General features: G+C 68.5%; 46 protein-coding genes and 1 pseudogene (1 of these 47 cut by a window edge). 33 read left to right on the forward strand and 14 right to left on the reverse strand.

What is annotated here, in order from left to right:
- Both ACPRTJ_RS21145 and ACPRTJ_RS21150 read left to right on the forward strand, forming a co-directional pair.
- Positions 1-497, forward strand: partial view of a sigma-70 family RNA polymerase sigma factor gene (locus ACPRTJ_RS21145; RefSeq protein WP_043860351.1) — the 3' portion only. Its footprint begins 34 nt before the window's first position; 497 of the gene's 531 nt are visible here — the last part of the coding sequence; its start codon lies off the left edge, out of view; the stop codon is at positions 495-497.
- Between the two features lie 39 nt (positions 498-536).
- Complete coding sequence (locus tag ACPRTJ_RS21150; RefSeq protein ID WP_196932333.1) at positions 537-1448, forward strand: FecR family protein; 912 nt, start codon at positions 537-539, stop codon at positions 1446-1448.
- On the opposite strand, the gene ACPRTJ_RS21155 is transcribed toward ACPRTJ_RS21150, so the two are convergent.
- Together ACPRTJ_RS21155 and ACPRTJ_RS21160 are read right to left on the reverse strand one after the other, a co-directional pair.
- On the reverse strand, positions 1441-2052 hold the full coding sequence (locus ACPRTJ_RS21155; RefSeq protein ID WP_043860349.1) for a PulJ/GspJ family protein: 612 nt from the start codon (positions 2050-2052) through the stop codon (positions 1441-1443). The two genes, ACPRTJ_RS21150 and ACPRTJ_RS21155, sit on opposite strands and share 8 nt — an antisense overlap.
- On the reverse strand, positions 2049-2492 hold the full coding sequence (locus ACPRTJ_RS21160; protein ID WP_104573029.1) for a GspH/FimT family pseudopilin: 444 nt from the start codon (positions 2490-2492) through the stop codon (positions 2049-2051). Before ACPRTJ_RS21160 ends, ACPRTJ_RS21155 begins: the two co-directional genes overlap by 4 nt.
- Positions 2493-2610: 118 nt before the next feature.
- Here ACPRTJ_RS21160 and ACPRTJ_RS21165 point away from each other — a divergent pair, with 118 nt between their 5' ends.
- Positions 2611-3042: a type II secretion system protein N gene (locus ACPRTJ_RS21165; protein ID WP_426427260.1), complete on the forward strand. Its 432-nt coding sequence runs from the start codon at positions 2611-2613 to the stop codon at positions 3040-3042.
- Here the strand turns inward: ACPRTJ_RS21165 and gspI are convergent.
- Positions 3029-3412, reverse strand: a complete 384-nt coding sequence (gene gspI / locus ACPRTJ_RS21170; RefSeq protein WP_043860346.1) for a type II secretion system minor pseudopilin GspI — start codon at positions 3410-3412, stop codon at positions 3029-3031. The two genes, ACPRTJ_RS21165 and gspI, sit on opposite strands and share 14 nt — an antisense overlap.
- A gap of 139 nt (positions 3413-3551) precedes the next feature.
- Here gspI and gspG point away from each other — a divergent pair, with 139 nt between their 5' ends.
- The 9 genes from gspG (at position 3552) to ACPRTJ_RS21215 (ending at position 25700) form a co-directional block, all read left to right on the forward strand.
- A complete protein-coding gene (gene gspG / locus ACPRTJ_RS21175; RefSeq protein ID WP_054916090.1) occupies positions 3552-3995 on the forward strand; it encodes a type II secretion system major pseudopilin GspG in 444 nt (147 codons plus the stop codon).
- Positions 3996-4030: 35 nt separating this feature from the next.
- Positions 4031-4963, forward strand: a complete 933-nt coding sequence (gene gspK / locus ACPRTJ_RS21180; RefSeq protein ID WP_426427261.1) for a type II secretion system minor pseudopilin GspK — start codon at positions 4031-4033, stop codon at positions 4961-4963.
- Entirely contained in the window at positions 4960-5907 is a 948-nt protein-coding gene (gspL, locus tag ACPRTJ_RS21185) for a type II secretion system protein GspL (protein WP_104573031.1), read from the forward strand. The genes gspK and gspL overlap by 4 nt, the downstream gene beginning before the upstream one ends.
- Positions 5897-6415, forward strand: a complete 519-nt coding sequence (gene gspM / locus ACPRTJ_RS21190) for a type II secretion system protein GspM (RefSeq protein ID WP_104573128.1) — start codon at positions 5897-5899, stop codon at positions 6413-6415. Before gspL ends, gspM begins: the two co-directional genes overlap by 11 nt.
- Positions 6412-8763, forward strand: a complete 2352-nt coding sequence (gene gspD, locus ACPRTJ_RS21195) for a type II secretion system secretin GspD (RefSeq protein WP_058541160.1) — start codon at positions 6412-6414, stop codon at positions 8761-8763. The genes gspM and gspD overlap by 4 nt, the downstream gene beginning before the upstream one ends.
- Complete coding sequence (gspE, locus tag ACPRTJ_RS21200; RefSeq protein ID WP_058541159.1) at positions 8760-10178, forward strand: type II secretion system ATPase GspE; 1419 nt, start codon at positions 8760-8762, stop codon at positions 10176-10178. Before gspD ends, gspE begins: the two co-directional genes overlap by 4 nt.
- Complete coding sequence (gspF, locus tag ACPRTJ_RS21205) at positions 10178-11383, forward strand: type II secretion system inner membrane protein GspF (RefSeq protein WP_054916085.1); 1206 nt, start codon at positions 10178-10180, stop codon at positions 11381-11383. Before gspE ends, gspF begins: the two co-directional genes overlap by 1 nt.
- A 336-nt stretch (positions 11384-11719) precedes the next feature.
- Positions 11720-12862, forward strand: coding sequence for a substrate-binding domain-containing protein (locus tag ACPRTJ_RS21210; RefSeq protein ID WP_043860338.1), 1143 nt, complete (start codon positions 11720-11722; stop codon positions 12860-12862).
- Positions 12863-13067: 205 nt separating this feature from the next.
- On the forward strand, positions 13068-25700 hold the full coding sequence (locus ACPRTJ_RS21215) for a filamentous haemagglutinin family protein (protein ID WP_426427262.1): 12633 nt from the start codon (positions 13068-13070) through the stop codon (positions 25698-25700).
- 48 nt (positions 25701-25748) lie between these two features.
- Here ACPRTJ_RS21215 and ACPRTJ_RS21220 read toward each other — a convergent pair whose 3' ends face one another.
- Positions 25749-26246 (reverse strand): Lrp/AsnC family transcriptional regulator, encoded by a 498-nt coding sequence (locus ACPRTJ_RS21220; RefSeq protein ID WP_426427263.1) that lies wholly within the window; start codon positions 26244-26246, stop codon positions 25749-25751.
- Positions 26247-26381: 135 nt separating this feature from the next.
- Between ACPRTJ_RS21220 and ACPRTJ_RS21225 the strand changes: the two genes are divergently transcribed.
- From ACPRTJ_RS21225 to ACPRTJ_RS21275, 11 genes and pseudogenes are all read left to right on the forward strand, one after another.
- Positions 26382-27008 carry a LysE family translocator gene (locus ACPRTJ_RS21225; protein ID WP_078481895.1) on the forward strand — a complete coding sequence of 209 codons (627 nt, stop codon included), beginning with the start codon at positions 26382-26384 and terminating at the stop codon, positions 27006-27008.
- A 534-nt stretch (positions 27009-27542) separates the two neighbouring features.
- Positions 27543-27857: pseudogene (locus ACPRTJ_RS21230) on the forward strand (transposase); the annotation flags it as partial.
- Between the two features lie 87 nt (positions 27858-27944).
- Complete coding sequence (locus ACPRTJ_RS21235; protein ID WP_088515468.1) at positions 27945-29483, forward strand: ShlB/FhaC/HecB family hemolysin secretion/activation protein; 1539 nt, start codon at positions 27945-27947, stop codon at positions 29481-29483.
- Positions 29484-29513: 30 nt separating this feature from the next.
- Positions 29514-31319, forward strand: a complete 1806-nt coding sequence (locus ACPRTJ_RS21240; protein WP_054916079.1) for a DUF2341 domain-containing protein — start codon at positions 29514-29516, stop codon at positions 31317-31319.
- 10 nt (positions 31320-31329) lie between these two features.
- Complete coding sequence (locus ACPRTJ_RS21245; protein ID WP_043860333.1) at positions 31330-31755, forward strand: ExbD/TolR family protein; 426 nt, start codon at positions 31330-31332, stop codon at positions 31753-31755.
- 8 nt (positions 31756-31763) lie between these two features.
- On the forward strand, positions 31764-32438 hold the full coding sequence (locus ACPRTJ_RS21250) for an energy transducer TonB family protein (protein ID WP_240619904.1): 675 nt from the start codon (positions 31764-31766) through the stop codon (positions 32436-32438).
- A 53-nt stretch (positions 32439-32491) separates the two neighbouring features.
- Positions 32492-34174 carry a putative porin gene (locus tag ACPRTJ_RS21255; protein WP_054916077.1) on the forward strand — a complete coding sequence of 561 codons (1683 nt, stop codon included), beginning with the start codon at positions 32492-32494 and terminating at the stop codon, positions 34172-34174.
- A 24-nt stretch (positions 34175-34198) separates the two neighbouring features.
- Positions 34199-34858: a hypothetical protein gene (locus ACPRTJ_RS21260; protein ID WP_043860179.1), complete on the forward strand. Its 660-nt coding sequence runs from the start codon at positions 34199-34201 to the stop codon at positions 34856-34858.
- 17 nt (positions 34859-34875) lie between these two features.
- Entirely contained in the window at positions 34876-35352 is a 477-nt protein-coding gene (locus ACPRTJ_RS21265) for a YbjN domain-containing protein (protein WP_043860180.1), read from the forward strand.
- Entirely contained in the window at positions 35349-36305 is a 957-nt protein-coding gene (locus ACPRTJ_RS21270; RefSeq protein WP_058541152.1) for a peptidylprolyl isomerase, read from the forward strand. Before ACPRTJ_RS21265 ends, ACPRTJ_RS21270 begins: the two co-directional genes overlap by 4 nt.
- A gap of 54 nt (positions 36306-36359) precedes the next feature.
- A complete protein-coding gene (locus ACPRTJ_RS21275) occupies positions 36360-37328 on the forward strand; it encodes a LysR family transcriptional regulator (RefSeq protein WP_426427264.1) in 969 nt (322 codons plus the stop codon).
- A gap of 53 nt (positions 37329-37381) precedes the next feature.
- On the opposite strand, the gene ACPRTJ_RS21280 is transcribed toward ACPRTJ_RS21275, so the two are convergent.
- Positions 37382-39007 carry a methyl-accepting chemotaxis protein gene (locus ACPRTJ_RS21280; RefSeq protein WP_043860182.1) on the reverse strand — a complete coding sequence of 542 codons (1626 nt, stop codon included), beginning with the start codon at positions 39005-39007 and terminating at the stop codon, positions 37382-37384.
- A gap of 127 nt (positions 39008-39134) precedes the next feature.
- Complete coding sequence (locus ACPRTJ_RS21285; protein ID WP_043860183.1) at positions 39135-40046, reverse strand: AraC family transcriptional regulator; 912 nt, start codon at positions 40044-40046, stop codon at positions 39135-39137.
- Positions 40047-40152: 106 nt separating this feature from the next.
- On the opposite strand from ACPRTJ_RS21285, the gene ACPRTJ_RS21290 reads away from it, so the two are divergent.
- Genes ACPRTJ_RS21290 through ACPRTJ_RS21310 form a run of 5 tightly spaced genes read left to right on the forward strand, consistent with a single transcriptional unit; the run spans position 40153 to position 44594 of the window.
- On the forward strand, positions 40153-40713 hold the full coding sequence (locus tag ACPRTJ_RS21290) for a carboxymuconolactone decarboxylase family protein (RefSeq protein WP_043860184.1): 561 nt from the start codon (positions 40153-40155) through the stop codon (positions 40711-40713).
- A gap of 51 nt (positions 40714-40764) precedes the next feature.
- Positions 40765-41832 (forward strand): acyl-CoA dehydrogenase family protein, encoded by a 1068-nt coding sequence (locus ACPRTJ_RS21295; RefSeq protein WP_078480217.1) that lies wholly within the window; start codon positions 40765-40767, stop codon positions 41830-41832.
- Positions 41829-42677, forward strand: a complete 849-nt coding sequence (locus ACPRTJ_RS21300; RefSeq protein WP_043860186.1) for an ABC transporter ATP-binding protein — start codon at positions 41829-41831, stop codon at positions 42675-42677. Before ACPRTJ_RS21295 ends, ACPRTJ_RS21300 begins: the two co-directional genes overlap by 4 nt.
- Complete coding sequence (locus ACPRTJ_RS21305) at positions 42643-43842, forward strand: ABC transporter substrate-binding protein (RefSeq protein ID WP_286900930.1); 1200 nt, start codon at positions 42643-42645, stop codon at positions 43840-43842. The genes ACPRTJ_RS21300 and ACPRTJ_RS21305 overlap by 35 nt, the downstream gene beginning before the upstream one ends.
- Entirely contained in the window at positions 43842-44594 is a 753-nt protein-coding gene (locus ACPRTJ_RS21310) for an ABC transporter permease (RefSeq protein WP_058541148.1), read from the forward strand. Before ACPRTJ_RS21305 ends, ACPRTJ_RS21310 begins: the two co-directional genes overlap by 1 nt.
- A 69-nt stretch (positions 44595-44663) precedes the next feature.
- Here ACPRTJ_RS21310 and ACPRTJ_RS21315 read toward each other — a convergent pair whose 3' ends face one another.
- The 5 genes from ACPRTJ_RS21315 to ACPRTJ_RS21335 form a co-directional block, all read right to left on the reverse strand.
- The gene (locus ACPRTJ_RS21315; protein WP_054916071.1) at positions 44664-45494 is read right to left on the reverse strand and encodes an AraC family transcriptional regulator; all 831 of its coding nucleotides are present in this window, start codon (positions 45492-45494) and stop codon (positions 44664-44666) included.
- Positions 45491-45814, reverse strand: coding sequence for an AzlD domain-containing protein (locus ACPRTJ_RS21320; RefSeq protein WP_043860190.1), 324 nt, complete (start codon positions 45812-45814; stop codon positions 45491-45493). The genes ACPRTJ_RS21315 and ACPRTJ_RS21320 overlap by 4 nt, the downstream gene beginning before the upstream one ends.
- Positions 45811-46509: an AzlC family ABC transporter permease gene (locus ACPRTJ_RS21325; RefSeq protein WP_043860191.1), complete on the reverse strand. Its 699-nt coding sequence runs from the start codon at positions 46507-46509 to the stop codon at positions 45811-45813. Before ACPRTJ_RS21325 ends, ACPRTJ_RS21320 begins: the two co-directional genes overlap by 4 nt.
- Positions 46510-46592: 83 nt before the next feature.
- Positions 46593-47279, reverse strand: a complete 687-nt coding sequence (locus tag ACPRTJ_RS21330) for a sel1 repeat family protein (protein WP_426427265.1) — start codon at positions 47277-47279, stop codon at positions 46593-46595.
- 36 nt (positions 47280-47315) lie between these two features.
- Positions 47316-48269, reverse strand: a complete 954-nt coding sequence (locus tag ACPRTJ_RS21335) for a LysR family transcriptional regulator (RefSeq protein ID WP_078480214.1) — start codon at positions 48267-48269, stop codon at positions 47316-47318.
- Positions 48270-48386: 117 nt separating this feature from the next.
- Between ACPRTJ_RS21335 and ACPRTJ_RS21340 the strand changes: the two genes are divergently transcribed.
- From ACPRTJ_RS21340 to ACPRTJ_RS21350, 3 genes are all read left to right on the forward strand, one after another.
- A complete protein-coding gene (locus ACPRTJ_RS21340; RefSeq protein ID WP_426427266.1) occupies positions 48387-49601 on the forward strand; it encodes an MFS transporter in 1215 nt (404 codons plus the stop codon).
- A 54-nt stretch (positions 49602-49655) separates the two neighbouring features.
- Complete coding sequence (locus tag ACPRTJ_RS21345; RefSeq protein ID WP_054916068.1) at positions 49656-52016, forward strand: DNA polymerase II; 2361 nt, start codon at positions 49656-49658, stop codon at positions 52014-52016.
- 243 nt (positions 52017-52259) lie between these two features.
- On the forward strand, positions 52260-52811 hold the full coding sequence (locus tag ACPRTJ_RS21350; protein ID WP_327781410.1) for a DUF4174 domain-containing protein: 552 nt from the start codon (positions 52260-52262) through the stop codon (positions 52809-52811).
- A 79-nt stretch (positions 52812-52890) separates the two neighbouring features.
- Here the strand turns inward: ACPRTJ_RS21350 and ACPRTJ_RS21355 are convergent, their stop codons facing one another.
- Positions 52891-53337 carry a GNAT family N-acetyltransferase gene (locus tag ACPRTJ_RS21355; protein WP_043860196.1) on the reverse strand — a complete coding sequence of 149 codons (447 nt, stop codon included), beginning with the start codon at positions 53335-53337 and terminating at the stop codon, positions 52891-52893.
- Positions 53338-53575: 238 nt separating this feature from the next.
- On the opposite strand from ACPRTJ_RS21355, the gene ACPRTJ_RS21360 reads away from it, so the two are divergent.
- Positions 53576-55798: a TonB-dependent receptor gene (locus tag ACPRTJ_RS21360; RefSeq protein WP_258659257.1), complete on the forward strand. Its 2223-nt coding sequence runs from the start codon at positions 53576-53578 to the stop codon at positions 55796-55798.
- 39 nt (positions 55799-55837) lie between these two features.
- Here ACPRTJ_RS21360 and ACPRTJ_RS21365 read toward each other — a convergent pair whose 3' ends face one another.
- On the reverse strand, positions 55838-56749 hold the full coding sequence (locus ACPRTJ_RS21365; RefSeq protein ID WP_426427267.1) for a LysR family transcriptional regulator: 912 nt from the start codon (positions 56747-56749) through the stop codon (positions 55838-55840).
- Between the two features lie 120 nt (positions 56750-56869).
- Between ACPRTJ_RS21365 and ACPRTJ_RS21370 the strand changes: the two genes are divergently transcribed.
- Positions 56870-57478, forward strand: coding sequence for a LysE family translocator (locus ACPRTJ_RS21370; protein WP_043862636.1), 609 nt, complete (start codon positions 56870-56872; stop codon positions 57476-57478).
- On the opposite strand, the gene ACPRTJ_RS21375 is transcribed toward ACPRTJ_RS21370, so the two are convergent.
- A complete protein-coding gene (locus ACPRTJ_RS21375; protein ID WP_221181553.1) occupies positions 57475-57645 on the reverse strand; it encodes a DUF6026 family protein in 171 nt (56 codons plus the stop codon). The genes ACPRTJ_RS21370 and ACPRTJ_RS21375 overlap by 4 nt on opposite strands.
- Positions 57646-57671: the final 26 nt, after the last annotated feature.

Consider the following 57671-nt stretch of genomic DNA (forward strand, 5'->3'; position numbering starts at 1 on the left):
CTTACGACGAGTTCAAGGTGCGCCTCAAACGCCGCCTGGGTTCGGACGACCTGGCCTGCGACGTGCTCCAGGAAACCTACCTGCGGGTCGACCGCATGCAGGCCACCCACGCGCTGCACAAGCCCAACGCCTACCTGTACCGCATGGCCCTGAACATCGCCGCCGACCGGCGCCAGGCCGACGCCCGGCTGCTCACCGGCGCCGAGGTCGAAGACCTGCTGCAGGTGGCCGAAGACCAGGACCCGGCGCGCATCGTCGGCGGCCAGCAGGAAATCCAGTGCCTGCTCGGCGCACTCTACGAACTGCCGGCACGGCGCCGGCGTATCTTCATTGCCGCGCGCCTGGAGGAAGCCTCGCACCTGGAAATCGCCCAGCGCTTCGGCATCTCCACGCGCATGGTCGAGAAGGAGCTCAAGGCCGCACTGGGTTACTGCGCCACGCGGCTGGAAAGAAAAGTGTTCCAGCGGTTCGGTCCCGGTGCGGGAAAACCGTCTTGAACAATACACAGCGCCATTTTGATGCAGGCCCCTCAGACCATGACACCCCAGACTTCGGCTGAACCCAGCCTGCACAGCCAGGCCCAGGACTGGTTGCTGCTGCTTACCTCCGGGCGCGCCACCGTCGCCGACGCACGCGCCCTGCGCCAGTGGTGCGCACAGAGCCCGGCGCACGCCCAGGCCTTCGAGCAGGCCCGCCAGCTGTGGCAGCAGCTGGAGCCGGCGGCGCGCCAGGCCGAGCGCGTGGTGCCCCTGCGTACCCTGGGGCGCCGCGCGTTCCTGGGTGGCGCGCTGGCGGCCTCGGCAGCCTTCGTGCTGCTGCGCAGCAACCTGGTGGACGGGCTCGGCACGCCAGCGGCAGACTTTCACACCGGCGTTGGCGAGCAGCGTCGCATCGACCTGACCCAGGGCATCGCGCTGGAGCTCAACACCCAGACCCGCATCAACCGCAGCGGCGAAGCGATCGCCCTGCTCGAAGGCGAGGTCGAGGTGCTGGCCCAGGCCCCGGTGCAGGTGCAGGCCGGGCAGGCCTGGGTGTCGGCCCAGGCCGGGCGCTTCAATGTGCGCCACACCGATTCGGCCGTGTGCGTCACCTGCCTGCAGGGCCAGGTGCAGATTCTCTGGCAGGGCCGCAGCTTGCCCGTGCCCGCCGGCCAGCAGCTGCGTTACGACGCCCGCAGCGCCGGCAGCGCGCAGCCGTTCGATGCCGAACAGGTAATGGCCTGGCGCGAGCAGCGGCTGGTGTTCCATGACGCGCCGCTGAGCCAGGTGATCGACGAAATCAACCGCTACCGCCCCGGCATGCTGGTGCTGCTCAACCCCAGCCTGGGACGACGCAAGGTGCAGGCGCGCTTCAGCCTGGCGCAACTGCCAGGGGTGGCGCAGCTGATCCGCGACGCCTACGGCGCACGCTGCACCGAACTGCCCGGTGGCGTGGTGCTGCTCAGTTGAGCGGCCCCAGTACCTGGCGGTAACGCTGCGGGCCCTGCGCGCTCTGGCGCAGCAGTTCGATCTCGAGCCCCGGCGGATTGTCCCGGGCCTCGCCGGTCAGGTGCCGCCAGCCCTTGCCCGGCTCCCACACCCGCAGGTTGAATTCAGCCACATCCTCCAGTACCGCCACCCGGCCGGCAGGCGCCGGTAGCGGGAAGCGATCGCGTGCCGGCGCCGCGGCGCGGTACAGCGTGCCACCCTGCAACCACCAGCGCACGCGCATCAGGCCGTCGTCGGCGGCGCTGCTGCGAATCAGCTCCAGGCGCGCCGGGCGCCCGTCGCTGGCCTGCACCCGCACCGCAGGCAGCGGTTTTTCGCTGGGCGGGTCCATGCCCGCCAGCACCGGCTCGACCAGTTCGCTGCTGGCACGCAACGCCAGGTCGCGCTCCAGCTGGTTGAACACCCGCAGCAGGGCGCGGGCCTGTTCGGTGCTGTCCTTGACGTGGCGGTCGGCGCGGCTGACGCTGTCCAGCCCGCGCCAGGCCACCAGGCTGACGATGGCCATCAACAGGATCGCCACCATCACCTCGATCAGGGTGAACCCGCCTTGCGGGTGGCGCCTCATGGCTGGTGCACCTCGACGCGGCCGGCGGCATCGCGGCGCACCTCGATCTGCTGCTGGCCGCTGACCAGGCGCAGGGTCAGCGGCTCGCCGATCCATTCCGGGTCGATGCGCACGGCCCGCTGCGGGGTGCGCTGCACCGTCACCGGCGCGGCCTGCCAGGGGCGCGGGCGCAGCAGCGGGTCGCCGTCCAGCGCCGCGCCGGCCCGCACAAAACGGTAGCCGTCGCGGTCGGCCTGCCAGACCAGGGCGCGGCCATCGGCCTGCACCTCGCTCTGGGCCACCAGCAGCAATTGCGCCAGGCGCTCGGCGTCTTCGCGCAGCGCCCTGGCCGGGTCGGGGCGGATGTTCAGGCTGATGGCGGCGCTGGCGATGCCGACGATCACCAGCACCACCATCAGTTCGATCAGGGTAAAGCCCTGTTGTGGATGGCTGCATTGCATGGGGCGATGCCTCCTTGGCTGGTGACAGCGTGCACGGCGAAGATGATCGTCGTGTGAAACAAAAGCGTGAGAATCGGCGCGTATGCTCGGGCCAGGAACCACACGGAGACCGTTCCCCATGGCACTAGCATTCAAACCCGTGGCTGCCCCGCAACTGGTCCAGGGCGCGGCGCTGCTCGCGGCGCTGGCCGGGCTCGCGACCTGGGCCACGTTGCTCTGGACGCCCACCCCCCAACCGGTGCCGGCTGCCATGGAGCAGACCCTATCGGCACCCCCGGCCGCCGCCGGGCAGTGGTTCGCCAACCTGCCGGCGCAGGTCGACATCAGCCTCAGCGGGCTGCTGGCCGGCAGTGCCGGTGCAGTGGCCATCGTCTCGCTCAACGGCGGCGCGCCACAGGCCGTGCGGGTGGGCGAGCAACTGGCGCAGGGGGTGCAACTGGTGGCCATAGAAGCCGATGCGCTGGTGATCGAACGCGCCGGGGAGCGCAGCCGCATCGGCATCGCCCGACTGCCCGAAGGCCCTGCGCTGCCGCGCCTCATTCGCCCCTAGGCGCCTGGCCCAGCCAGCTCTCCAGGCGCGCCAGCGGCGGGCCTTCACGGTCACGCTCGAACACCTCCAGGCGCACCTGCAGCAGCCCACCGGGGCGGCTGTCGACCTGCTGCTCGCAGCGCAGGCGCAGGCGCCCCTGGTCGCACTCCAAGCGGCGCAGGCCCGGGGTTGCCTGGCCTTCCAGGCGCAGTTCGGCAAGGCGCGCCTGGGCCGAGAGCAGGGCCAGCGACTTGTCGCGCAGCAGGCCATTGCCCTGGGTCATCAGCCCGGCCGCGCGCACTGCAGCGGCCATCGCCACGGCCACGATGGCCAGCGCCACCAGCACTTCGATCAGGGTAAAACCGGCCTGTTGCGGGCGGCGTCTGCGCATGGGCATCTCGGTGTGGGCAAAGCTGCATCCTAGGGGGTCTGTCTGACCGATTGGCGACCGGAACTCCCGAGGATTTTCAATACCACTGACATATGCCCTTGCCACAATCGGCCCCCGAATCCCGCCAAGGAATGCCGAGATGTCGCTTACCTGCCCACGCCGTTCTGCCCCCCGTCGCCAACGCGGTTTCACCCTGATCGAGATCATGGTGGTGGTGGTCATCCTCGGGATCCTGGCAGCGATGGTGGTGCCCAAGGTGCTCGACCGCCCCGACCAGGCGCGTGCCACCGCCGCCCGCCAGGACATCGCCGGGCTGATGCAGGCGCTCAAGCTCTACCGCCTGGACAACGGCAGCTACCCCAGCGCCGCCCAGGGCCTCAAGGTACTGGTGGAAAAACCCGCCTCGGCCAAGCCCGGCACCTGGCGCGCCTACCTGGAGCGCCTGCCCAACGACCCCTGGGGCCGCCCCTACCACTACCTCAACCCCGGTGCCAACGGCGAGATCGACGTGTTCTCGCTGGGCGCCGATGGCGAGCCTGACGGCGACGGCGTGAACGCCGATATCGGCTCCTGGCAGCTGTAGGCGCCGTGATGAGACCGTCCGCGCAGCAACGCGGAATGGCGATCATCAGTGCCTTGCTGATAGCCGCCGTGGTGGCGGTGATCGCAGCGGGCATGATCAGCCGCCAGAGCGTATTCACCCGTGAGCTGGAAAGCCTGCAGCAGCTTGCCCAGGGGCAGGGCGTGCTGCAGGCGGGCCTGGCCTGGAGCCGTGAGGTACTGGCCGAGCAGCGCCGCGTCGACCCGCTGGTACGCCTCGACCAGGGCTGGGCGCGCCCCATCGCCGGCCTGCCGGTGGGCGAGCACGGCGCGGTGTTTCAGGGCCGGCTGGAAGACGAGCAGGGCAAGTTCAACCTGCGCAACCTGGTGGTCGAGGAGCAACCCGACGCGCAGGCCCTGGCCACCTTCGAGCGCCTGTGTGCACTGATCGGCCTGGCCGCGCCGGTGGCGCAGGCGATCGCGGCGCGGGTGATCGACGGCTACCCGAACCGGCAGGCGCCCGTGGCCGAGGCGGTGCACGGCTTCGACAGTGGCCGCGCAACCGCGCCGGGTGCCGCTTCGCGCCCGGTGCCGGCACGCCGGCCGATGCTGCGCAGCCTCGACCAGCTGGCCGTGCCGGGGCTGGATGCCGAAGGGCTGGCGCGCCTGCGCCGAGTGGCCACGGTGCTGCCGGCCAACACCTGGATCAATGGCAACACCGCGTCGGCCGAGGTGCTGGCGGCGCAGGTGCCGGGCTTGAGCGTAGACAAGGCGCGCCAGCTGATCGCCGAGCGCGACGGCGGGCGCTGGTTCGTCAACCGCGGGGATTTCGTCAACCGCCTGCAGATGCCCCACGTGGTGCTCGAAAGCGTGCCGGTGGGCATTACCAGCGACTGGTTCCGCCTGCACGGCGTGTCCCGCAGCGGCTCGCGCGAGGTGCGCCTGGAGGCGCTGCTGCTGCGCGGGCAGGCGCCCCTGGCACAGGTTGTCTGGGCACGGGTGGGCGCATGAAGGCACAACTGCACATGGCATTGCCGCGGCTGGCGGCGCTTGAGGACGGGGCGCGGGTCGGCTATCGGCAACTGGACCGCCAGGGCCGGACCGAGGCCGAGGGCGAGGCGGCGCAGGCGCAGCTCAAGAGCCTGGCGCGGGGCCGCGAGGTGCTGGCGTGGCTGCACCCGGACGACAGCCTGTGCACCGAGCTGGTACTGCCGCCGTTGCCGGCGGCGCGCCTGGGGGCGGCGGTGCAGTGCGCGGCGCAGGGCCTGATACTGGGCGATGTGCGCGCCGTGCATATCGCCCACGGGCCACGGGCAGCGGACGGGAAGGTGGCGGTGGCATGGCTGGGGCAGGCGGCATTGCAGGGCCTGGCGCAGTGGCTGTCGAATGCCGGCCTCAAACCCCGGGGCCTGTACCCGACCCCGGCAAGGGCCGGCGCATGCCCGGTGGCGAGCCTGCACAGCGGCCTGCGCGCCCCTGGCGCCGCACAGCACGGCTGGCCACGGGCACTCGCCCTGTGCGCCAGCGCCGCCATGATCTGGACCCTGGGCCTGAACCTCTACGCCGCGCGGCTGGCCGACACCGGCCAGCAACTGCGCCAGCACATGCACCAGCAGGTACGCGCTGCCTACCCGCAGTTGCAGGTGATCCTCAACCCGCTGCAACAGGTACGCCAGCAGCTCGCCGCCGGCGACAATGGCGCGGTCGCACCCTTCAACCACCTGCTGCAGGCCGCCGGCAGCGCCATGCCGTTTCTGGCCGGCGCAGTCGAGCAACTGACCTACCACGACGGCGTGCTCGACCTGCAGCCACTGCCCGGCGCCGCACGGCCCCCGGCCGACAACGCCTGGCAAACCCGGCTGGCGGCACAGGGCATCGAGGCCAGCAGCAGCGACCACGGCTGGACCCTGCGCCCGGCGACCGCCACGGGCGAGGAGGTGGCCAATGTTGAGTAAGGCACGGCACCCCCTGCGCCGCCTGCGCCCCTGGTGGCACGGCCTGAGTGCGCGCGAGCGCCGCGCCGTGGCCCTGACCGCACTGCTGCTGGGCACCACGCTGTGGTGGCTGGTGCTGGTGCAGCCGGCACTGGCGCGCATCGCCCACTGGGAGGCCGAAACGCCCAGGCTGCGCAGCCAGGCGCAAACCCTCGACGGCCTGCTCGCCCACGCCCCCTCACTGCCGGGCGCCGCGCAACAGGCGCCGGCCCTGCGCCAGAGCCTGGAGCACGCCGGGCTCAGCGGCCATTACCAGCTTCAGGCGGTGGAGGGCGGCTGGCAGCTCGATCTTGCCCAGGCCCCCGCCGAGGCCGCCACCGCCTGGCTGCTGCAGGCCCCCGCACAACTGGGCCTGACGGTGGTGCACAGCCGCCTGCAACGCGACCCGCTGGCCGACCCCTCGGCCACGGCGTCGTTCTCCGGAATCGTTCGCTTGGACCAGGCGCAAGGCGCTAAGGAATCGTCATGATGTGCACCCAACTGCCGCGCCGACTGGCCGGCCTGGCTCCCCTGGTACTGGCACTGGCCCTGGCCGGTTGCAGCCAGCAGCCTGCGCAGCCACTGGCCAGCAGCGAGCTGGGCCGACCGCTGGCCAACGTGCAGCCCGGGCCGACCAGCCTGGAACGCCACGGCCTGCAGGCGCGGGTCGAGCCACAGCGCCCGACCCCGCGTGCCCCCGCCCACCGCGCCAGGCCCCACAGCGATGGCAGCGCCAGTGCCGCACCGGGCAACCCGCTGGGCGACCAGCCGGTGCAGCTGAACTTCGTCGACGCCGACATCCAGGCCGTGGTGCGCGCCCTGTCGCGGGCCACCGGGCGCCAGTTTCTGGTCGACCCGCGGGTCAAGGGCCAGCTGACCCTGGTGTCCGAAGGCGAGGTGCCGGCCACACGTGCCTACGCCATGCTGCTGGCAGCCCTGCGCATGCAGGGCTTCAGCGTGGTCGACGTGGGCGGGGTCAGCCAGGTGGTGCCCGAGGCCGACGCCAAGCTGCTGGGCGGGCCGATCAACAGCAAGGATGCCGGCACCGGCATGCTCACCCGCACCTTCCGCCTGCAATACGAGAACGCGGTCAACGTGATCCCGGTGCTGCGCCCCATCGTGTCGCCCAACAACCCGATCAACGCCTACCCCGGCAACAACACCGTGGTGGTCACCGACTATGCTGAGAACCTCGAGCGTGTGGCCCGGCTGCTCGACAGCATCGACATCCCCAGCGCCATCGACACCGACGTGGTGGCGATCCAGAACGGCATCGCCAGCGACATCGCGGCCATGGTCTCGGAGCTGCTCGAAACCCAGGGCAACGATCCCACCCAGAAGATCAGCGTGATCGGCGACCCACGCTCCAACAGCGTGGTGATCCGCGCCGGCAGCCCCGAGCGCACGCAACTGGCCCGCGACCTGATCTACAAGCTCGACAACGCACAGAACAACCCCAGCAACCTGCACGTGGTGTACCTGCGCAACGCCCAGGCCGGCAAGCTGGCCCAGGCCCTGCGCGGGCTGCTCACCGGCGAGAGCGACAGTAGCAGCGGTGACGACGCCCGCGCCAGGCTCAGCGGCGGTGGCCTGCTGGCAGGCAAGCAGAACGGCAGCGGCGCGGCGGCGAACACCGCGCAGACCACCAGCGCCACCCCGCCAGCCGCCACCTACGGGGCCAGCCTCGGCCAGGCCGGCAACGCCTATGGCAACGGTTCGCAGGGCAGCGAGCAGAACACCGCGTTTTCCGCCGGCGGGGTGACCATCCAGGCCGACGCCACCACCAACACCCTGCTGATTTCGGCACCCGACCCGCTGTACCGCAACCTGCGCGAGGTGATCGACCTGCTCGACCAGCGCCGCGCCCAGGTGGTGATCGAAAGCCTGATCGTCGAGGTCAGCGAAGACGACGCCAACGAATTCGGCATCCAGTGGCAGGCCGGCAACCTGGGCAAGAACGGCGTGTTCGGCGGCGCCAACCTGGGCGGTGCCGGGTTCAATCGCGGTGCCAGGAACAGCATCGACGCGCTGCCCCCCGGCCTGAGCGTGGGCGTGGTGGACGGCACGGTGAACATCCCCGGCATCGGCGAGGTGCTCGACCTCAAGGTGCTGGCCCGCGCCCTGACCAGCAAGGGCGGCAGCAACGTGTTGTCCACGCCCAACCTGCTGACCCTGGACAACGAGGCGGCGAGCATCTTCGTCGGCCAGACCATCCCCTTTGTCAGCGGCCAGTACGTCACCGATGGCGGCGGCACCAGCAACAACCCGTTCCAGACCATCCAGCGCGAAGAGGTGGGGCTCAAGCTCAACGTGCGCCCGCAGATCTCCGAAGGCGGCACGGTCAAGCTCGACATCTACCAGGAGGTCAGCAGCGTCGACGAACGCGCCTCCAGTGCCGCCGGCACGGTCACCAACAAGCGCGCCATCGACACCAGCATCCTGCTCGACGACGGCCAGATCATGGTGCTCGGCGGCCTGCTGCAGGACGGCTACACCCAGGCCAACGACGGCATTCCGTTTCTTTCCAGCCTGCCGGGGGTGGGCGTGCTGTTTCGCAACGAGCGCCGCGCCACCAGCAAGACCAACCTGATGGTGTTCCTGCGCCCCTACATCATTCGCGATGCCGAGGTGGGGCGCAGCATCACCCTCAACCGCTACGATTTCATCCGCCGTGCCCAGGGCGGGCTCAAGCCGGCCCATTCCTGGGCACTGCCGGACGCGCAGATGCCGCTGCTGCCCAGCGCCGAGCAGGGCGTACCGCGCGCGGGCGCGGCCATCGGCACCCCGCGTGCGGCGATCCGCGCCGTGCCGCTGGATGAAGTCGGGGTTGCCCGGTGAGCCGCCTGCCGTACGCCTGGGCCAAGGCCCAGCGTGTGGTGCTGCTGGCCGGCGAGCACGCCGCGCCGCTGCGCCTGTGCCCCTCGACCCCGGCCTGGGCGTTGGGCGAGGTGCGCCGCCAGTTCGGCGAGCAGGCCGCCGAGCAGGTCAGCGAAGACGAGCTCGACCGCCTGCTGACCAGCGCCTACAGCGACAACGGCGGCGCCGCAGCGGCGGTCGGCGCGGCCGAGAACGATGTCGACCTCGACCGCCTGATGCAGGACATGCCCGAGATCACCGACCTGCTCGACACCCAGGACGGCGCGCCGGTGATCCGCATGATCAACGCGCTGCTGACCCAGGCTGCCGGCGACGAGGCCAGCGACATCCACATCGAACCCTTCGAGACCCACTCGGTGGTGCGCTACCGGGTCGACGGCACCCTGCGCGACGTGGTCTCGCCGCGCAAGGCGCTGCACGCGGCGCTGGTGTCGCGGATCAAGATCATGGCACAGCTGGACATCGCCGAAAAACGCCTGCCCCAGGACGGGCGCATCGCCCTGCGCGTGGCTGGCCGGCCCATCGATATCCGTGTGTCCACCGTGCCCACCGGGCATGGCGAGCGGGTGGTGATGCGCCTGCTGGACAAGCAGGCCGGGCGTCTGCAACTGGAAACCCTGGGCATGGCCCCGGCGCTGCTGGCCCGCCTGGACGTGCTGATTCGCCAGCCGCACGGCATCGTGCTGGTCACCGGCCCCACCGGCAGCGGCAAGACCACCAGCCTGTACGCGGCGCTGGCGCGGCTCGATGCCAGCGTCAGCAACATCCTCACCGTCGAGGACCCGGTGGAGTACGACCTGCCGGGTATCAGCCAGATCCAGGTGAATGCGCGCATCGACATGACCTTTGCCGTGGCCCTGCGCGCGATCCTGCGCCAGGACCCGGACATCATCATGATCGGCGAGATCCGCGACCTGGAGACTGCGCAGATCGCGGTGCAGGCCTCGCTCACCGGGCACCTGGTGCTGGCCACGCTGCACACCAACGACGCCGTGTCGGCGGTCAACCGCCTGCTCGACATGGGCGTGGAACCCTTTCTGCTGGCCTCGGCGCTGCTCGGCGTGCTGGCCCAGCGCCTGGTACGGCGGCTGTGCCCGCACTGCCGTCAGCCCGACCCGAATGCCCCCGGCCAGTTTCGCCCCCATGGCTGCGCCAACTGCAACCACACCGGCTACAGCGGGCGTACCGGGATCCACGAGCTGTTCTGCATCGATGACCCGATTCGCGGCCTGATCCACCAGGGCGCCGACGAACAGGCCCTGCGCGCCGCAGCGCGCCAGGCCGGCATGCTGAGCATGCGCGAGGACGGCCAGCGCTGGGTCGACAGCGGCAGTACCGCCGTGGAAGAAATCCTGCGTGTGACCCGGGACGCCTGATGAGCCGATACCGTTATGAAGCCGCCGATGCCCAGGGGCGCATCAGCCGTGGCCAGCTGGAGGCCGACAGCCCGGCGGCGGTGATCGGGCAATTGCGCGGGCTGGGCCTGAGCGCCTTGCAGGTCGAGCCGGAGCCTGCCGCCAGTGCCGGCGGCGGGTTGTTCGCCAGCAAGCTGTCGGATGCGGACCTGGCCTGGACCACGCGCCAGCTGGCCAGCCTGCTGGCCGCCGGGCTGCCGCTGGAGGGCGCCCTGAGCGCGACCCTGGAGCAGGCCGAACGCAAGCACATCGCCCAGGTGCTGGGCGCGGTGCGCGGCGACGTGCGCAGCGGCATGCGCCTGGCCGACGCACTGGCGGCGCGCCCGCGGGACTTTCCCGAGATCTACCGCGCACTGATCGCGGCGGGGGAGGAGTCCGGCGACCTGGCCCAGGTGATGGAGCGCCTGGCCGACTACATCGAAGACCGCAACACCCTGCGCGGCAAGATCCTCACCGCGTTCATCTACCCCGGCGTGGTCGGGCTGGTGTCGATCGGCATCGTGATCTTTCTGCTCAGCTACGTGGTGCCGCAGGTGGTCAGCGCCTTCACCCAGGCGCGCCAGGACCTGCCGGGGCTGACCCTGGCGATGCTCAACGCCAGCGACTTCATCCGGGCCTGGGGCTGGCTGTGTTTCATCGTGCTGGTGGCCGGGGCATGGGGCTGGCGTGTGTACCTGCGCGGCGCGTCGGCACGCCTGGCCTGGCACAGCCGGGTGCTGCGCCTGCCGTTGCTGGGGCGCTTCGTGCTGGGCCTGAACACCGCACGCTTCGCCTCGACCCTGGCGATTCTGGGCAGTGCCGGGGTGCCGTTGCTGCGGGCCCTGGAGGCGGCGCGCCAGACCCTGGCCAACGACCGCCTCGACCAGTGCGTGAGCGAGGCCACGGCGCGGGTGCGCGAAGGCGTGGGGCTGGCGTCGGCGCTGGCGGTGGAGAAGGTGTTCCCGCCCTTGCTGATCCACCTGATCGCCAGCGGCGAGAAGACCGGCAACCTGCCGCCGATGCTCGACCGCGCGGCGCAGAGCCTGGCCAAGGACATCGAGCGCCGAGCGATGGGCATGACCGCATTGCTGGAGCCGCTGATGATCGTGGTGATGGGTGCGGTGGTGCTGCTGATCGTGATGGCGGTGCTGCTGCCGATCATCGAGATCAACCAGCTGGTGCAGTGATTTTATTTGGGGGGGTGGGCAACACCCGAGTGGGTTGCCGGGGAATCCGGGACCTCGAGGGGCCGCCCTATCGGTGGTGAAGCCATCGCGGGTCAAGCCCGCCCCCACACTGACCTGTGTGGGAGCGGGCTTGACCCGCGATGAGGCCACCCGAAACACCCGAGAAATTACCCGCCAAGCTCCCGATGTTTTTTCCTCTGACTGTCACCGCGCACTGCCAACCTAAGCCTCGTGGATCGGCCAGCAAGCCCTCTGGATCAAGGCGCTGCGCCACGCCACCGTGACATGCAAGCGCGACTCACCTCAACGTACGAACACGACGAAAGGAGCTTCTTCATGTTTAAGCGCACTATGATCGCAGCCTCGCTGGCTGTTGCCGCACTGGCTTCGGCTCAATCGATGGCAGCGGTTGTCGGTGGCGGTGCCACCCTGCCACAAGGCCTGTACACCACCCCAGGCGTACTGGGCGCCGGTTTCGACACCTACACCGGTGTTGGCAGCGGTAAAGGCAAGTCGGCTTTCCTGTTCAACCGTGCCGCCGATATCAACAAGCCCGCCGGTGTGACCGTCGATTTCGCAGGCAGCGACTCGATCCTTTCCGATGCGGAAATCAACACCTACAACCTGGACCACAACAGCGCCGGCAACGACGTCGCCAACAAGTGGGGCCCGCTGATCCAGGTTCCGTCGGCAGCCACCTCGGTCACCATCCCGTACAACCTCAAGCTGGCCAACGGCACTGCCGTCAACGACCTGAACCTGACCAGCGCCCAGCTGTGCGGGATCTTCTCGGGTTCGATCAGCAACTGGAACCAGATCGACGCCAGCTACCCGAACAAGGCCATCAAGGTGTTCTACCGCAGCGGCAGCAGCGGCACCTCCGAGATCTTCACCCGTCACCTGAACAGCCAGTGCCCGACCCAGTTCGGCGTCAGCAGCACCTTCACCACCGCTCAGGTCGGTGCAGAGCCTGCCACGTTCCAGGGTGTTGCCCTGAGCGGCGATATCGTGACCTCGGTGTACGGCACCGAAGACGCCATCGGCTATGTAGGCCCTGAAGACGTGGATGCCACCAACAACGCCAAGGTCGCTCGCGTCAACAACCTGCTGCCAACCGTCGGCAACGTGCAGACTGCACTGGCCAACGCCGCGCCACCGGCCACCGCCGCCGCACGCGCGATTCCGCAGAACTGGGCCCCGGTGCTGGCCAACCCGGCCACCGGCTACTCCATCGTTGCCTACACCAACCTGATCTTCGGTCAGTGCTACAAGGACGCCGCAGACGGCACCGCCGTCGTCGCCTTCCTGAACCGTCATTACGGCGCCACCACCAACAACGATGCGGCCATCATCGCGCAGAAGCTGATCCCGTTGAGCCCAGCCTGGAAAAACGCCGTTCGCCTGCAGTTCGCCAACCAGTCCGGCGCACTGGGCGTGAACAACCTCAGCGTGTGCAACACCCAGGGTCGCCCGGCCTAAGCCGCGCCGACGCCTGTCGCTGTACCCCGTCGGTAACGGCTCGCGCCGTTACCGGCTTTTGCGTTTCAGAACGCCACCGATCACATGAACTTTGCGTGACAAAGGTTCGGTCTGCCGCCCGTGCAACCGCCTATGTCATAGGTCACCGGCCGCACCGGCGTGTGGCATCCCATTACCGCGATGGACCAGAAAAGGATTGATTGCAATGCGCCTTGGCACTGCTGCTTCGCCCTCCCACCGTACCCACCGTCAGGCCGATATGCCCCTGCTGCGGCTCAAGCCGCTGGCCCAGGTGATTGCGCTGCTGGCCCTGGCCGGCAGCGTGCAGGCGGCGCCTGCGGCGTTCAGTTCGGCCTGGTTCGCGGCCAAGGGCAGCGCGCCGCAGGCCGGCGGTACGGGCGGGCAGGGCGGTGCGGTGCAGTTGCCGGGGCTGCCACCGCCGCTGGCCCAGCAGCAGCGTGCCAATGCCCAGTTGCAGCGTTCGCTGCAAAACCTCAACAACACCGTGGCCGCCATCGCCGCGCAACAGGCTGCCCAGGCGGCCGGCCGCGCCGCCGCGCTGGCGGCGCCCTCGAGCATCCACAACGGCCTGGGCGGCAATGGCCTGAACCCGCTGCTCGATGCCAATGGCAAGCCGTTGTTCACCAACGCCGAGGCTCCGGTACAGACGCAGAAGGGCGGCACCACCCAGGTGACGATCAAGCAGACCGCCGACAAGGCGATTCTCAACTGGGAAACCTTCAACGTCGGCCGCGACACCCAGCTGACCTTCCAGCAGGACGCCAACTGGGCACTGCTCAACCGCGTCGGCAACAGCGTCGCGCCCAGCCAGATCCAGGGCACGATCAAGGCCGACGGTACGCTGATGATCGTCAACCGCAATGGCATCGTGTTCAGCGGCAGCAGCCAGATCAACGTGCGCAACCTGACGGCGGCCGCCGCCACCATCAGCGACCAGCAGTTCACCGAGCGCGGCCTGTACGTGGACAGCCTGGGCAGCCAGCCGACCTTCACCGATGCCGCCGGCAAGGTCATGGTCGAGCGCGGCGCGCTGATCCAGACCCACGCCCCGGCCAGCTCCACCCAGGGCGGTGGCTACACCCTGCTGCTGGGCCACGAGGTGGAGAACGCCGGCCAGTTGATCAACGCCAAGGGCCAGGCGACCCTGGCGGCGGGCGATACCTTCTACATCCGCAAGGGCGTCGGCACGGCGGGCAACCCGTACTCCACCACCCGCGGCAACGAGGTAGCCACCACGCTGAAGGCCGGCAGCACGGCCGGCACGGTGAGCAACAGCGGGCTGATCCAGGCCAGCCAGGGCGACATCACCCTGACCGGGCATCAGGTGCGCCAGCAGGGCGTGGCCGTGGCCACCAGCTCGATCGACAACCGCGGCACCATCCACCTGCTCAACGCGGCCAGCGACCGCACCGGCAACGTGACCCTGGCCGCCGGCAGCACCACTGCCATCGTCATCGACGCCAACCCCGGCAGCGCACTGGACAGCCAGCGCGAGGCGGTGCGCAAGGACCTGGGCGGGCAGGTCAACCAGCGCAACGGCGCGTTCGACAACCTCAGCGCGGTGGCCGATGACCGCAGCCTGTCGCGGGTGGAGATCGTCAGTGGCGGCACGGTGGACTTCCAGGGCGGCTCGCTGACCCTGGCCACCGGCGGCCAGGTGGCGGTGAGTGCCGGCCAGCGCAGCCTGCTGCGCGACGGCGCGGTGCTGGACGTGGCGGGCGCGGTCGGGGTCAAGCTGGCCATGGACAGCAACAGCATCAAGGTCAACATCCAGGGCAACGAGCAGCGCGACGCGGCGGGCAACCGCGACAGCGGCGCGCTCAACAGCACCGATGTGTGGGTCGACATCCGCGAGCTGGTGCACGTGGCCGCCGGCACCAACGGCTACGAGGGCGAGCGCTGGTACACCGCCGGCGGCCTGCTGGAAGTGGGCGGCTACCTCGGCACGCGCAGCCACGGGCTGGGCGAGTGGCTGGCCCAGGGCGGCACGGTGAGCTTCACCGGGGGTGACCTGGTGACCCAGGCCGGCTCGCTGGTCAACCTCTCGGGCGGCACGCTGGACGTGGCCACCGGCTACCTCAAGCAGACCTGGCTCAAGGGCGCCGACGGGCGCCTGTACAACCTCTCGCGTGCCCCTGGCGACGTGCTGTACCAGGGCGTGTACAAGGGCTACGAGCAGCACAGCGCACGCTGGGGCCAGACCCGCTACTTCTACAGCCCGCTGATCGCCCCGCGCGAGCGCCTGGAGAACGGCTACACCGTTGGCCGCGATGCCGGGCGGCTGGTGGTCGGCACCGCCAATGCGCAGCTGGGCGGTGAGATCCTGGGCGAAACCTTCAAGGGCGACCACCAGCTGCAGGCCCCGCAGGCCGGCCTCGACGGCTACCGGCAAAGCCAGCTGAGCCAGGCCCGCGGCGCACAGCTGATCGTTGGCGACTACCGGCCCACCGCCACGGGCAGCGTGCTCAACGCCGGCGCGGGCAACCTGCACCAGGTGGTGATCGGCTCGCAGGTGCAGGGCGGCTCACTGACCCTCGACGCCCCGGTCGAGGCCGAGCGCGAAGGCGTCCTGCGCCTGGAGGCCGAGCGCCTGCGCGAGCTTGGCGGCCTGCAGGTGGCCGCGTATGAGAGCATCCGCCTGGAGCAGGCGCTGAACCTGGCCGACGGCGCCGGCCTGAGCCTGCTGGCGCCACAGGTGCAGATAAACGCCGACCTGGTCAGCCACGGCGGCGACCTGCTGCTGGGCAACCTGCAACGCGGCTCGGACAGCCTGCGGGTCGGCAATGCCGGCCTGGCCGCGCGTATCGAGGTGGCCGACGGGGTTCGCGTGGAGGCCAGCGGCCGGCGCCAGGACGGCGTCAATGCGCAGCCCGCCGACCTGTCGGCCTGGCTGGACGGCGGTTCGCTGGCCCTGCGTGGCACCGGCGACATTCGCCTGGGCCAGGGCAGTGTGCTGAGTGTGGAAAGCGGCGCGGCGCGCACCCCCGACGGCAACTGGCGCGGGGGTGCCGGTGGCGACCTGAGCCTGGCCAGCCTGACCTCGGGCGGGGCCGGTGGGCAGTTGCTGCTGGGCGGCGAGCTGCGCGGGTACGGCACCACGGGTGCCGGCACGCTGGCCCTGCGCGGCGACACCGTGAGCATCGGCGCCGACACCCCGGCGGCCAGCCTGAACCTGGGTAGCGATTTCTTCGCCAAGGGCTTTGCCCGCTACGAGGTGGTGGGCAACCAGCGCCTGGAGGTGGCGGCCGACAGCCAGGTGCAGGTGACGCGGCCGGTGTACCGCCTGCGTGGCGATGCCCGTTCGGCGGCCGAGGCGCTGGAGCTGTGGACGCCACCGCAGTATCTGGAGAACGCCGCCAAGGGCGTTCTGACCCAGCGCGCCGGTGCCAGCCTGCTGCTGCAGGCGGGCAGCGAGTTGGACCAGTCGGCCCAGCAGGTGGCGTCACGCTGGCTGCAGGTAGCCAGCGGCAGCCGTATCCAGGTCGATGACGGGCAATCCATCACGTTGCGCAGCCCCGGTGGCCTGCAGGTTGACGGCAGCCTGGTGGCACACGGCGGGCAGATCACCCTGGCTGACACTGTTGTGCAGGAGGCCTTGACCAGTGCGGTGCGGTTCGAGCCGCATCAACGGGCGATCCGGGTCGGCGCCGGGGCGCTGCTCGACGTATCGGCCCGTGCCGTCACCGCCGTGGACGCGCGTGGCGAGCGCTATGGCGAACTGCGCCAGGGCGGCAGTATCGTCATCGGCAGCACCTTCGACCCCAACCTGGGTGGCGCGCTGGCCCCCGACCTGTTCGTGGTGGTCGAGCGCGGCGCTGTACTGGATGCGTCCGGCAGCCAGATGAGCGTCGATGTACCCGGGGTTGGCGCGACTCGGCTGGCCAGCCAAGGCGGCAGCATCAGCCTGAGTTCGATCAATGGCCTGTACGTGGACGGCGAGCTGCGCGCAGCGGCGGGTGGCGCTGGCGTGGCGGGCGGCAGCCTGACCCTTGCGCTGGAGAGCGGTACCTACCCGATCACCCCGGCCTATGCCGAGGCCATCCGCCAGCGCGAGCTGCGTATCAGCCCGCGCGGGGAAGCCTTCGCCAACCAGGCCGGTAAGCTGGAACATGGCCATGGCCACCTCAGCGTGGCCCAGGTGGCGCAGGGCGGGTTCGATGCACTGACGCTGTTCAGTCGCGGCGTGATCAGCTTTACCGACGACGTGACGCTGCAACCGGCGCGCAGCCTGCACCTGTATGCCGGTGCACTGGGGCTGGCCGAAGGGGCTCGCGCCGATACCCGGGTGCGCCTGTCGGCTGCGCATGTGCGTCTGGCCGGGTACACCAGCCTGCCGCCGGCCGGGCCGGGCCTCACCAACAATCAGATCGGTATCGCGCTTTCGTCGCAAGCCGATCAGGCCATGCTGCAGGTGGATGCGGCGCTGATCGACGTACGCAATACCCTGAAGTTCGGCACGGGGGTGAGTGAAGCGCTGAGCATCGATCGACGCGGCTTCCATCAGGTCAGCCTGAACAGCAGCGGCGATCTGCGCCTGCTCAAGACACTGGGCGGTAACGACACGCGGCTGGTGGCGCCGGGCACGCTGACCCTGAGCGCGGCGCAGATCTACCCTGGCACCAATGCCGTGGCAGTGATCAAGGCCGAGCATGTGAAGATTGCGCGCAGCAGCGCGGCCACGCCTGCCCAGCCCTATTCGCTGTTTGGCGCGCTGTCGATACAGGCCGACACCATCGACCAGCAGGGCGTGCTGCGCGCGCCCCTCGGCGCCCTGGTACTGGGCACCGCCAGCACCCGCGAAGTGACCCTGCGCCCTGGCAGCCTGACTTCGGTCAGTGCCGCCGGCCTGGTGATGCCTTATGGCGGCACCGTAGATGGCCTGGTGTACAACTTCGCCGGCCAGTCGCTGAACAGCACGGTGCTGGGCCAGAGCCTGCCCAACGGCTGGCTCAACGTGACCCTGGGCGGTGGCAGCATCGCGGTCCAACCCGGTGCGGTAATCGACCTGTCCGGCGGTGGCGATGTGCGCGGCGCCGGCTTCATCTCCGGGCGCGGCGGCTCCACCGATGCCCGCTATCACCCGCTGGTGCGCAACAACCCCGATGGCAGCTTCAGCCTGCCGGGCCTGGCGGACAACCCGGTGTACGCCATCGTGCCCGGTGTGCAGGCCAGCGTGGCGCCCGAAGCGGTGGCGGGCGAGCCATCGGGTTCGATGCCGTTGGTGGGCCAGCAGATCACCCTGGACGCCGGGATCCCAGGCCTGCCCGCCGGCACCTACACCTTGCTGCCGGCCAGTTATGCGCTGTTGCCGGGGGCCTACCGTGTCGAGGTCAACGGCCAGGCCAGCGTCGGCGCGCCGCAGGCAGGTGCCACGGCGCTGCGCAATGGCTCGTGGGGCCTGACCGGCAAGCGCTCGATCGCCGGCAGCGGGCTGGGCGATGCCCTGTCGCAGCACCTGATACTGACCGGTGCCGACACCTTGCGTCGGTACTCGCAGTACAACGAAACCAGTTTCAGCCAGTTCCTGCTCGACGATGCCGCACGCCTGGGTATCCCGCGTGCCGCGCTGCCCATCGATGCCAAGGGCCTGACCCTGGACCTGGGCCATAACGACACCACGCGGCCCGGCTTCAGCATGCAGGGCGTGCTGTTGAACAAACCGGCGGACAAGGGCCACGGCAGCATCGCCACGGTGCTGTTCGGCGACACCCTGGTGATCCACGGCGACAACGCGCCCGCCACAGCGGGTGCCGGCGAAACCGCCATTGCCGCGTCGCAGCTCAACGCCCTGGGTGCCAGCAGCCTGCGCATCGGCCATGCCGGGCAGCGGGTGTACGGGCAGGGTGGCAACCAGCTGCTGTTCGGTGATGCCAGGGGCACCAGCATCGTGCTCAAGGGTGGCGCGCACCTGAAGGCCGCCGAAGTGCTGATGGTTACCGGGCGCATCGCCGGCGCCATCAACATAGAGCAAGGCGCGAGCATCGATACGCTCGGGCAGGGCGCACCCGCCTACGACAGCCGCGACGGCTACCTCTACAACCCGCACAACAGCAGCCTGCTGATCGTGTCCAATGGCTGGGTCGACGTGCTGGCGCCGCAAGCGCCCAGCGGGACGATCACCGGGCCGGGCAGCATCCTGATCGGCGGCTGCCTGACGCGGTGCAGCGGCCAGACCGAGCTGTATTCCGAAGGCACCATTGCCGCCGCCACCAACAACCGCTTCAGCCTCGACGACCAGGTGCGCTTCGGCACCCGCAACCTGACCCTGGCGGTGGGCGCGATCAACGTCGGCAGTGCGCAAAGCCTGGCCGCTGCCGCTGCGGCGGGCTACCTGCCCAGCGGCCTGACCCTCAACCAGCAGGTGCTCGACCGCCTGCTGCAGGGCGATACCCGCCGTGGCGCGCCGGCCCTGGAAACCTTGACGCTGACCGTGCAGGACAGCCTCAACTTCTTCGGCACCACCGCGCTCGACACCCTCGACCCGGCGACCGGCAAGTCGCGCCTGAGCAACCTGGTGCTGGGCACCCCGGCGATCTACGGGCATGGCGCAGCCACTGACGTGGCCAGCATTCGTACCGGCAACCTGATCTGGAGTGGCGCCACCCAGGCCGCGCCGGCCCTGCTCGGCAACGGTGCCGGCACCGGCAGCGGGCGGCTGCAGATCGAAGCCCGGCGCATCGAACTGGGGTATGGCCCGCAGGCGCAGAGCAGTAGCCAGCCGGCGTTCGAACGCCTGGCGCTGGGCTTCAGCGACGTGGCGCTGCTGGCCAGCGAACGCCTGACTGCCAACCACCGTGGCAGCCTGTCGGTGTATCAGTCACGCGGCGAGTATGTGACCGGTGAAGGCTACCGCTACAGCGGCGGCAACCTGCTGGTGCGCGCCCCGCTGGTGACCGGTGAAGCCGGTTCGGTCAACCAGGTGCGCGTCGGCGGTGCCCTGCAGATGCTCGCGGGGGCGGCGCCGAGCACCGCCGACGCGCAGCTCAAGGCCGGGGCGCTGGGCGCCGAATGGTCGTTCAGCGCGCAGCGCATCGACCTCGACACCCGCGTGGCACTGCCCAGCGGCAAGCTGACCCTCGACAGCCAGGGCGACCTGCGCCTGGGCCAGGCGGCGCAACTGGACCTGGCCGGGCGCAAGGTCAGCCTCAACGACCTGGACAAGTACAGCTGGGGCGGCGACGTGATCCTGCGCAGCCAGCACGGCAACATCCACCAGGCGGCCGGCTCGATCATCGACCTGCACGCCGAACACAACCAGGCCGGCAGCCTGGAGGTGGTGGCGCTGGACGCCAGTGCCGGCCAGGTCGACCTGCAAGGCCGCCTCCTGGGCGCAAGCTCCGGCCACTACGATGCCGGGGGCACCCAGGTGCCCTACGCGGGTGCGGGTTTCACCCTGCGTGCCCAGGGGCTGGCCGGTGACCTGAGCAGTGCCTTCGCCACGCTCAACCAGCGCCTGAACGACGGCGGCGTGCATGGCAGCCGGCGCTTCCAGTTCAAGCAGGGCGACCTGCAGATCGGCAACGGGGTGCGCGCCAACCAGGTGCAGGTGTCGCTGGACAACGGCCATCTGCGTGTCAACGGCCTGATCGATGCCAGCGGCGAGCGTGTCGGCAGCATTCGCCTGGCCGCCGGCAATGGCCTGACCCTGGCCCAGGGCGCGGTGCTCGATGCACATGGCAGCGTGCTGCGCGTGGATAGCTACGGCAAGATCATCGACAGCCCCAACCGGGCCACGGTGGAGCTGAATGCCGGTGCCGGGCAACTGACCCTGGCGCGTGGCGTGCGTATCGACCTGCGCCATGGCACCGACGCACCACTGGGCGGCGGCGCCGGCCAGCACGATGGCCGCGAGCGCGGCACCCTGGCGCTGTATGCGCCGCGGCTGCGGGCCGACGACCCGACCCATGGCGACATCGCCATCGACGCCTCGCAGGCGCTGTCGATTCTTGGTGCGCAGCGCATCGACCTGTTCGCCATGGCGCGCGATCATGCGGCCCCGCAGGGCGTCGACCCGCATGTCAGCGGCAAGCCCTATGTCCAGATCGACCAGGCCTACCTCGACGCACGCCACGCGCAAAGCGTGCAGTTCATCGACAGCGCCCTGGCCAACACGGCGCTGGTCAACGGCAAGCTCGCCGGCCTGGTCAAGGGTTACGCCCAGCAGTTCCACCTGCGCCCGGGGCTTGAAGTGATCACCGACGGCGACCTGGTGGTCAGCGGCGACCTCGACCTGTCGCGCTACCGCTATGCCAGCCTCAACCCCAACGTGCACAAGACCGGCGCGGTGTACGGCTCGGGCGAGGCCGGCAGCCTGAGCCTGCGTGCCGGTGGCGACGTGGAGGTGCTGGGCAGCATCAACGACGGCTTCGCGCCGCCACCCGAGACCCAGGACGACGGCGGCTGGGTGCTGCTGGAAGGGCGCCTGGCCTATGGTGCCCAGGTGGTGGTGCCCAACGGTGGGGTCGAGCTGCACGAGGGCACCGGTTTTCTGGCCGGCCAGGTGCTCAACTACGACCTGCCGATACAGGCGCGCGTGCTGGCCTCGGGCGCTGTGCTGCCAGTGCGTGCAACCCTTTCGGCCGCGATCGAGCTGCCGGCTGGCACCGTGCTCTCGGCGGCGCTCTACAACGCCGACGGCAGCCAGGCACTGGCGGCGGGCACCCGCCTGGAGGCCCCGCTGCGCCTGGAAGCGGGCATGCAACTGGGTGCCGGCACGCGGCTGGTGGTCAACACGCCTGTCACGGCCATGACCTGGCCAAAAGGCGTGGCACTGCCGTCCGATCCGGGCCACCTGCTGAACGGTGGCGCCGATGACCTGGTGCTGCTGGCGGGCAACCTGGTGCTGCAACGCGGCGCGATCATTCCGCCGCGCACCGATATCAAGCTGGGGGGCGTGGGCTCGGTGGCGCTGCGCAGCGAGGGCAAGGGCACCAACTGGGCGGTCGCCAGCATGCTGCCGGCCGGTTCGCAGTCGTGGAACCTACGCGTGGTGGCCGGTGCCGATACCACGGCGGCCGACCCGCGCCTGGCCGACCCGAACGCCAGCGGGCGCCTGCGCCTGGCCGACCACCACGTGGGCATGCTGGCGGTAGGCGCCAGTGCCGGCTGGGTGTGGACCCAGGAAGGCATCGATGGGTTTGGTGTGGACGCCAAGCCCGGCGACCCGATCGACTTCGATGCCATCGGCTACCCCACGCTGTGCGACGAGTTCCCCACCTGGTGCGCCCGGGCACCGGCTGCCGGCGGCGGCCTGGTGTGGACCCAGGAAGGCATCGACGGCTTTGGCGTGGACGCCAGGCCCGGTGACCTGATCGATTTCGACGCCATCGGCTACCCCACGCTGTGCGACGAGTTCCCCACCTGGTGCGCCAGGGCACCGGCCGCCGGCGGTGGCCTGGCCTGGACCCAGGAAGGCATCGACGGGTTTGGCGCAGATGCCAGGCCGGGCGATCTGATCGACTTCGATGCGATTGGCTACCCCACCCTGTGCGATGAGTTCCCCACCTGGTGCGTGATGACCGCGCCGGGCAACACCGAGCACGACACGGTGCCCGGCGGCGCCTCGCGTTACAGCGTGCTGCGTACCGGTACCGGTGACCTGGACCTGATCGCCGCCGGCAACCTGGACATGACCACGCTGTTCGGCGTGTACACCGCCGGTACGGCGACCCCGGTGCCAGCCGCCTATCAACTGGCACGCGGGCAGGCCAATGACGGGCAGGTGCTGCCGGAGTTTCTCGGCGGCTACGAGGCGCTGGTCGATGGCGGCGCGCAGAGCCTGTATCAGGCCTGGTACCCGGAGCAGGGTGGCAACCTGCTGTTGACGGTGGGGGGCAACCTGACGGGCAACTCCCTCAGCCGCGAATATGGCAGCCTGACCCGCCTGGCCTACCAGTTGCCCACTGCACAGGTCGGCAACTGGCTGTGGCGCCAGGGCAGTGGCAACGCGCTGGCGGCAGACGAGCAGATACCCACGGCCTGGTGGATCAACTTTGGCACCTATGTGCGCTACCAGCGCAACAGTGTGGTGGCCGGCTTCACCGGCTTCGGCACCCTGGGCGGGGGCAACCTCGATGTCACGGTGGGCGGGCAGGCCGGCACCCTCGATGTGATCGGCAATACCGCTGACCAGTACCGCACGCAGTGGGACGACAGCGCACGTACCCAGGCCCTGCAGCTGGCAGTGGGCAGCACCGGCCGCGTGGGCCGCGATGGCAGCCTGACGCTGGGCGGTGGCGGCGACCTGAACCTGAAGGTCGGCGGCGCCGTCAACCCGACCCAGGCGGCCCTGGGGCGTGGCGACAACGCCGATGTACTGGGCGTGGCCGCCCATGACCTGCAGGGTACCCTGGTCAACCTGCGCGGCAACCTGCAGGTGTCGGCAGCGGCCCTGGGCGGTATCGACCGTGCCTACGGCGCGCTCGGGATACAGCAGGACAGCCACGAGACCCGCGCGTACGACCCGTTCCAGGCCACCCTGGCCAGCGCCAAAGGCGGCCTGGTGGTGGTGCCCGGCGACGCCACGGTGCAACTGAGCACCCGGGGCGACCTGGTGCTGGGGGCGGCGGCCGACCCGGGCCGTGTGCCCACGCTCAACACCACGCCGTTCGGCACGGCGGCGGGGGGCGGCAACAGCTGGTTCAGCCTGTGGACGGCCAACACTGCCATCGACCTGTTCTCGGCGGGCGGTGACCTGACCCCCAGCACCCAACTGATCGAATTGACCCAGCCGGTCAGCGGTGATGCGCTGTCCGGCCTGGATACCTCGCCCACCGACGGGCGCTTTGTCTACCCGTCGATCCTGCGTGCGGTGGCGGCCTCCGGCAACCTGTACTACGGGAACTCCGCGCAGTACCGGGAGAAGAACCGGCTGCAGGGCGCGAGTGGCTACTCGTTGCTGCTGGCACCTTCGGCCAATGCCCAGTTGCAGCTGGTGGCGCAGGGTTCGATCTACGCCGGTGGCTATGCGATCAACCAGTCCGGCGCCGCACCGTCGGCCCTGGCCACGCCGTTCAACCCGGGTTTCATCGGCAGCTACAACGGCCACAGCGTCAGCAACCAGAGGCCAGACGGGATTGCGGCAGACCTGGAAGCGGGTCGCTTCCCGCTGTTCGCCTTTGGCAGCACCAGCACCGCCAATGCCTACGGGCAGTTGCAGCCGGCGCGCATCTACGCCGTGAGCGGCGACCTGGTGGGGGTGCGCTCGGGCGAGGTCCTGAACTTCGGCAATGCGCGCAATGGGGCCGTCTGGTACGAGGGCGCCGCACCGGTGTGGATGATGGCGGGGCGCGACATCGTGTACAGCGGTACCGGCCTTGGCGAGACCACCTACGTGCCGGCGATGATGTCGGACATCGTCGGTGCGCTGGCGCTGTCCAGCGGCAACCTGTTCGTGCACAACCACGCCACCGATCACTCGCAGGTGGTGGCTGGGCGCGACATCCTGTTCAGTGGCCTGAACGTGGCCGGCCCCGGCACGCTCACCGTTAGTGCCGGGCGTGACCTGCGCCAGGAGGACCGTGCAGCCATCACCAGCCTGGGCGCCATCGTCACCGGCGACAACCGCCCCGGCGCAAGCCTGGTGTTGCAGGCCGGCGTGGGCGCCCAGGGGCCAGGGTATGCGCGCTTTGCCGAGCTGTACCTGAACCCGGCCAACCTTGCCGACAGCAACCAGAGCCTGGCGGCGCAGCCGGGCAAGGTGGCCAAGACCTACGCCGAGGAGTTGCGTCAATGGCTGGCCGAGCGCTACGCCTTCGAGGGCGATGCGGCCCAGGCGCGGGCGCGGTTCGCCAGCCTGCCGGCGACCGAGCAGGCGGTGTTTGCGCGCCAGGTGTACTTTGCCGAGCTGCGTGCCGGCGGCCTGGAGTACAACACCGTGGGTGGGCCGCGCCAGGGCAGCTACCTGCGCGGGCGCAATGCGATCGCGGCGCTGTTCCCCGAGCAGGACGTGGCCGGCAACCCGATCCGCTACGACGGCGACATCCTGATGTTCGGCGGGGCCGGGGTACGTACCCAGGTGGGGGGCGCGATCCAGATGCTCACCCCCGGTGGCCAGCAGGTGTTCGGCGTGGAGGGCGAGGCGCCGCCGGCCGGCGCCGGGGTGATCACCCAGGGCAACGGCGATATCCAGCTGTACGCGCGCCGCAGCATCCTGCTGGGGCAGAGCCGCATCATGACCACCTTTGGCGGGTCGATTCTGGGCTGGTCGGCCGAGGGCGACATCAACGCCGGGCGTGGTTCCAAGACCACGGTGGTCTACACCCCGCCGCGCCGGCTGTACGACACCTGGGGCAACAGCAGCCTGTCGCCCACGGTGCCGAGTACCGGTGCGGGTATCGCCACCCTGGCGCCGGTGGTGGAAGTGCCGCCGGGAGACATCGACCTGATTGCGCCGCTGGGCACCATCGATGCGGGGGAGGCGGGCATCCGGGTGTCGGGCAACGTCAACATTGCCGCGTTGCAGGTGGTGAACGCGGCCAACATCCAGGTGCAGGGTGATGCCAAGGGCATGCCGGTGGTGGCGGCGGTGAACACCGGCGCGATCTCGTCGGCGAGTGCGGCGGCGTCGTCGGCGACCCAGGCCGCCGAAGATGCGGTGCGCCAGCAGCAGGCCGCGGCCCGCCAGCGTCAGCCGTCGGTGATCACCGTGCAGGTGCTGGGGTTTGGTACCGAGCGCCTGGTGCCGGGCAAGGAGGGTGCGAGCCTGGGGCCGCAGTACAACCCGCAGAGCCCGGTGCAGGTGCTGGGGGCCGGGGCGCTGGATGAGCAGGCGCGGGGGCGGTTGACGGAGGAGGAGCGCGGGAATCTGGTGCTGTAGGGTTGCCAGGTTCGGTTCGGGGCGGGTGGGCCGGTCGTTGCTACCCGCTTACCGCCCCAGGTGCCCCAGCGGCAGCGCCCCCTGCGGCTTGATCGTCTTGATTGCGAAGTTGCTGCGGATATCCCGGATCCCCGGCAGCTTGAGCAGCGTGTCGGTCAGGAACCGCTCATAGCCGCGCAGATCCGGCACCACCACATGCAACAGGAAATCCGACTCGCCCGACACCAGAAAGGCGCTGACCACCTCGGGCAGGGACAGCACGGCCAGGCGGAAGTTTTCCGCTTCGACCTCATGGTGCCGCTCGACCTTCACCCCCACGAACACCGTCAACCCCAGGCCGACTGCCTCGGCTTCGAGGCTGGCATGGTAGCCGCGGATCACCCCGGCTTCTTCCAGCAGCCTCACCCGTCGCAGGCACGGCGAAGCCGACAGCCCGATCTCTTCAGCCAGTTGCACGTTGGTGAGGCGCCCGTCGCGCTGCAGTGCGCCAAGGATGCGTTGGTCGTAACCGTCCAGCTTGGGGTAGGTTGGCTCGTGGTTTGGCATAAGTGGCCTGTGTCTAGGTATTGAATTGGTACATCCTGCCAATAATAGCCCCGTTGCGGGCGCATAACGCAAGCACCTGCCTCGACCTTCCGGCATAGAATTTTCACTCTGTTGCCCCAGCCTGAGGTCGTTGAAATGGACGAAAAACTGCTCTACCTGACTGCCCTGACGATGATCTACCTGATGCCGGGCCCGGACATGATCCTGCTGCTGCAGACCGGTGCGCGCCAGGGGCGGCGGGCGGCGCTGGCGACCGTGCTGGGGCTGGCGGTTGCCCGGGCGTGCCACGTGACCCTGGCCGCCGTCGGGCTGGCGACGCTGTTCAAGGTACTGCCCTGGACGTTCGAGGTGGTCAAGTACACCGGGGCGGCCTACCTGCTGTGGCTGGGGGTGAAGATGTTCAGGCCCGTGGCGGGTGCAGTGCAGGGCCCGGGGGGTGCAGCGGTACGTGGCACGTGGAGGGCGGCGATAGCGCAGGGCTTTCTGACCAACCTGCTCAACCCCAAGGCCTTGCTGTTCTGCTCGGTGCTGTTGCCGCAGTTCATCCACCCCGCACAGGGGGCGGTGGGTGAGCAGTTCGCGCTGCTGGGGCTGGTGCTGGTGGTGATGGGGATGATGTTCGATGGGGTGTATGCACTGGCCGGCGGGTGGGTCGGGCGCCAACTGGAGCAGCGCGCGCTGGCGCAGAAGGTTCAGCAGTGGGTGTTTGGTGGGCTGCTGGTGGGGTTTGCGGTTCGGTTGGTCTGGGTGCAGCAGGGGTGAGGGGCGGGCGGTTGGGGCGGGCCCGGCAGGCGCCAGTCGATGAAGTAGTTGTGGCGCTCTTCAAACCGAGCGCCGCGCAGGCGGCGCACGACCCTGAGGGCGCTGGATAGCCCAGGCCCTGCATCTCTCTTCATGAAGCTTTGGTGACAAAAGTTCGGTAGCAAAGCGCCACCCCCGTCATGGGTATGTGCAGTCACTGCGCAGCCGCACAGGGACGAAGGGAGTGGAGCGATGGGAACCATGGAACGCTACGCAAAAGTCGGAATGCAGGAACTCGATCAACGCCTGGCGAAGATCGTCGAAGCCGCGCGCAAGCAACCGGTGTCGGTGTACCGCTACGGCGCACCCTGGGTGTGGATCGTGTCCCAGGACGACTGGCAAAGCGCGCTCAAGGAAGTCTCCAGCTGCATCCCGCCAGGCCATTCGCTGGTGATGCTCAAGCCCAGGGTCGAGGAACTGCTGGCCGCCCACGCGCAGGAGCTGGCCGACCTGGCCCGGCGCAACGCGATGAGCATCGCCCCGCACACCCTGATGCACCTGCTGCTGTTGCAGCTGCTGTATTCGGTCCCCAGCGAAAAACAACTCTACGAACAGCTCAACTACAACCTGCTGTTCCGCTGGTTCGTGGGCCTGGAACTCAAGTCGCGGGTGTGGAGCTTCAACCTGTTCAGCCACGACCTCAACGCACTGCTGGCCTGCCAGCAGGCCACGCGCCTGCTGCAGTCGATCGTCAACGAGGTGTGCAACGCGGGCCTGGCGCAGATGCCCGAGTTCAGCCTCAACCTGGCCCAGCTGCACAGCTGGCTGGCCCGCCACGCCGGTCACGGCGGCGCAGACAACCATTCATAAGACACGGCCCTGGGCCAGACGGATTTCCTTGAACGAGGGGGCGGTGTGGAGCATTTGTTTTTCAACGGGTGGCGAGCCGGCGCAGTGATGCTGCTGGCCCTGGGAACCCACCACGCAAGCGCCGAACAGGCCGAGCGTCGCGTCGACATCAACGAGTACGTGGTGCGCGGCAACACCGTGCTCGATGCCCGCGCCATCGAGGAGGCGGTGTACCCCTACCTCGGCCCGCAGAAGACCCTGGTGGATCTGGAAGGCGCCCGCGAGGCCCTGCAGAAACGCTATCAGGCGCTGGGCTATCAGTCAGTGTTCGTCGAGCTGCCCGAGCAGCAGGTCGAAGGCGGCGTGGTGTACCTGCAGGTCAGCGAAACCAGGGTCGGCCGGGTACGAGTGGTCGGCGCCAGGCATTACTCGCCCGTGGAGATCCGCGAGCAGGTGCCGGCCCTGAGCGAGGGCCAGGTGCCGGACTTTGCCAAGGTCCAGGGCGAACTGGCCGCACTCAACCGCGGCCCCGGGCGCCAGGTGATGCCACTGGTGCGCGAAGGCCAGCGCCCCGGCACCCTGGACGTTGACCTGCAGGTCGAAGACAAGCAGCCCTGGCACGCCAGCATCGGCCTGAACAACGACTACAGCGCCGACACCAGAAAGCTGCGCAGCGTGGCCACCGTGGGCTACAACAACCTCTGGCAACTGGGTCACAGCGTGTCGCTGACCTGGTTCACCGCCCCCCAGGACACCGACAACGCGCAGGTGTGGTCCGGTTCATACAGCGCGCCCCTGAACCCGCGCTGGACCCTGCAGGCCAGCGGCTACAAGTCCGACAGCAGCGTGGCCACCGTGGGCGGCAGCAACGTGCTGGGCAAGGGCCATTCCTACGGGCTGTCGGCGATCTACTCACTGGTGCCGGACGGCAACTGGGCCAACTCGTTTTCCGTGGGCATCGACTTCAAGGACTTCGACGAGCAGGTCGAACTGGGCGGCGAGCGCGATACCGTGCCGCTCAAGTACGCACCGATCACCCTGGCCTACAACGGCTTTCGCTACACCGAAGCCTCGCAGCTGGGGCTGGGCCTGAGCCTGGTGGCCGGCACACGCCGGCTGTTCGGCTACGGCAGCGACGACGAGGCCTTCGACTACAAGCGCTACCGCGCCGACTCCAGTTTCGCCGCGCTCAAGGGCGATGCGAACTACACCTTCACGTTTGCCGGCGACTGGCAGAGCGCAACCAAGCTGGGCTTTCAACTGGCCTCCGGGGCCTTGGTGTCCAACGAACAGTTCGCTGCCGGCGGCGCCACCTCGGTGCGCGGCTACCTGGCCGCCGAACGCACCGGCGACGACGGCCTGCTGTTCTCCCAGGAACTGCGCACGCCCTCGCTGGGCCGCTACGTGGGCAGCTACATCAGCGACTGGCGCTTCTATGTGTTCGCCGAAGGCGCGCAGCTGTCGCTGCAGGACCCGCTGCCCGAGCAGGACGACCACTTCAGCCTGGCCAGCGTCGGCCTGGGCACCCGCGCCACCCTCAACGACTGGCTGTCCGGCAGCCTGGACTGGGGCCTGCCGCTCAAGGACGGCGCGAACACCGAGAAAAACCACTCGCGTCTGCACTTCAGCGTACAGGCAACCTTCTGACCCCATCGGCATCGACTCTGGAGACATTCCATGCAACGCCTCATCTTGACCCTGCTCATTTGCCTGGGCTTTGCCCTGCCGGGCAGCGCCAGTGCCTGGTGGCAGGACGACTGGCAGTTCCGCAAGCAGATTTCCGTCGACACCACGCCCCAGGGCGCGGCGCTGACCCAGTCGCTGGGCCGCACGGCACTGCTGGTACGCCTGCACACCGGCAATTTCAGCTTTGACGGGGTCAATGAAAACGGCGCGGACATCCGCTTCGTGGCCAGCGACGACAAGACCGTGCTCAACCACCAGATCGAAAGCTTCGACCCGCTGATGGGCATGGCGCTGATCTGGGTCGACGTGCCGGACGTGCAGGGCGGCCAGCGCCAGGACCTGTGGATGTACTACGGCAACCCCAAGGCGCAGCCGGCCAATGCGCAACCGGCCTTCGATGCCGACTACACCCTGCTGATGCACTTCGACGGCGCCGCACCGCGTGACGCCAGCCCCTACGGCAACCAGGCCCAGGGCAGTGCGGCGAGCATCGAGGGCATCATCGGTCGCGCCATCCAGTTCAACGGCCAGCCGCTGCTGCTGGCACCCAGCCCGTCGCTGCAACTGCCAGCTGGCGCCGCCTTCACCTTCAGCGCCTGGGTACGCCAGGACCAGCTGCTGGGCGATCAGTTGCTGCTGGCCCGCCATGAAGGTGAAAACCGCCTGCTGCTGGGTGTGAGCCAGGGCCTGCCGTTCGTCGAGGTCAACGGCCTGCGCAGCGCTGCCGGCCAGGTGCTCGATGCCGGCCAGTGGCAACACCTGGCGCTGGTGGGCGAGGGCGGTACGCTCAGCCTGCTGGTGGACGGGCGCCAGGTCGCCAGCCTGACCGCGGCGGTGCCGGCGTTCAATTCGACCCTGGCCATCGGCGCCGACCTGCCGCCGGCCGAGGGTCAGCCGGCCGGCGCCTATGTGCCGTTCGTGGGGGCGATGGACGAGCTGCGCCTGTCGCGCATCGCCCGCGCCGTGCCGGTGCTGCAGGCCGACGCGCTGGCCCAGGGCGCCGAGTCGCGCCTGGTGGTGTACGGGGTGGATGAAGAGCAGTCCGGTTTCGGTTTCGGCAGCCTGGGCTTTCTGCTCAAGGCGGTGCCGCTGGACGCCTGGATCATCATCGCGGTGCTGGTGCTGATGATGGTGCAGTCGTGGGTGATCATGCTGCGCAAGAACCGCACCCTCAACCACGTCAGCCAGGCCAACCGGCTGTTTCGCGAGCAGTTCGCCAACATCGGCACGCGCCTTGAGATGTTCGCCGACGACACCGCCCTGGGCGAGCGCCTGACGCATTCGTCGCTATGGCGCCTGTACCTGGTGGCGGTCAAGGAGATCCGTACCCGCCGCGCCCAGGGCTTCGACACCTCGGCGGTGTCGGCGGCCACCATCGAGGCCATTCGCTGCTCCATGGACGGGGTGCGCACCCGCGAGAACCAGGCGCTGGGCTCGAAGCTGTCGAGCCTGTCCAACGCGATTGCCGGCGGCCCTTACATCGGCCTGCTGGGCACCGTGCTGGGGATCATGGTGGTGTTCCTGGGCACCGCGATGGCCGGTGACGTGAACATCAACGCCATCGCCCCCGGCATGGCCGCGGCGTTGCTGGCCACCGCCATGGGCCTGTTCGTCGCGATCCCCGCGCTGTTTGGCTACAACCGCCTGATCACCCGCAACAAGGAGGTCAGCGCCGACATGCGCGTGTTCGTCGACGAGTTCATCACGCGCCTGGCCGAGCTGCATGGCGAAGGCCAAGCCGGCGAGGCCAGCCACCGGCGTGCTGCCCACGCTGCCCACCCGTCCGTACCGGCCTGAGGAGAGCGCCATGGCAGCCATGAATGCTTCCCACGACGATGACGACGACGCGGCCGTCGACAGCATCAACGTCACCCCGCTGGTGGATGTGCTGATGGTGGTGCTGGTGATGTTCATCCTCACCGCCACCGCGCAGGTGTCGGGCATCCAGATCCAGCTGCCCAAGGCCAGTGCCTCGGTGTCGCTGTCCCAGCCCAAGACCAAGGCGATCTCGGTCAACGATGCCGGGCAGGTGTTTCTCGACGCCTACCCGGTGACCCTGGCCGAACTGGAAGAGCGCCTGCGCAGCGAGAAGGCGCGCAGCCCGGACTTCCCGATCATCGTGCGCGGCGACGCGGCGGTGCAGTACCAGAAGGTGGTCGAGGTGCTCGACCTGTTGCGTCGGCTGGAGCTGGCCCAGGTCGGGCTGGTGACCGGCAAGCCGAACCAGGGTTGAGGATGCCCATGAACCAGAAGTTCGATAGCCGGCGCCTGCTCAAGTGGGGCGTCGTGGCACTGGTGGGCGCGGGCCTGGCCTGGTTGCTGTGGCAGTGGGCCAACGACATGAGCGGGGTGCGCCGCGAGGCACCGAAGATCCCCGCGATCATTCCGCTGCCGCCACCCCCACCGCCGCCTCCCCCCGAGCCCCCCAAGGAACCGGAGCCGCCCGTGGAAGAGAAGATTGTCGAGCCGCAGCCGGTGCCCGAGGCCGAGGAGGTCAAGCCGGCCGAGGAGGCGCCGCCGAGCCCGGCCGATGACATGGCCAACCCGATGCAGATCGACGGCGATGCACAGGCGGGCGGGGACGCTTTCAACATCGGTGCCGGCAAGGGCGGCGGCATGGCCGGCGGCGGTGGCGGGCTGGGCAGCGGCAGCTACGGCCAGTTCCTGGCGTATGCCTTCCAGCGCCTGCTGCGCGACAACCCCGAGCTGCGCAACCTGACCTTCAACCTGCAGGGCGATGTTTGGCTCAGCGAAACCGGCGAGGTGACCCGCGTCGAGCTGGTGCGCTCCAGCGGCGATGCCGCGGTGGACGCCCAGGTGCTGGCCGCATTGCGCGCCGCCCCGGCCATGACCCAGCGCCCGCCGGCGAGCCTGACCCTGCCGGTGCGCATCGCCTTGCAGGGGCGCCGCGGATGAACCCGGCGCCCGATCCCTACGACGCACGACTTACCAACAGGAGCGGTAAATCCATGATGTGCTCAGTGAACCGATTGACCCTGGCAGTCGGCCTGGTGGTCGCCGCGGCGGTCGGTCCGGCCGTGGCGCAGACCCCGGCGCCGTCGCAGAACGCGACGATCAACCTGATCCGCCTGCTGGTGCAGCAGGGTGTGCTCAAGCAGGACCAGGCCCAGGCCCTGATCGACCAGGCCGAAAGCGAGGCGGTGCAGGCCCGCGCCAGCGTGGCGGCGGTGCCGGCGGCCAATGGCGAGGTGCGCGTGCAGTATGTGCCGGCCATCGTGCGCGACCAGATCCGCGACGAGGTCAAGGCCGAGGTGATGGCCCAGGCCAGGCAGGAGAACTGGGCCGCGCCCAACACCTTCCCCGACTGGGCCTCGCGCATCAGCTTCGATGGCGACGTGCGCCTGCGCGACGAGTCGCGCTACTTCTCGGGCAACAACAGCAACCAGATCATCGATTTCGCCAAGCTCAACGCCGACGGCCCCTACGACGTCAACCCCAACAACGGGCGCAACCTGCCGCCGCTGCTCAATACCCGCGAAGACCGCGAGAACCTGCTGCGCCTGCGCGCGCGCCTGGGCCTGAAGGCGGTGCTGTCGCCGAGCTGGACGGCGGGTATCCGCATCGGCACCGGCAGCGACAACGGCCCGGTGTCCACCACCCAGACCCTGGGCGGCGGCTTCGGCAAGAAGGACCTGTGGCTCGACCAGGGCTACCTGAGCTGGGTGGCCAGCGAGCGCGTGACCCTGACCGGCGGGCGTATCGCCAACCCGTTCATGTCCACCGATATGCTGTATTCCAACGACCTCAACTTCGACGGCGTGGCGGCCCTGTTCAACCAGCCGCTGAGCGACAGCCTGAGCCTGTTCGGGACCCTCGGCGCGTTCCCGGTGGAGTACAGCGCCGACACCGCCAGCAGCAACGGGCTGGACAAGGAGAGCAGCGACAACAAGTGGCTGTACGGCGCGCAGCTGGGCGCCAACTGGCAGATCAACGACAGCAACCGGCTCAAGGGCGCGCTGGCCTACTACCGCTTCGACGACATTGCCGGCGAGCGCTCCGGGGCATGCGAGCCGTGGAACGGCGACCCCGGCTGCGACAGTGACGGCAGCCGCCCGACCTTCATGCAAAAGGGCAACACGCTGTTCCTGCTGCGCGACATCACGCCCAACCCGGCCAACCCGGCCGCCACCCCGCAGCCGCAGTTCGTGGGGCTGGCATCGGAGTTCAACCTGCTGGACCTGAACGCGGTGTGGGACACCGAGCTGCCGCACGACTTCAAACTGCGCAGCCAGGCCAACTACATCCACAACCTGGCCTACGACGAAGGCGAGATGCGCAAGCGTTCGGCCGGCCAGTTGGCCAACAACCTCGACAGCGACGGCAACATCAAGAGCGGTGCCAATGCGTGGATGGTGCAGTTCACCCTGGGCAACGCGCTGGAGCTGAAAAAGCAGGGCGACTGGAACCTGTTCGCCGGCTACAAGCACATCCAGCCCGATGCCTTGCCCGACGGCTTCAACGATTCCTCGTTCCACCTGGGCGGCACCAACGCCAAGGGCTACATCCTCGGTGCCAACTACGGCCTGGACCAGAACGTGTACGCCACGGCGCGCTGGATGAGTACCGAGGCGGTCTACGGCGCGCCGTTCGATATCGATGTGCTACAACTTGAAGTCAACACGCGCTTCTAGCAGGCGCGCACAGGGAGAAAGAGCATGAACAAGCGAGCCTATCGGGCCTGTTGTTCGTACCTGCTGGTGGCGTTGGGCGTGAGCTGGGCGGGGGTGGCTGCGGCCGAAGGCATGGAAGAGCGCCTGCGCACCCAGCTGCGCAGTACCACCCAGCAGTTGCAGGCGCTGCAGAGCGAACAGGCGCAGGCTTCGGCGGCGCGCCAGAGCGCCGAGCAGCAACGCGATGCGGCCCAGGCCCAGGTGCAGCAACTGACCGCGCAACTGGCCCAGGCCCGTGGCCAGGCCGAGCAGCTGCTGGGCCAGCAGCAGGCCCTGCACGGCCAGGCGCAGGCGCTGGTGGCCAGCAGCAACGCGCAACTGGGCAAGTACAAGCAGGCCTACGACGAGCTGCTGGGCATGGCCAAGGCCAAGGAAGCCGAGCGTGCGCGCCTGGCCGCCAGCCTGGCCGAGCGCGAGCAGCAGGTGCTGGCGTGTTCGGCAAAGAATCAGCAGATGTACGGGGTCGCCAAGGGGATTCTTGCGGCCTACGAAAAGATCGATGTGGCGGATGTGATGAAGATGCGCCAACCCTTTGCCGGGGGCGCCCGGGTGAAGTTCGAGGAACTTGCCCAGGCCTACGGCGATCAGCTGTACCAGACCCAGTTCGATGCCGCGCAGGGCGGCAGCAAACCGCAAGTCAATTGACACAAGGAAGCGAAGCCATGAGCGACAACCAACTGATCGAAACCGTCAGCGCCGACTCTCTGACCACCCTGTTGCAGGATGCAGGTTGCCGAGTCAATCGCAGCGAGCAGAATGCCGTGGTGCAACTGCTCAGTGCCAGCCAGGGCGTGGGCTATGCGGTGCGCTTTGGCAACCGTGCCGAGCGCGAGGGCGAGTTCCTCGACTTCACCTACAGCTGCGCCCTGCGCATCCAGGGTGAACTGCCGGCCGGGCTGGCCGAACGCTGGAACGTGTCGCGCCGCTTCGCGCGGCTGTCGGTGCAGGGCGAGTTCCTGGTGATGGAGATGGACGTGATGGTGGCCGACGGCGTCAGCCACAAGCACCTGCTGGGCAGCCTGGTGCTGTGGGACCGCCTGCTGCAGGAGTTCATCGTGTACCTGCGCGACTACAGCCGCAACGTGGCCCAGGTGCAGGACGAGGCGGTGGCCGGGGCTGAAGCGGTGAGCGCTTCGTGACTCGACGTACGCTGTGGGCCGGCGCGGGCGCGCTGGCCGTTCTGGGCGTGGCAGTGGTGTTGGCACTGCGCACGGGGGATGACCCGGTGGCAGCCAGCGCGAAAGCGCCGGCGGTTGCCGCTGTGGCGAGCGATGCGGGGCCGGCGCTGGCGCGCCTGGGCGACCAGCAGGTCAGCGTGGAGGAGCTCAAGGCGCTGTTCGCCAAGCTGCCGGCGCCGGCGCGCGAGGAACTGAGCGGCAATCGCCAGGCCCTGGAGGGCTGGATTCGCTCGCGCCTGGCGGAAAAGGCGCTGTACCAGCAGGCCCAGGCCCAGGGCTGGTCGGAGCGTCCCGATGTGCAGGCGCAGACCCATGCGGTGGTGGAGCAGATCGTGCTGCGCGACTACCTGAACTCGGTCAGCCAGGTACCGGCCGACTATCCCAGCGAGGCTGAACTGCAGGCGGCCTACGAGAACGGCAAGGCCAGCCTGCAACTGCCCACGCGCTATCACCTGAGCCAGATCTTCCTGGCCGTGCCGGACGAGCAGTCGGTGGCACGCGTGCGCAAGCAGGCGCTGGCCCTGAGCAAGCAGGCCCAGGCTGCCAATGCCGACTTTGCCGCGCTGGCCAGGGCCAACTCGCAGGACCGCGAGAGTGCGCAGCGTGGCGGCGACAGTGGTTTACAGCCGCTGAGCCAGTTGCTGCCGCAGGTGCGCGATGCGGTGCCGCAGCTCAAGGAAGGGGCGGTGAGCGAGCCGTTGCAGAGCGCGGCGGGCTTTCACATCGTCAAGCTCATCGAGGTGCAGCCGCCGCGTGTGGCCAGCCTGGACGAGGTGCGCGACAGCCTGCGTGACCTGTTGCGCGCCCAGCGCCAGGAACAGGTGGCCCGGGCCTACGTGGACGGCATGTTCAACAGCGCGACGCTGAGTATCGATGGCGCTGCGCTCAATCAGGTCATGGACGCCAGCCGCTAGGCGGCGTCGATCAAGGAAGAGCGGGCCCTGGCCGGGGCCCGGCAGGAGGCGAGGATGCCGATGTTCGATATGCCGCACTACGTGCCCGATTATCCGCCGGCCGAGCCGCTGGCCAAGGTGCGGGCCGGGCTGGGCTGGGTGCAGGACGAGCAGATGCTCAGCTGTTTTCTGGCCAGTGCGCGGTGCGGCTGCTTCATGCAGGCTGCGCGCAGCCTCAACCTCAAGTCCACCCTGTTGCGCAAGAAGCTGGCGCAGCTGGAAGCGCGGGTGGGGTACCCATTGTTCGTCAACCGCGGCCATGCCCTGGTGCTCAGCCGCGAGGGGCGCCAGTTGCAGGCGTTGCTGCAGTCGAGCCTGAGCAGCAAGCCACAGGCCATGACCACGCTGGATGCGCCGGTGCTGGTGCGCCTGGCGGTGGCCGAGCCGATCATGCAGGACATTCTGGCGCGCAACCTGGTGGCTTTCGTGCGCCAGAACGCCGGGATCCGCCTGGATGTCAGCGGCCTGGATGCACAGGGATTGGCGCAGGCCGATGTGGTGCTGTGGCTCGATGACGAGGCGGGCAGCGTACCGCTGCCGGGGTTTGCCGGCGAGGCGCCGACGCGCCTGGCGCAGCTGGAGTATCACCCGCACATTGCCAAGCGCTATTCGCGCGAGAGCAACCGGCCGGTGTGCCGGGACGACCTGCGCGACTACATGCTGGTGCAGTGGCAGGGCGAGGCCCAGGTGGCGGCGCTGGCGCCGTGGAACCGCCTGTTGAACGAGCGCGAGGCGGGGGTGACGCGGGTGCCGGGCTATGACCTGTTCAGCCAGTTGATCAAGTGCAGCGCGTGCATCGGCTTGCTGCCGCATTATGCGGCGCAGCTGGACCGTGGCCTGCTGGCATTGCCGGGGTTGCTGGAGGCGCCGATGCGCCGCACGGCGTGGCTGGCGGTGCATGAGCGTGCGGCGCAGGCAGCGTTGGTGCAGGTGCTGGTGACCATGATCCGGGCCGCGTTCGAGGAGCGTCGGGAGTGGTTCTGAAGGGGCGCGGTGCCCTGTAGGCGCCGGCTTTGCCGGCGAACCGGCGCCGCACCTCAGACGATAAAACGCGTGACCAGCGTGGTCAGTTGCGTGGCCAGCTGCGACAGCGCATGGCTGGCGACGCGGGTCTGCTCGGCGCCCGCCGCCGAGCGGCCCGACAATTCACGAATGTTCAGCAGGTTGCGATCCACCTCGCGGGCCACCTGGGCCTGCTCCTCTGCCGCGCTGGCAATCACCAGGTTGCGCTCGTTGATCTGGCCGATGGCCGTGTAGATGCCCTCCAGCACCTGGCCTGACGCCTGGGTGATGCCCAGCGTGGACTGCGCGCGGCCGGTACTGGCCTGCATCGAGTCCACCGCCGCCTGGGTGCCCTGTTGCACGCTGTTGATCATCTGCTCGATTTCCTGGGTCGATTGCTGCGTGCGGTAGGCCAGGGTCCTGACCTCATCGGCCACCACCGCAAACCCGCGCCCGGCCTCGCCGGCACGCGCCGCCTCGATGGCGGCATTGAGCGCCAGCAGGTTGGTCTGCTCCGACACCGAACGGATCACCTCCAGCACCGTGCCTATCTCGCGAATCTGCACCGCCAGCTGTTGCAGGCGCTCGCCGCTGATCGCCACTTCACGAGCCATGGCCTGGGTGCCGTCGATGTTGTCGGCGACCTGCTGGCGGCTCTGTTCGGCCAAGGCATTGGAGGCACTGGCCGCCTGGGAGGTGGACACCGCATTGCGCGCCACTTCCTCGACCGCCGTGGTCATCTCGGTAACCGCCGTGGCGGCCTGTTCCAGCTCCTGGTCCTGCTGGCGCAGGCTCTGGGTGCTCTGCTCGGTCACGCTGTCCAGGGCCTGGGCGGCGCTGGACAGCTGCGTGGCGCAGGCGGTGATCTGCCCCAGGGTATCGCGCTGGCTGTGCTGCATGCGCTCCAGTTCGGCGAACAGCTGGCCGATCTCGTTGTGGCTGCGTACCGTCACCGGCACGCTCAGGTCGCCCCCGGCAATGCGCTGAAAATGCACGCCGGCCTCGCGCAGCGGGCGCAGCACACGGGCGACGATAAAGGCCCAGCACACGGCGGCCAGCACCAGGGTCAACAGCCCCAGCAGCACGCTCAGCCACTGGGCCGTGGCCAGGCGCTGGTCGGACTCGGCCATGATCTGCCGGCTGCGCTCGGCCAGGGCAGCCACCAGTTGCTGGCGCAGCGCCTGCAGGGCACGCATGGCGTTGCCGGCATCCACGTTGACGGTGAAGTAGTCGTCCAGCGAGCCCTTGAGCGTGGCGGCGCGCTGCCCGGCCACGGCGTTGGCGTAGTCGGCGAAGGTGCGCTGCAGGTCCTGGGCCAGGGCCTTTTGCGCCGGCTCATGGGTGTTGGTGACGAAGGCGTCGACCAGCGCCTGGCTGTCGCCCAGCAGCTTTTGCGACATGGCCAGGCGCGCCTTGGCACTGTCGAGGTGGCCGCCTTGCTGCTCGATAAAGCCCGACGACACGTTGGCACTGGCGCGAATCGCCATCAGCAGCGCGTTGTTGAGGCGGTCGGACTGCTGGGCGGTCTGGTCCAGCTCGTTGATCTGCGCGTCGCTGCCCACCGCCGCCCGCCAGGCGCTGACGGTGGAAAACAGCAGGGTGGCGCTGAACAGCAGCAGCACCCAGAACATTCCGGTGCGGATCTTGAGGTCGGCAAGCATGCGGGCATTACTCCTGGCAGTAAAAAATACCCCCACTCTGTGCGGTGGGTAGGCTGCTATCGGAGGCGCGGCGCATGACTTTAGGGGGCGACGACGGGTTCTGTTCGATTACCGCACAGCCTTTGTTTCAGCGGCCCTCGTGCTGGCGGCGGTAGGCGCCGGGCTGCACGCCGATGGCCTTGCCGAACGCCCGGGTGAAGGCGGCGATGGACTGATAGCCCACCGCTGCGCAGACCTGCTCGACGGTGTTGTTGGCCTTGAGCAACTGGCAGGCGTGACGCATGCGCAGCGCCAGCAGCACCTGGCCCGGCGACTGGCCGGCCAGCTCGTTGAAACGCTTGAAGAAGGCCGAGCGCGACAGCCCTGTGCAGGCGGCCATGCTCTCCAGCGACCAGGGCTGTTCGGGGTGTTCGATCAACTGCTCCAGCAGCGGGGCGAACGCCGGGTGACGGGCCAGGGCGACCAGGCCGCCAAGGTCCTGGTTGTCGCTCACCTGCTGGCGCAGCACGTACAAGAACAGCAACTGGCTCAGGCGCTCCAGCAGGGTGGAGGAGGGTGCGGGGGTGCGCTGGCATTCCTCCAGAATCAGCTCGAACAGCGCCCGCGCCGCCTGCAGCGACGGGTCGCCGGTGCGCAGGATGATCCAGTCGGCCAGCGACTCGGCCATCAGCGACGACAGCCCCGGCTGGAAGTGAAAGAACCCGCACACCAGCCCCACGCCATCCGCCGCCTGGCTGTCGAGTGCCTGCATCGGGATGCGCGGCTGGCAGCGCGCGGTGTCGCTGTCGGCGCTGTCGGACAGGCGATAGGGCAGGTCGCGCAGCAGGAACACCGCCTCGCCGGCCTCCAGCCGCTGCGGCTCGGGCTGGCCGTCGATGTGCAGCCAGCAGTGGCCCTGCACCACCACGTGAAAGCTGGCCCGGGCCAGGCCCTGGGTGCTGGCGTGCCAGCCACCGCAGTAGCGCCCCACATGGAACAGGCTGGCGTCCAGTTCCAGACGCTCTAATAACCAATCGACCAAAACGCTGGAAGAAATCATCTAATGGAAACACTCAGGAGCAAGTAATCGCGACTGTAGAATATGGATCGGTTTTCTTATAACCAACAGACTTGGCGAACACCTTCAGTATGCAGGAGACCACGCCATGTCACGCATCACTCTACACACCGTGCAAAGCGCCCCGGAAGCCGCGCGCCCGTTCCTGGAGAACGCGCAGAAGAATTCCGGCTTCATTCCCAACCTGCTGGGCGTGCTGGCCAACGCGCCGGCCGCGCTGGAAACCTATGTGACGGTTTCGGCGCTCAATGGCAAGGCCGAGCTGAGCCTGGCCGAGCGCGAAGTGGTGCAGCTGATTGCCGCCACCCAGCACGGCTGCGACTTCTGCGTGGCCGGCCATACGGCGGTGGCGCTTAACAAGGCCAAGCTGCCCGAAGAAGTGGTGCAGGCCCTGCGTGCGCGCGGCGAGTTACCATCGCCCAGGCTCGAAACCCTGGCCAAGTTTGCCCGCGAAGTGATTGCCACCCGTGGCAATGTGAGCGATGCCACCTACGCTGAGTTTCGCGAGGCCGGTTACACCGAAGGCCATGCCCTGGAAGTTATCCTGGGGGTGAGCCTGGCCACGCTGTGCAATTTCGCCAACGTGTTTGCGCGCACGCCGCTCAATGACGAGCTGGCCAAGTACCGCTGGCAGGCCGACGCTCAGTGAGCCCCGTGGCGCCAGTGTGTGGCTGGCGCCCTGTTCTAAGGAGGAAAGAACATGCTTGATCCCGTATTGCAGCACTGGCTGGAGGCCAATGCCGAGGCGCTCGACCAGGGCCGGTGCGACCCGCAGCAGGTGCTGGGGCAACTGGCCGCAGCCAAGGTGCTGGGTGTGGGTGTGGACCCGCTTCAGGGCGGCAGCGGCGCCAGTGTGGCCGACGCCGTGGAAACCGTGGCCAGCGTTGCCAGCTATTCGCTGGCCGCCGCCTTCGTGTTCTGGGGCCAGCGGGCCTTTATCGAATACCTGCTGCACAGCCCCAACAGCGCCCTGCGCGAGCGCCTGCTGCCGTCGTTGCTCAGCGGTGAGCTGGCCGGTGCCACCGGGCTCTCCAACGCAATGAAGTTTCTGTCCGGCATCGAGTCGCTGCAGGTCAGCGCCACGGCGCGCGGCGAGCAGGGCTGGGCACTCAACGGGCGCCTGCACTGGGTCACCAACCTGCGCAAGGGCGGCTTCGTGGTGGCGGCCGCCATCGACCGCGCCGAAGGCGGTGCACCGTTCGTGGTGGCGATCCCCGACGGCATCGCGGGGGTGCAGCGCTCCCCCGACCTGCAACTGATGGGCCTGCAGTCGAGCAATACCGCCGCGCTGGATTTCGATCAGGTGGCCCTGGGCCGCGACTGGCTGCTGCATGAGGATGCCCGGCAGTTCCTGCCGGCGGTGCGCCCGGCGTTCCTGGGCCTGCAGTGCGGCATGGCCATCGGCCTGGCCCGGCGCGCCTTGCAGGAAGCGCAGGGGCACCTGCAGGGGGTGCGTTCGGTGCTGGCGCAAACCCTCGAGGCGCAGCGCGAGCTGCTGGCCGATGTGGTGAGCGAGCTCAAGGCCGGCCTGCTCGACGGGCGCTTCCTGGGCAACCCGGCGTCGCTGTTCAAGGTGCGCATCAGCCTGGCCGAGATCGTTGGCGAGGCGCTGCAACTGGAGCTGCAGGCCAGCGGCGGCAAGGCCTACCTGAGCGAGTACGGCGCAGGCTTTGCGCGGCGCTGGCGCGAGTCGGCGTTCGTGCCGATCGTGACCCCGAGCCTGGTGCAACTGCGCGCCGAGCTGCAACGCCAGGCACGCGCAGCATGAGCAAGGTGGTACTGCAGGCCCGCGGTATCAGCCTGGGCTACGCCCGCGAACAGGGCTGGCAAACCCTGCTCGAAGGCTTCGACCTGGACCTGGCGCCGGGCGAAGTGGTGTCGATCCTGGGCCCCAGCGGGGTGGGCAAGTCCAGCCTGCTGCGGGTACTGGCCGGCTTGCAGGCGGCGCGCGATGGTCGCGTGAGCCTGCTCGGCGAGCCGCTGGACGGCCCGCATCCACGGGTGGCGGTGGCGTTCCAGGACCCCAGCCTGCTGCCCTGGCTGAGCCTGGAAAGCAACGTCGCCTTCGGCCTGGATTTCGCTCGCCAGCCGCGTTTGGCCAAGGCCGAGCGCGAGGCGCGCATCGACCATGCGATCGCCGCCGTGGGCCTGCAGCATGCACGCCAGCATTACCCGGCGCAGTTGTCCGGCGGCATGGCCCAGCGCACCGCGCTGGCGCGCTGCCTGGCGCGCCAGCCCCATGTACTGCTGCTGGACGAGCCCTTTGGCGCGCTGGACGAAGTGACCCGCGCCGACATGCAGCAACTGCTGCTGAGCGTGATCGCCGAACACGGCACCGCTGCGGTGCTGATCACCCACGATATCGACGAGGCCCTGCTGTTGTCCGACCGCATCCTGCTACTGGGCGACCACCCGGCGCGGACCCTCGGCCAATGGCCCATCGACCTGGCGCACCCGCGTGAGCAGCAGGTCGAGGCACTGGGCGCGTTGCGCATCGAGATTCTCAAGACCCTTCGGCGGGCGAGCCGCACCCACACTTCCCCAACCGATTCTTTGCCTACGCCGTCGGAGACTGCCCATGTGCCTGGACGACTTCACCCACACTCGTCGTGATTTTCTCAAACTCAGCGCGGTGCTCAGTGCCGCCGGTGCGATGCCGCTGCTGAGCAGCCTGCAGGCGCGTGCCGCCGCCGAGCCGGATGCGCCGGTGCGCATCGGCTACCTGCCGATCACCGACGCCACGCCGCTGCTGGTGGCGCACAACAACGGCCTGTTCGAGGCCGAGGGCATCAAGGCCGAGCGCCCGGTGCTGCTGCGCAGCTGGGCGCAGGTGATCGAGGCGTTCATTTCCGGGCAGGTCAACGTGATCCACCTGCTGTCGCCGATGACCGTATGGGCGCGTTACGGCAGCAAGGTGCCGGCCAAGGTGGTGGCCTGGAACCACGTGGGCGGCTCGGGGCTGACCGTGGCCCCGGACATCACCGAGGTGAAGCAGCTGGGCGGCAAGACGGTGGCGATCCCGTTCTGGTACTCCATTCACAACGTGGTGGTGCAGCAACTGTTCCGTGATAACGGCTTGCAGCCGGTGTCGCGGGCGGCGGCGGCTGCGGTGGCGGCCAACGAGGTCAACCTGGTGGTGCTGCCGCCTTCGGACATGCCGCCGGCGTTGGCCAGCAAGCGCATTGCCGGCTACATCGTCGCCGAGCCGTTCAATGCCCTGGCCGAGGAACTCAAGGTCGGGCGCGTGCAGCGCTTTACCGGGGACGTGTGGCGCAACCATGCATGCTGCGTGGTGTTCATGCACGAGCACGACCTGAACAACCGCCCCGAGTGGTCGCAGAAGGTGGTCAACGCCATCGTCAAGGCCCAGCTGTGGACCCGCGACCACCGCGCCGAGGCGGCGCAGATTCTGTCCAAGAGCGGTGCCAACCGCTACACCCCGCATGCCCCCGAGGTGCTGGGCCGGGTGCTCACGCCGGCTGCCGACAGCCGCGAACAGTATGTGCAGAGCGGGGCGATCCGGCATGCGCAGTGGGACGAGCAGCGCATCGACTTCCAGCCGTACCCGTTCCCCAGCTACACCGAGGAACTGGTGCGCCGCCTCAAGGACACCCTGATCGAAGGCGACAAGGGCTTCCTGGCCGCACTGGACCCGCAACAGACCGCCCGCGACCTGGTGGATGACCGCTTCGTGCGCAACGCCATCGGTGCCGTCGGCGGGCTCAAGGCCTTCGGCTTGCCCGACAGCTTCGAGCGCAGCGAGGAGTTCGCGGTCTGATGGTCAAGCCAGTCAAACACGCGGCCCTGGGTATCGCCGGGCTGCTGGTGCTGTTGTTGCTGTGGTGGGGTGGGATCGTGCTGTTCGGCGGTGACGGGCTGGCCTTGCGGTTTGCGCCGCAGGCCACCTTTGCCAGCCTGCTGGAGCTTTTGGGGCATGCCGAGCTGTACGAGCATGTGGCGGTGAGCCTCAAGCGCATTCTGGTGGGGTTGGTGCTGGCGTTGCTGGTGGGCGTGCCGCTGGGTTTGCTGGTGGGCAGCTACCGGCGCCTGGACGCGGCGACCACCCCGGCGTTCCAGTTCCTGCGCATGATCTCGCCGCTGTCGTGGATGCCGGTGGTGGTGATGCTGATGGGGGTGGGTGATGCGCCGATCTACTTCCTGCTGGCGTTTGCCGCGTTGTGGCCGATCTTGCTCAACACGGCGGCGGGTGTGCGTCAGCTCGACCCGCGCTGGTTGCAGTTGAGCCGCAGCCTGAGCGCCACGCGCTGGGAGACCTTGCGCAAGGTGATCCTGCCGGGGGTGGTGGGGCATGTGCTGACCGGCGTGCGGCTGGCCATCGGCATAGTGTGGATCGTGCTGGTGCCGTGCGAGATGCTCGGGGTGAGTGCGGGGCTGGGGTATTTCATTCTGGATACCCGCGACCGGCTGGCGTACTCGGAGCTGATGGCGATGGTGCTGGTGATCGGGGTGCTGGGCTTCATGCTGGATGCACTGGCGCGAGGGCTGCATCGGCGCTGGGTGCATGGGTGAGGGGCTGACCCCTTCGCCGGCAAGGCCGGCTCCTGCATTGGCTCCAGGTCGTGGGGGCAGCCCGGCACCTCACACCGAACACGCCCGCCGATACTCCCCCGGCGTCACGCCGTACGCCTGCTTGAATTGCCGGTTCAGATGACTCTGGTCCGAATACCCCAGCGCAAACGCAACGTTGAACGGCAGGCAATCAGCCTTGAGCAGTTCCCGCGCACGGCTCAGCCGGCGCTGCTTGAGCCAGGCATGCGGCGGCAGGCCGGTAGCCTGGCGAAACACCCGGGCAAAATGAAACGGCGACAACCCCACCGCTACCGCCAACTCCTCCAGCGACGGCGGGTAGGCCAGCCGGCTTTCCATCAGCTCCTTGGCCCTGGCCACCGACTGCGGCTCCTGCCCCGGTGCCCGCGCCTCGCGCGCCCCGGCATGACGCTGCACCAGCAGCAACACCGCCTCGCGCCAGGCGGTCTGCTGCTCCAGCGCACTGGCGCCATGCTCGGCCAGGCTGTGCAAGCCACTGAAGGCACGCGCCAGCTGCGGGTCGTGCAGCACGCTGGCCTTGAAGATGGGCAGGCCGCCGCGCTTGAGCTCCAGCTCGTCCAGCACCGAGGTGATGCGCTCCTGCTCGGGGTAGTAGCCACGGTAGCGCCAGCCATGGGCATGCGCCTTGGCACCGGTGTGCAGCTCGTCCGGGTTGATCAGCACCATGCTGCCCTCGGGCGCCAGGTGCTCGCTGCCACGGTGCCAGAAGCGCTGTGCACCGGACTCGATGATGGTGATCACGTAGCCTTCGTGCACATGCGGGGCGAAGCGCTGCTGCACGTAGCGCGCATGCAGCATCTCGATGTCGCCCAGTGCCTGGGCCTGCCACAGGCGGGTCTGTTCACGCAGCACGGTTTTCATGGGGCGCCGTTCAACCACCAGCGCAGCACGAAGAACAACCCCATGCTCAGCAACATGCTCAGCAGCACGCTGCGGGTCCACAGCACCAGCACGACGGCCACGATCGCGCCCAGCAGGTAGGGGTTGGCCAGGCTCAGGTCGAGCTGGTGGTCAGGCATGAACACGATCGGCCCGCAGATGGCGGTGAGCATGCCCGGCACGGCAAACCCCAGGAACTGCCGCGCATTAGAACTCAGGCGCAACGGCAGACGGGGTTCGAGGAAGGCGTAGCGGTTGAGAAACACCAGCAGGCCCATGGCAACGATCAGCAGCATGATCATGTGCGTGCTCCGGTCAGTTTCTGGCAGATGAAGCCTGCGCTCATGCCCAGCAGCCCGGCCAGCACCAGCGCGGTTTCCCAGTGCCAGTAGCTGAACAGCACCGAGCTGAAAAGGGCCACGGCCACGCACACCACCGTGGCCAGGTTGCGTACCAGCGGCGCGATCAGCGCCACGAAGGTGGCGACGATGGAGAAGTCCAGGCCCAGCTGGTCCAGGTGCGGGATGTTGCGCCCCAGCACGATGCCGGCCAGGGTGAACAGGTTCCAGGCAATGTAGAAGGTCAGGCCCACGCCCAGCGCGTACCAGCGGTTGAACTGCTGGCGGTCGTACTGGCTGGTGAGGGCGAAGAATTCGTCGGTCAGCAGAAAGCCCAGGCCCAGCCGCCAGCGCAGCGGCAGGTCGGCGATCACCGGGCGCATCGACAGGCCGTACAGCAGGTGCTGGGAGGTCAGCAGCAGGGTGGTGAGCAGGATCGAGAACAGGTTGGCGCCGCCCTTGAGCATGCCGATGGCCACCAGTTGCGCGGCGCCGGCGAACACGATGGCCGACAGGCCCTGGCCTTCGAGCGGGGTGAGGTTGGCCTCGATGGCCATGGAACCGGCCAGCAGCCCCCAGGGGGCCACCGCCAGCGACAGCGGCAGGCAGGCGATCGAGCCTTGGATGTAGGCAGTGCGGGCAACGGCAGAACGGGACATGACAACACACGCTTGGGGTCGGTTGCACAGGATGCCAGAGCCGTGGGCGCTTGCCTTGTACGATCTTGCGGTGCCCGCGTACTTCAGCGCTGGCTGGTGAGGCGTCGCTGCGCCGGCAGGCAGCCGTTGATGTCGACGGCCTTCTGGTAGTAGGTAAGGCGCTGGCCCGGGTCGATGGTGCCCAGCAGGCGGTAGACCTCGGCCTGGAAGTCACGCTGGCGCCCCCACTGCATGTTCAGCCCCTGGGGCTGCTGGCGATTGCATTCCAGGCGCACCGCCGGCTGCGGGTAATAGGGGGCGTACAGGGTGTTGTTCAGCGGTATGCGTTCCAGCGCCTGGCGGTAGTCGGCGCTGTCGCTGAAGGCCGGGCACCAGGTGGTGATGCCCAGGGCGGCCGGGGCGAAGCCCTGGCGAATGCTGGCTTCGAGCAGCGGGCAGGCGGACCTGGCGATGTCGTTCTGCGGCAGGTAGGTGATGTAGAACAGCGCCAGGCGGTACTGCGCCACCGGGTGGTCGAGTTCGGCCGCCTTGCGCAGCAGCGCCACCGCCGGTTCCAGGATGCGCCCCAGCGCCTCGATCTCGCCGATCAGCTCCTGGTCGCCGGGCTCGGGGGTCAGTGGCAGGGCACGGCTGCGTGCATCGGCCTGCTCCAGAAACGGCAGGGCCTGGCGGTACAGCAGGTCGGCGTGGGGGTCGATGCGCACCTCATCGGCCAGGGCCAGGGCGGGCAGCAGACAGAGCAGGCTGATGTAGCGACAGGCAGAAAACACGTTAACGTTCCATCCGCGAAAAAAGGGCAGCGCTGGTCATGTCGGTATCCGGCTATCCATGGTTGGGTGGGGCTCCTGGGTCGGCATTCTAGCGGTTGGCGGCACCGGGGCAAACAGCCGTTGCTCCATGAAGTCGATGAATACCCGCAGCTTGGGCGACATCTGTCGCCCCGATGGCCACAACAGGTACAGACAACCGCCGTGGTCCAGGTGTTCATCCAGTACCGTCACCAGTTCGCCGCGCTCCAGTTGCTGGGTGATGGTGAAGTCCGGCAGGCAGGCGATACCGTGGCCGCGCATGGCAAAGCAGATGCGTGTTTCCAGGTGGTTGCACACCATCGACACCGGCACCTCGTGGTCGGCGCCATTGTCGGCGCGGCGCAGTGGCCAGCGCTGGAGTTTGCCGGTGGTCAGGAAGCGGTAGTGCAGCCCGGCGTGACGGGCCAGCTCGCGGGGATGGCGCGGTGTGCCGTGCTCGGCGAAGTAGGCCGGCGAGCCCACCAGCACATGCCGGAAGTCGCCCAGGCGGCGGGCATTGAGACGCGAATCGGAGGGTTCGCCGGCGCGCAGTACCACGTCGAAACCTTCGCCGACGATATCCACCATGCGGTCGCTGAAGTCCAGGTCCAGTTCGATCTGCGGGTACTGCCCGATGAAGTCGCTGAGCAGCGGCACGATCATGCTGCTGACCTGGGGCAGGCTCACCCGCAGCTTGCCGCGCGGGGCCTGGCTGGCTTGGGACAGCTCGGCTTCAGTGGCTTCGATTTCGGCCAGGATGCGCCGGCTGCGCTCCAGAAACAGCGCGCCCTCGGCAGTGAGGGTGATGCTGCGGGTGCTGCGGTGGAACAGGCGTACCGCCAGCCGGCTCTCCAGCCGTGCCACGCGCTTGCCCACCGCCGAGGCGCTGACCCCCAGGGCCTTGCCGGCGGCCACGAAACTGCGGGTTTCGGCCACTTTCACAAACACCACGAAGCCGCTGAGGCTGTCCATGGTCGTTCTCCGATTGCGGACAGGTGTGTCCTGATTGTGCGGAATTCTACCCGTCTTTTTCCGCAGTGGCGGGAAGGATTACCGTGCAGTCACTTTTTTATTTCAGGAGTTTGCACCATGTCCCAGAGCAGTTGCCCGGCCCAGGCCGCAGCAGGGGTGGAGGCCGAACCGGCGTTCCCGTTGTCCGGCCTGCTGGCGTTGTCGATGGCCGGCTTCATCGCGATTCTCACCGAGACCCTGCCGGCCGGCCTGCTGGGGCACATCGCCAGCGGCCTGCAGGTCAGCGAGGCGATGGCCGGGCAACTGGTCACGGCCTATGCGCTGGGCTCGCTGCTGGCGGCGATCCCGCTGGTGACCCTGACCCAGGGCTGGCGCCGACGCAGGGTGCTGATGCTGGCGGTGCTCGGCTTCGGGGTGTTCAACACGGTGACGGCGGTGTCCGAGCACTACAGCCTGACCCTGGCGGCGCGCTTCATGTGCGGGATGGCGGCCGGCCTGGCGTGGGGCGTGATCGCCGGGTATGCACGGCGCATGGTCAGCGTGAGCCAGCAGGGCCGGGCGATGGCGGTGGCCATGATCGGCGCGCCCCTGGCGCTGTCGCTGGGGGTGCCGGCGGGCACCTGGCTGGGCGACCTGCTGGGCTGGCGCAGCACCTTCGTGCTGGTGTCGCTGGCGACCCTGGTGCTGATGGGCTGGGTGCTGTTCAGCGTGCCGGACTTCGACGGCCTGCCGGCCGGCAGGCGTGCCGCCATCGGCCAGGTGCTGGCCACCCCCGGGGTGAGCGCGGTGCTGGCGGTGATCTTCACCTGGGTGCTGGCGCACAACGTGCTGTACACCTACATCGTGCCGTTTCTGCAGGCCGGCGGCATGGCCGGCAGCACCGGCCCGGTACTGCTGCTGTTCGGCTGCGCCGCGCTGGTGGGGATTGGCGTGGTGGGCGTGCTGATCGACCGCCACCTGCGCCGGCTGGTGCTGGGCAGCCTGGTCGGTTTCGGCGTGGCGTCGGTGCTGCTGGGCCTGGCTACCGGTGCGCCGCTGCTGGTGTACTTCAGTGTGGCGCTGTGGGGCCTGAGCTTCGGCGGCGCCGGCACCCTGCTGCAGACCGCCAGTGCCGATGCGGCGGGCGAGGGCGCGGACGTGGCGCAGTCGATGATCGTCACAGTGTGGAACCTGGCCATCGCCGTGGCCGGGCTGGTGGGCGGCGTGCTGCTGAGCCACTGGGGCGTGCAGAGTTTCCCGTGGCTGCTGCTGGCGCTGGTGGGGCTGGCGTTGACCCTGACCCTGCGTTCGCACCGGCACGGTTTTCCGCTGGGGCGGCGCAATGCCGGGTAAGCCCGGCACTATCAGGTAGAATCGGCGCATTGACAGGGGTACGAGGTTGCAGCGGTGGAGGTTCAACAGGGCTTTGTCCTGACCCGGCACTGGCGGGATACGCCAGAGGGCACATGCGTGGAGTTCTGGCTGGCGACCGACCAGGGCCCGCGCCAGTTGCGCCTGCCCGTGCAGACGTCGGTGGCGTTCGTCGCCGCCACCCAGCGTGCCCATGTCGAGGCGGTGCTGCGCACCGAACGCGACGTCGAGCTGCGCGAGCTGGCGCTGTGCGACTTCCGCCACCGACCGGTGCTGGGCCTGTACTGCCGCCAGCATCGCCAGCTGATGCAGCTGGAAAAACGCCTGCGCGCCGCGGGCGTCGACCTGCTGGAAGCCGACATCCGCCCGCCCGAGCGCTACCTGATGGAGCGCTTCATCACTGCCCCGGTGACGTTCAGCGGCCGCCCCGATGCCGACGGCCTGCTGCTCGACGCCCAACTCAAGCCGGCCCCGGACTACCGGCCGAACCTGCGCCTGGTGTCGCTGGACATCGAGACCACCGAGCGCGGCGAGCTGTATTCGATTGCCCTGGAAGGTTGTGGCCAGCGCCAGGTGTACATGCTCGGCCCGGCCAACGGCGACGCCAGTGGCGTGGACTTCGACCTGGAGTACTGCGCCAGCCGTGCCCAGCTGCTGGAGCGCCTGAACGACTGGATGGCCCGGCACGACCCCGACGCGATCATCGGCTGGAACCTGGTGCAGTTCGACCTGCGCGTGCTGCACGCCCATGCCCAGCAGTTGCAGGTGCCGCTGCGCCTGGGGCGCGGCGGCGAGGTGATGGAATGGCGCGAGCACGGCAGCCGCACGCACTTTTTTGCCGCCGCTGCCGGGCGCCTGATCATCGACGGCATCGAGGCGCTGCGGTCGGCGACCTGGAGCTTCCCCTCGTTCAGCCTGGAGAACGTCGCCCAGACCCTGCTCGGCGAAGGCAAGGCCATCGATACGCCGTACCAGCGCATGGACGAAATCAACCGCATGTTCGCCGAGGACAAGCCGGCCCTGGCGCGCTACAACCTCAAGGACTGCGAGCTGGTCACGCGCATCTTCGCCAGGACCGAGCTGCTGACCTTTCTGCTCGAACGCGCCACGGTCACCGGCCTGCCGGCCGACCGCAGCGGCGGTTCGGTGGCGGCGTTCTGTCACCTGTACATACCGCTGATGCACCGCCAGGGCTTCGTCGCCCCAAGCCTGGGCGGGCGCCCGGACGAGGCCAGCCCCGGCGGCTTCGTGATGGATTCGCGCCCCGGCCTGTACGAGTCGGTGCTGGTGCTGGACTACAAGAGCCTGTACCCGTCGATCATCCGCACCTTTCTGATCGACCCCATCGGCCTGGTCGAGGGCCTGCGCGAGCCGGATGACGAACACTCGGTGCCGGGTTTTCGCGGCGCACGCTTCTCGCGCACCCGGCATTGCCTGCCGGCCATCGTCGAGCGCGTGTGGCAGGGCCGCGAGCAGGCCAAGCGCGAACACAATGCGCCGCTGTCGCAGGCGCTGAAGATCATCATGAACGCCTTCTACGGGGTGCTTGGTTCCAGTGGCTGCCGCTTTTTCGACCCGCGCCTGGCGTCGTCGATCACAATGCGCGGGCACGCGATCATGCGCCGCACCCGCGAGCTGATCGAGGCCCAGGGCTACACGGTGATCTACGGCGATACCGACTCGACCTTCGTGTGGCTCAAGCGGGCCCATGACGAGGCGCAGGCCGGGGAGATCGGGCGTGCCCTGGTGCAGCAGGTCAACCAGTGGTGGCGCGAGCACCTGCGCGATGAGTACGGCCTGGACAGTGCGCTGGAGCTGCAGTACGAAACCCACTACAAGCGCTTTCTGATGCCCACCATCCGCGGTGCCGAGGAGGGCAGCAAGAAGCGCTATGCAGGCCTGGTGCACCGCGAGGGCGGGCCCGACGAGATGGTCTACAAGGGCCTGGAGGCCGTGCGCACCGACTGGTCGCCGCTGGCCCAGCACTTTCAGCAGGAGCTGTACCAGCGCATTTTCGAGCGCAGGCCGCACCAGGCCTATGTGAAGGACTACGTGCAGCGCACCCTGGCCGGCGAGCTGGACGATCAGCTGGTCTACCGCAAGCGCCTGCGCCGGCCCCTGGACGACTACCAGCGCAACGTGCCGCCGCATGTGCGGGCGGCACGCATGGCCGACGAGTTCAACGACAGCCAGGGGCGGCCACGCCAGTACCAGAATGGCGGGTGGATCAGCTACGTGATGACCCTGGCCGGGCCCGAGCCTTTGGAAAACCGGCGCAACGGCATCGACTACGAGCATTACCTGACCCGGCAGCTGCAGCCGGTGGCCGATGCGATACTGCCGTTTGTGGGGGATGACTTCAGCACCCTGATCGATCGGCAGATGGGGTTGTTCTGATGGGGCTGTTGCGCCCCTGCATACCACCATTGAGCGAACCTGCAGGAGCCGGCCTGGCCGGCGGAGGGGCCAGTGGCCCGACACATCCCTGACCTTCAGCTATCCTCTGCACATGCACAGCTACCCTTGAAACCGAAAGTTACTTTTGTAAACGTCCACACATGCGGGCAGTCGTTTAGGCTCGCTCGGATCTTTCGCTTTGATCTGTAGTCTTTGGTGCATGGAAACAAGAAGGAGATGCACATGCTTGTTCGGTCACTGACCTTCGCCACCCTGCTGGCAGTCGCCAGCCCGCTGCTCGCCGACGACGCGCCCCTGGCCGTTGACCTGGGCAAGTCCAGACCCCTGATCGTGATTGCCCCCAGCACCGCCGACCCGACCTTGCGCACCCTGAACGAGGCCCTCAAGGACCCGGCGACCAAGAGCAAGTTCGAGGAGCGCAACCTGGTGCTCTACAGCGTGGCGGGCATGGTCGGCAAGCGTGACGACAAGAACCTCGAGCAGCAGACCACCATGGCGCTGATTCGCGAACTCAGCCTGGGCGCGCGCAAGGGCACCCAGGTGGTACTGGTGGGCAAGGACGGCGAGAAGCACATCATCGAGCATGACGGCACGGTGGAGCCGGAGCAGATCTTCGCGGCGGTCGACCAGTTGCCGGCCAGCGAAAAGGCCATTGTGGCGCCGACGGTCGCAGCGCCCGCCTCCGAGCCTGCGCCAGAGGGCAAGCCGGGCAAGCATGCCAAACCGGCCAAGCCCGCCAAGCCGGCTGCGCCGCCCAAGCCGCTGGAAGACTGAGACACCCCTTCGCCGGCAAGGCCGGCGCCTACAGGTTCAGCGCTACGCCTGTAGGCGTCGGCCTTGCCGGCCAGGCACTTCAGTCGCCCAGCCGCTTCTCCATGAACACCCGCCGAAACCCCGCCTGCTCGGCCCTGTGGGTTTCGCGATAACCCAGCCGCTCATACAGCCCCAGGTTTTCGCTCATCGCTTCATTGGTGTACAGCCGCACCACCTCCAGCCCCAACTGCCGGGCCCGCGCTTCGGCATGCGCCATCAGTTGTCGCCCCAGCCCGCGGCCCTGAGCGGCCGGGCTTACCGCGACATTGTCGAGCAACAGGCCATCGGCCTGGGCGATCAGTACCAGCACACCGAGCACCTGACCCTGCTCTTCGAATACCTCGACCCGACCCTGGGCGATCAGCGCGGCGTAATCCTCCAGCATCGGCCCCGGCCTGGCACCGATGCGTGGAATGTACAGCGCATAGGCAGCCTCGATCAGTGCCTGTACAGGTGCAACGTCGTGGGCGGTGGCGGGGCGGATCATCGGCAGGCTCCTGGTGGGTGGCAGCAAGCGCCTACCTTAAATCAAGGCGTTGTCGCAGGGCAGCATTTTGCCGGTGAACAGGCCCTGATGCCTGGCACACAACCCACTGCTGCCTCACTGTTGCCTGGCCAGCAGTACGCTCGCTGTTTATCCATAAAACTCATATAAATCAAGTACATGTCTCATTGGCACGCCGCTTGCGATAGTTCGCTTACCCTGACTCATCGGAACCCCCGCCATGCCTGCCCCTACCGCCTATCTACCCCTTGCCCTGGCCATTGCCGCCACGTTGCACGGCGCCGCTGCGCTTGCCGCCGCACCGCCCGCCGACGCCTTGCCCACCGTCACCGTGACCGCGCAGAAGCGCGAAGAATCGGTACAGGACGTACCCTCGGCGATCTCGGTGGTCAGTGACCGCCAGATCGACCGCAGCGGCGGCGGCTTCAGTGCCGGCAAGGCCCTGCAGAACGTGCCCAACGCCATCGCCCCCGAGTTCGCCGGGCACCAGCGCCCGCGCTGGTACATCCGCGGCATGGGCTCGGGCGACATGGCCTCGACCACCGTGTACCCGGTGGGCATCTATACCGATGACGTGTACATCGACCCGCACGTGGCCACCGGCTTCCCGCTCTACGACATGGAGCGCGTCGAGGTGCTGCGCGGCCCGCAAGGCACGCTGTGGGGCAAGAACACCACCGGTGGCGCGATCAACTTCGTGTCGCGCAAGCCAAGCTTCGAAGACGGCGCCAACGGCTACTTCAAGCTCGACCTGGGCAACTACAATTCGCGCCTGTACGAAGGTGCCTACGGCGATACCCTGGTCAAGGACCGCCTGGCCGCGCGGGTGGCGTTCATCGACCAGAGCAGCGACGGCCAGCTCAAGAACGAGGTCGATGGCCACACTGCCGGCGACATCCACGACCAGGCCCTGCGCCTGCAACTGCTGGCCCAGGTCAACGACGACCTGCAGGCCACCCTGCAGCTGCACGCCCGTGACTACAAGGGGCAAGGTATCGTGGCCCGCGCCTGGGGTGCCGGGCCGGGCGGCAGCACGCTGTTCGGGCCTGCGCCCAAGCCTGCCTCCGACAAGGTCGCCTTCACCGGCAAGGCCGATGACCGCATCGAGCACAACGGCCTGCAACTGGCGCTCAAGTGGGACCTGGGCGAGCTGCAGCTGGACTCGATCACCGCCTTCGACGACGTGCACGAAAAGGCCCAGAGCCCGAACATGAGCATCTACGAGTTCGGCCGTGGCTATAACGACGACCGCTGGAAGCAGGTGTCGCAGGAGCTGCGCCTGTCGTCGGCGAAGAACCAGCCGGTGAGCTGGATCGTCGGCACCCACCTGTTCCACGAACAGCTCGACAGCCACAACAGCAACGCGCTGTTCCCCGAAGCCTACAACCAGGCCTTCGGCGTGGCCGACTTCGGGCGTACCGACATCGACCAGAAGACCGACAGCTTCGCGCTGTTCGGCAGCAGCACCTGGCAGGCCACCGACGACCTGAGCTTCACCGCCGGCCTGCGCTGGACCCGCGAAACCAAGGACATCGACCTGCGCCGGGTGGCCGCGCCGGACGCTGCCAGTGTCGACTTCAGCAACCGCAACGACTGGTGGAAGCATTACAGCGGGCCGCTGGCGACCACGGTGGTGCAGGACGAGAAACGCACCTGGAACAAGCTGACCTATGATTTCACCCCCGAATACCAGCTCAACGACAACGCGCGGGTGTACTTGCGTTATGCCAAGGGCTTTCGTTCCGGCGGCTTCAGCGGCGGGGCGCAGGTGCAGGCCGAGGCCTCGGTGGTGGCGCCGGAGAACGTCGACGCCTACGAACTGGGGGTCAAGAGCGAGTGGTTCGACGAGCGCCTGATCGCCAATGCCAACGTGTTCTACTACGACTATTCGGACATCCAGGTGAACGCGGTGTCGGTGCGCAACGGGCAGGTGGTGTCGCTGCTGACCAACAGCGGCCAGGGCGTGATACGCGGTGCCGAGTTCGAGTTGCAGGCGCTGCCCTTGGCCAACCTGGAACTGCATGGCTCGCTGGGGCTGCTGCATACCGAGTTGCAGGACTTCGAATCGGGGGGTGTGGACTACTCGGGCAACCGCATTGCACGTTCGCCGTCGCGCACGCTGGCGGTGGGGGGCAGTTATCGCATTGCGCTGGAGAACGGCGACGACATCACCCTGGGCACCGACTGGCGCTACCAGAGCCGGATCTTCTTTCTGCCCACCGCGCAGGCCGACCACAGCGTGTCGCAGGGTGGCTACACATTGGGCAATGCCAGCGCCACGTACCATGTGGGCGGGCAATATGACCTGGACTTCACCGCCTACGTGAACAACCTCACCGACAAGCAGTACAAGACCGACAGCGTGCCGCTGCCGTTCGATGTGGCGTGGGATGCGCGGGGGGATCGCAGGACGTTCGGGGTGAGTGCCACGACGCGGTTCTGAGGTCGCTCTTGCGGGCCTCTTCGCCGGCAAGGCCGGCTCCTACAAGGTTGCGCCGTCTGTAGGAGCCGGCCTTGCCGGCGAAGAGGCCAGCAGGTACACCCGCAATCGCTCGATGCTCTCGCGCCACGCACTGCCCACCGGCCACACCAGGTAGTAGGCATCTCCCGTTGCCACCGCCTGTTCGAACGGCAACGCCAGCCGCCCGGCGCGGACATCGTCGCTCACCAGCGCCAGGTCGCCGATCGACACGCCATGCCCGGCCATGGCCGCCGCAATCCCTTGCTCCAGCGTATCGAACAGCGTGCCGCGCTGCAGGTCGACCTGCTCGAGCAGGCCCGCCCCGCGCAGCCAGCGCTGCCAGTCCCGCCGGTCATTGGACGGGTGCAGCAACGCCACCCTGGCCAGCCGCTGCGCATCCCACACGCCATCCCCCAGCAACCCCGGCGCACAGATCGGGATCAATCGCTCATCGAACAGCTTGCACACCTCGACCTGCCCACCGAACTGCCCATTGCCCAGCAGCACCGCGCAGTCGTAGGGCTCGCTGGCAAAATCCACGCTGTCGACGTCCATCCACACGCTTGCCAGCTGCACGGTGTCGGCCAGGGCGTAACGCTGGATGCAGCCCAGCAGCCAGCGCATGGTCAGGGTGGAGGGCGCCTTCAGGCGCAGGTGGCGCGAAGCGCTGCGAAACGGCTGGCAGGCCTGTTCGATCAGGGCAAAGCCCGCCCCCAGTTGCTCGGCCAGACGCCGCCCGGCGTCGGTGAGGCGCAGGCGCGGGCCGTGGCGCTCGAACAGGCGGCAACCGAACTGGGCTTCCAGGGTGCGGATATGGCGGCTGATGGCGCTCTGGGTCAGCGCCAGCTCTTCCCCGGCGCGGGTGAACGAACAGGTGCGCGCCGCCACTTCAAAGGCGCGCAGTGCATACAACGGGGGCAGACGTTCAACCATGCCAGGGGCAGTCCATGATGAGTATTTGTCGTAGTAGGGCAGAGCATTTTGCGTTTTTCAAGGGCCATGCAGCTGCGCACACTCTGCACCTGACCTGCATTGACGACAAAGGAGCCTCTTTTGAACACCACGCTGCTGTTGGCCTACCTGGGCACTGTACTCATTCTGATCGCCACCCCTGGGCCGGTGGTGGCGCTGGTGGTCGGCACCAGCGGGCGTTCGGGCACCGGGGCGGCCATACGCACGGCGCTGGGGGCCAATGCCGCCTCCCTGGTGCTGGTGGCCGCCGCTGCGCTGATCCTGGCCGGCAGCCTGGCACTCAGCCCGGTGGTTCTCAATGCGGTGGCGCTGGTGGGGTGCGTGTTCATGGCCTGGCTGGGGCTGGGGGCGCTGCGTGCGCCAGCCGTGGAGGATGCGCCGCCGCCCAGGGCAAGTGGCTGGTGGCACGGCTTTGCGGTGGGTATCGCCAACCCCAAGGACATTCTGTTCTTCGTGGCGTTCTTCCCGCAGTTCATCCACGTCACGGCCTCGTTCGGCACCAGCATCGGGGTGCTGGCGGCGTTGTGGCTGGTGGTCGACCTGGGGGTGCTGGCGCTGTACATCGCGCTGATGCGCGGCGCCCTGGCGCAGCGGCACCGGGCGCTGGTGGCCCGGCTGTCGGGGCTGGTGCTGTTGCTGGTGGCGGTGGCCGGCGCTGTGTATTCGGCGCGGGCGCTGCTGGCCGCCTAGAGAGTGACCACGGCCTTGTCGCTGCCCTGGGCCTGTTGCAACAGCAGGCTCAGCTGCGCCACCTGACGCTGCAACTGGTCGCGTTCTTCCTTGAGGCGGCGCAGTTCGTCGCGGCGCACGCTCACGTAAAGGGTCTGGGGTGGGCTCGCTGACATCAAGGTTCCCATTGCACACCTCGCAATTGGTTTGGTAC

This window comes from Pseudomonas palmensis, assembly GCF_049942755.1.
In the GTDB taxonomy this organism is placed as follows: Bacteria; Pseudomonadota; Gammaproteobacteria; order Pseudomonadales; family Pseudomonadaceae; genus Aquipseudomonas; species Aquipseudomonas palmensis.

Excerpts from the sequence above, each read along its gene's own strand:
- ACPRTJ_RS21240 (WP_054916079.1), top strand. The coding sequence starts at position 29,514 with ATGCAACGCCTCATCTTGACCCTGCTCATTTGCCTGGGCTTTGCCCTG.
- gspL (WP_104573031.1), top strand. The coding sequence starts at position 4,960 with ATGAAGGCACAACTGCACATGGCATTGCCGCGGCTGGCGGCGCTTGAG.
- ACPRTJ_RS21155 (WP_043860349.1), bottom strand. The coding sequence starts at position 2,052 with ATGAGGCGCCACCCGCAAGGCGGGTTCACCCTGATCGAGGTGATGGTG.
- ACPRTJ_RS21285 (WP_043860183.1), bottom strand. The coding sequence starts at position 40,046 with ATGATTTCTTCCAGCGTTTTGGTCGATTGGTTATTAGAGCGTCTGGAA.
- ACPRTJ_RS21255 (WP_054916077.1), top strand. The coding sequence starts at position 32,492 with ATGATGTGCTCAGTGAACCGATTGACCCTGGCAGTCGGCCTGGTGGTC.
- ACPRTJ_RS21300 (WP_043860186.1), top strand. The coding sequence starts at position 41,829 with ATGAGCAAGGTGGTACTGCAGGCCCGCGGTATCAGCCTGGGCTACGCC.
- ACPRTJ_RS21335 (WP_078480214.1), bottom strand. The coding sequence starts at position 48,269 with ATGGACAGCCTCAGCGGCTTCGTGGTGTTTGTGAAAGTGGCCGAAACC.
- ACPRTJ_RS21220 (WP_426427263.1), bottom strand. The coding sequence starts at position 26,246 with ATGCCAAACCACGAGCCAACCTACCCCAAGCTGGACGGTTACGACCAA.
- ACPRTJ_RS21275 (WP_426427264.1), top strand. The coding sequence starts at position 36,360 with ATGCCGATGTTCGATATGCCGCACTACGTGCCCGATTATCCGCCGGCC.
- ACPRTJ_RS21265 (WP_043860180.1), top strand. The coding sequence starts at position 34,876 with ATGAGCGACAACCAACTGATCGAAACCGTCAGCGCCGACTCTCTGACC.
- gspD (WP_058541160.1), top strand. The coding sequence starts at position 6,412 with ATGATGTGCACCCAACTGCCGCGCCGACTGGCCGGCCTGGCTCCCCTG.
- ACPRTJ_RS21210 (WP_043860338.1), top strand. The coding sequence starts at position 11,720 with ATGTTTAAGCGCACTATGATCGCAGCCTCGCTGGCTGTTGCCGCACTG.
- ACPRTJ_RS21250 (WP_240619904.1), top strand. The coding sequence starts at position 31,764 with ATGAACCAGAAGTTCGATAGCCGGCGCCTGCTCAAGTGGGGCGTCGTG.
- gspF (WP_054916085.1), top strand. The coding sequence starts at position 10,178 with ATGAGCCGATACCGTTATGAAGCCGCCGATGCCCAGGGGCGCATCAGC.
- ACPRTJ_RS21340 (WP_426427266.1), top strand. The coding sequence starts at position 48,387 with ATGTCCCAGAGCAGTTGCCCGGCCCAGGCCGCAGCAGGGGTGGAGGCC.
- ACPRTJ_RS21320 (WP_043860190.1), bottom strand. The coding sequence starts at position 45,814 with ATGATCATGCTGCTGATCGTTGCCATGGGCCTGCTGGTGTTTCTCAAC.
- ACPRTJ_RS21305 (WP_286900930.1), top strand. The coding sequence starts at position 42,643 with ATGTGCCTGGACGACTTCACCCACACTCGTCGTGATTTTCTCAAACTC.
- ACPRTJ_RS21225 (WP_078481895.1), top strand. The coding sequence starts at position 26,382 with ATGGACGAAAAACTGCTCTACCTGACTGCCCTGACGATGATCTACCTG.
- ACPRTJ_RS21215 (WP_426427262.1), top strand. The coding sequence starts at position 13,068 with ATGCGCCTTGGCACTGCTGCTTCGCCCTCCCACCGTACCCACCGTCAG.
- gspM (WP_104573128.1), top strand. The coding sequence starts at position 5,897 with ATGTTGAGTAAGGCACGGCACCCCCTGCGCCGCCTGCGCCCCTGGTGG.
- ACPRTJ_RS21355 (WP_043860196.1), bottom strand. The coding sequence starts at position 53,337 with ATGATCCGCCCCGCCACCGCCCACGACGTTGCACCTGTACAGGCACTG.
- ACPRTJ_RS21160 (WP_104573029.1), bottom strand. The coding sequence starts at position 2,492 with ATGCAATGCAGCCATCCACAACAGGGCTTTACCCTGATCGAACTGATG.
- ACPRTJ_RS21290 (WP_043860184.1), top strand. The coding sequence starts at position 40,153 with ATGTCACGCATCACTCTACACACCGTGCAAAGCGCCCCGGAAGCCGCG.
- ACPRTJ_RS21235 (WP_088515468.1), top strand. The coding sequence starts at position 27,945 with ATGCTGCTGGCCCTGGGAACCCACCACGCAAGCGCCGAACAGGCCGAG.
- gspI (WP_043860346.1), bottom strand. The coding sequence starts at position 3,412 with ATGCGCAGACGCCGCCCGCAACAGGCCGGTTTTACCCTGATCGAAGTG.
- gspG (WP_054916090.1), top strand. The coding sequence starts at position 3,552 with ATGTCGCTTACCTGCCCACGCCGTTCTGCCCCCCGTCGCCAACGCGGT.
- ACPRTJ_RS21150 (WP_196932333.1), top strand. The coding sequence starts at position 537 with ATGACACCCCAGACTTCGGCTGAACCCAGCCTGCACAGCCAGGCCCAG.
- ACPRTJ_RS21350 (WP_327781410.1), top strand. The coding sequence starts at position 52,260 with ATGCTTGTTCGGTCACTGACCTTCGCCACCCTGCTGGCAGTCGCCAGC.
- ACPRTJ_RS21245 (WP_043860333.1), top strand. The coding sequence starts at position 31,330 with ATGGCAGCCATGAATGCTTCCCACGACGATGACGACGACGCGGCCGTC.
- ACPRTJ_RS21365 (WP_426427267.1), bottom strand. The coding sequence starts at position 56,749 with ATGGTTGAACGTCTGCCCCCGTTGTATGCACTGCGCGCCTTTGAAGTG.
- ACPRTJ_RS21310 (WP_058541148.1), top strand. The coding sequence starts at position 43,842 with ATGGTCAAGCCAGTCAAACACGCGGCCCTGGGTATCGCCGGGCTGCTG.
- ACPRTJ_RS21315 (WP_054916071.1), bottom strand. The coding sequence starts at position 45,494 with ATGAAAACCGTGCTGCGTGAACAGACCCGCCTGTGGCAGGCCCAGGCA.
- ACPRTJ_RS21280 (WP_043860182.1), bottom strand. The coding sequence starts at position 39,007 with ATGCTTGCCGACCTCAAGATCCGCACCGGAATGTTCTGGGTGCTGCTG.
- ACPRTJ_RS21295 (WP_078480217.1), top strand. The coding sequence starts at position 40,765 with ATGCTTGATCCCGTATTGCAGCACTGGCTGGAGGCCAATGCCGAGGCG.
- ACPRTJ_RS21165 (WP_426427260.1), top strand. The coding sequence starts at position 2,611 with ATGGCACTAGCATTCAAACCCGTGGCTGCCCCGCAACTGGTCCAGGGC.
- ACPRTJ_RS21360 (WP_258659257.1), top strand. The coding sequence starts at position 53,576 with ATGCCTGCCCCTACCGCCTATCTACCCCTTGCCCTGGCCATTGCCGCC.
- ACPRTJ_RS21260 (WP_043860179.1), top strand. The coding sequence starts at position 34,199 with ATGAACAAGCGAGCCTATCGGGCCTGTTGTTCGTACCTGCTGGTGGCG.
- ACPRTJ_RS21325 (WP_043860191.1), bottom strand. The coding sequence starts at position 46,509 with ATGTCCCGTTCTGCCGTTGCCCGCACTGCCTACATCCAAGGCTCGATC.
- gspK (WP_426427261.1), top strand. The coding sequence starts at position 4,031 with ATGGCGATCATCAGTGCCTTGCTGATAGCCGCCGTGGTGGCGGTGATC.
- ACPRTJ_RS21375 (WP_221181553.1), bottom strand. The coding sequence starts at position 57,645 with ATGGGAACCTTGATGTCAGCGAGCCCACCCCAGACCCTTTACGTGAGC.